The sequence below is a fragment of the Campylobacter sp. BCW_6466 genome (assembly GCF_001762835.1).
GTDB lineage: Bacteria > Campylobacterota > Campylobacteria > Campylobacterales > Campylobacteraceae > Campylobacter_D > Campylobacter_D jejuni.
In genome coordinates this window covers 75,792-133,462 of the sequence record NZ_MJXO01000075.1, presented here as the reverse complement: position 1 = coordinate 133,462, position 57,671 = coordinate 75,792, and the positions used below count along the sequence as shown (strand labels likewise).

Here is a 57,671-nt window from a genome sequence, read left to right as displayed (position 1 = left end):
TTACTTGAGCTGCCCAATAACTCATTTGTCCCCAAGGAAGCATATACCCACTAAAAGCTTCAGCAGAAAATACAACAAACAAAAGCATACCGCTAACCCAAATCATCTCACGACCTTTCTTATAAGAACCGTAATAAATTCCTGTTAACATATGTATGTATATAATCAAAAATACAACAGAAGCGGCAACACCATGCATGTGACGCCAAAGCCATCCATAATCCACCTCTTGCATAATAGTCTTATTCACACTATCAAAAGCAAGTGCAGTATCTGGTTTATAATACATTACAAGTAAAAGTCCTGTAACAAAAAGCACTGCAAAAAGAGTGGTTAAAATAACCCCCATTGCCCAAAGAAAGTTAATTTGCTTTGGTATCCAATACTTTACCATTAAAACATCAAGTAGTTTATGTACTGCAAGTCTTTGATCAAGCCAATCTACAAGACCATTAGCTTTTCTAATTTGTGCCATCTTAAGCCTCCGCTATCATTTTTTTATATTCAGGACCCTCTTCGCCTAAAACAAGTTTGGTTCCATCGATCTTAAAAGGAGGAATTTCAAGAGGCTTTGGAGGAGGTCCAAAGACATTTTTTCCACTTGTGTCAAATTCTCCACCATGACAGGCACATTTAAACAATTGCTCGCTTGGTTGGTAAGCAGGTATACAACCCAAATGCGTACAAAGTCCTATAACCACAGTATAAGCTGCGTTATCTACCACAACATCACGTTTTTCATCTTTTGGCATACTCGCATCTTTTTTTAATATAAAAATAGGCTTTTTACGCCATTCTATAGTTCTAAGCTCTCCATCTTGCATTCCTGATAAATCTACTGTAGTAAAACCTGCAGCTTTGACACTTGGAAGTGGATCCCAAGTTTTTTTCATCGCAACAAGCGAGAAAACACCGCCTACAGCAGCTACGCTTCCAAATGCAAAGCCCATAAAGCTTCGTCTACTCTCAGATGTAGCCATAACTTGTCCTTTCGATTTTATTTTTTAACCAAGTTAAAAGTTTATCGAAATTAAAATAAATTTTTTCTTTGTTTAACAAATTTTGATATTTAGACAATAAGAGCAAAAAGAGAAAAAACAAGCACAGGTAAAGTTATCAAAAAGCCAAATTTAGAATATTGCCAAAAAGAAATATTAATGCCTTTTCTAGCCAAAACTCCAAGCCAAAGCAAAGTTGCCAAAGAACCTATTGGCGTAAGTTTTGGGCCTATGTTTACCCCCAAAAGATGCGCATAAATCATCAAGGAATCAAAAGAAAAATTCTCAAAATATTCTTTTAATGCCAAATCGCCGATTAAAACCATAGGCAAATTATTAAACACAGAAGATCCAAAAGCTGAAATCAAAGCCATACCAAAAATTCCACTCTTATCTTGCATCAAAAAAGCATAGCTTTTAACCAAAATTTCACTCACGCCTATTTTATGTAAAGCAAAAACCACCATATAAAGCCCAAAACTAAAAAGCAAAACTCCATAAGGTGCTTCAAAAAGAATTTTAACACTTTTTTTACCTTGAATTTTTAAAACAATAAGCCAAAAAATTCCCGCCCAAAGCAAAGCAAAAAAACTTATTTTAATATCAAAAATTTCACCTATAAAAAAACTGATCACAAAAAGAAGTAAAAATACTATGCAAAGAAAAAACAATTTCAATGAAATTTGCTCTTTTTTGACTAATTTAAATTCAAGCCTTTTAGGCAAAACTCTCCCATAAAGCATAAAAACCATAACTATAGTAGAAAGCAAAACAAAAAAATTTGGCAAAAACATATTTTTAGCAAATTCTAAAAATTCTATCTTAAAATAATTTGCTGTAATAATATTGGTTAAATTTGAAATAACCAAAGCGTTTGAACTTGCATCACATAAAAAAGAAAGACTAAGCAAAAAAGAACTTAAAATAAAAACATGATTTTTACAATCTTTAAGAGTTGAAAATAAAGCTATAATAATAGGTGTAATGATTAAAATCGCTCCATCGTTAGCAAAAAATGCAGAAAGAAAAAAGACAAAAATCAACAAAAATAACATCAATTTTTTTGTGCTAATATAAATTTTTTCTTGATTTTTCTCTCTAGAAAAATGCAAAATTTTACTCGCAATAAAATCAAAAAATCCCAAAGCTTCCAAGCTAAAAGAAAGAATAATCAACCCAACCAAAGTTAAAGAACTATCCCAAACTAAAGAAAAAACAAAATAAGCGTCTGTAAAATCTACCAATTGAAAAATAAAAACAAAAAAAGCTCCCAAGCTAGAAAATACCCAAATAGGTAAATTCCATGGACGCCAAAAAAGTAAAATTAAAGTAGATAAAAAAATAAAAAAAGCAAGCATTTAAGCTTTTTTCTTTTGCATTTTGATATAAATTTGCAAAATATCCAACGCCGCAGGAGTGATTCCACTGATTTGACTTGCAGCAAAAATAGTTGGAGGTTTATGATGATTAAGCTTTTCTACAACTTCATTACTCAAACCACTTACACTTTTAAAATCAAAATTTTCAGGAATTTTAAGCTCGCTAAGATTTTTCATTTTTTCTACTTGAGCTTTTTGCATACTAATGTAATGATAATACTTTGCCTCATTTAAAATCTCTCTTAAGGAGTAATGATCCATGGTTTTAAACATAGGGTCAAGTTTTTTTAATTTTTCTATATCAAAACTTGCTCTTGCAACAATTTTTTGAAGATTGACTATAGAAGAAATTTTATCTTCTCCTAAACTCTCTAAAAAAGCATTATTTTGGTTATTAGGCGTGAATTCTTTAGAAAGTAAAAATTCAAGTCCTTTTTGAAGATTGTTTGCGATATTTTGTATATAAGTAAAATCTTGCTCGCTTAAAAGCCCTAAATCATAGCCATATTTTCCAAGTCTAAGTATAGCATTTTCTTCCCTTAAAAGCAGTCTAAATTCCGCTCTTGAAGTAAACATTCTATAAGGTTCTTTTGTACCTTTTACTACCAAATCATCGATTAAAACTCCTATATAAGCTTCATCACGCCTTAAAATCAAAGGCTCTTTCATATCTATGCTTAAACTTGCATTGATTCCTGCCATAAAGCCTTGTGCTGCAGCCTCTTCATAACCTGTAGTTCCATTAATCTGTCCTGCACAATAAAGATTTTTAATCTTTTTAAGTTCTAAAGTATGCTTAAGTTCAGTTGGCTCTATATAGTCATATTCTATAGCATAACCAAAACGGGTTATTTTAGCATCTTCAAAACCCTTTACAGAACGTAGCATTTGAGTTTGCACTTCATAGGGCAAAGAAGTAGAAAAACCATTGATATAATACTCCGTTGCATCGATAGTTTGAGGCTCTATAAAAAGATGATGACTTTCTTTGTCGCTAAAACGATTGATCTTATCTTCTATAGAAGGACAATACCTTGGCCCCACGCCTTCAATCTGTCCTGTAAAAAGTGGGGCACGATAAAAATTATTCTTAATAATCTCATGTGTAGTTGTATTAGTGCGTGCGATATAACAAGGAAGTTGAGTAGGATTAAAATTTCTTGAACGAAAACTAAAAGCTTTAGGATTTACATCGCCATCTTGGATTTCAAGTGCGCTAAAATCAATACTTTTTGCATCTACTCTTGGGCAAGTTCCTGTTTTTAAACGCCCCATTTTTAAACCCAAAGTTTGTAGATAATTGCCTAAATTTACTGAAGCAAGCTCCCCTACCCTTCCTGCTTGAAGTTTATTTTCGCCTATATGAATAAGTCCATTTAAAAAAGTCCCTGTTGTAAGTATCACTTTTTTGGCAAAATATGTATTTTCTAAATTTGTTTTTACGCCTTTAACTTCATCATTTTCTACGATTAAAGCATTCGCTTGTTCTTGAGAAATTTCTAAATTTGGAAGTTTTAAAAGTTTATTACGTGCAATGATACGGTACTTATCCATATCAATTTGCGCCCTACTTCCTTGAACGGCTACACCCTTACTTTCATTTAAAATGCGAAATTGTATTCCCGCTTCATCGGTGATTTCACCCATAAGACCACCCATGGCATCAAGTTCTTTTACCAAATGCCCTTTTGCAAGTCCACCTATAGCTGGATTACAACTTGCTGCTCCTATTTGCTCAATCAATGTAGTTAAAAGTAAGGTTTTTTTACCCATTCTAGCAGCAGCAGCACTTGCTTCAACACCCGCATGTCCACCACCTATAACAATGACATCAAACATATTTTGCCTTGAAAAATGTGAATTTTTAAAAGAAAGATTATATAATATTTAGACTTAAAACAAACTCGTTTTAAGCCTAACAAAAATTTATTTAGCTTCTTGGAGAGAGAAAATTAACTCATTATAAGTTTTATCTGCATCTTTGCAGAAATTTTTAAGCATCTCAACACCTTTATTTAAACCTTGTTGCTGTTCTACTCTTAAAAGATCGCTATAAAGGCTTTCTATTGTAGAAATAGCGCTTTTATTTGGCATACGACGAACGGAATAATAGCCTATGATATTATTATTAATATCTATTGATGGAGTTACATTTGCAAAAACCCAGTAGTAATTGTTATCTTTAGTTTTGTTTTTTACGTAAGCAAAAATTTCCTTACCCTCTCTCATATAATCCCATAAATATTTAAAAACAGTTTTTGGCATCTCTTCATGTCTTACTATGTTATGAGGTTTATTTAAAACTTCACCCATGGTATAACCTGCATACTTTAAAAAATCATCATTTGCATAAACTATTTTACCTTTTAAATCTGTTTTAGAAGTAATTAAACTATCTTCTTGTAAAAAAATTTCTCTTGACATTTCCCCACCCTCTTAATTTATATTTTTAATTTTGCTAAGATTTCAGCACTTCTTTGCTCTAGTGATTTAATATCATTTACAATCGCATCATAAGCTTTTTGATCGATATAATCTTGACTTGATTCTTCTATTGCTTTTTTAGCGTTATCTTTTATAAATTCTTTAGCTAAATTTAACTCAGTTTCAGAACTAAGTTCATTAATAACACCTTGAGCTCTCTCATCTTGGCAAAGATTAGAAATTGGATCTACACTTTCAAGATTGAAATTTTGAGCCCCATTTAAATTTAAATATATATTTGATTTATAAAGAATATGATCGATTTTAACCACAGACAAAATCAATCTCTTTGCAAAGGATCCAAAATTAACACCAAGAGCACTACTATTTTCTTCTAGACGTTTAAAAGCTTGAGAAAATTTATTAATTCTTTCTTCAGATTCACTAACAATGTTAAAAACTTGATCGCTGCCACTTTGGATATTTACAAAATCCTGTTGCATAGTCTGAATTGCAATGGAAATTTCACTTGTAGATCTTTGAGTTCTTTCTGCTAACTTTCTAACTTCATCAGCCACAACCGCAAAGCCCCTACCATGTTCTCCTGCACGTGCAGCTTCAATAGCAGCATTTAAAGCTAGAAGATTGGTTTGATCAGCTATATCGCGTATTACTTCAACCACTGAAGTAATATTTTGGGAATTAGCCACAAAAGTTTGCACTGTTTCCTTGCTCGAATTTACAACATCCATTAAAGAACCCATGGCACTTTGCAAAGAATCCACCTCTGAGCCATTTTCTGTAGCTGTATGAGTAATGGCATCAACTGTATCATATACATTTTTCATCATGCTAATATCTTGATTTAATGAGCTAGAAATTTGAGACATATCTTTATTTTGATTTCCAAGGCTTAAATCCATTAAAGTTCTTGATAAAGCATTTTTAAAAGTGGATCTTGCTGTCACTTCTATGTTTGCTAAAGCTTTATTTATAAATTCAATATTATGAGCAAAAATTCCTTTTAAACCTTCAGGCAAAGCCTTACGATAAAATTCGCCTTTTTGGGAACAAGAAATAGAAGTATTAATTTCCCTTAAATAAGCTTCTAGTCCATCAATAGTATTGTTAAGATTATCTGCTATTTCGGCTAATTTTTTGCTTTTTGTTTTTACATAGATCATTCTATTGTCAAAATTTCCTTCTTTTAACTCTCTACAAAGAACCAAAAGTTTATCTATCATTATTTGCTCATCTTTGTGTTGTCTAAGCAAATAAATCATTAAAACAGCGATTAAAATAAAAATTATCACTCCAACATAAATATGAATAAAAATGGCACCTAAAACACCGATAATACTTAGAAAAATAGTTAATAATAATCCATTTTTCACCATAAATTTACCCCTTTATTAAAAATTTTTGAAGTCATAAATTAAAGTAATACTTTAATAATATATATTACTTTAATTTTTAGGCGAAGATTGTACAATAAAAAAGATTAAATATATCTTATTTAGTTATCTTCTTGCAAGTTAAAAACAAGTTCATTATAAGTCATTTTATAAGAACTTACAATATCCATTAAAGCTGAAACTCCAGCATTAATGCCTGATTTTTGCTCTTTTTCAAGTAAAATTTTATAAACTTCTTCAATTATAGGAAGAGATTTTCTATTGGGTGCACGACGAACAGAATAGTAGTTGATGATATCTCCATTGGCATCAAATGAAGCACTTACATTTGCAAACACCCAGTAAAAACTACCATCCTTGGCTTTATTTTTTACAAATGCAAAAATTTCTTCTCCTTTTTGAATATAATCCCAAAGACATTTAAATACAGTACGTGGCATATCTTCATGTCTTACTATATTATGAGATTTATACAAAAGCTCATCGACTTTATAACCTGCATATTGTAAAAAGTCATTATTGGCATAAATGATATTCCCCTTAAGATCTGTTTTAGAAGTAATTAAAGCATTTTCAGACAAAACTATTTCTTTCATAATTAAAACATCCCAATAAAACAAATAAATCAAAAATAGAATTATTACTAATAATAAACAATAAAAAGTATACTAAATTATAAAATTTTCAAAAAATATTTTAAATTTTATAATGTAAATAATGAGAAATTTTGTAACATTTATATAAAAATTTGTCATATCATATAAAAGAAAGTATTTCTAGATTTGTTTTTTTGTTAAAATTTACAATACGCATTGTTAAAATTATATTTCACAAAAGATCAAAAGGAGTGAATAAACTTGGAAACTTTAAGTCAAACTTTAGCTGAAAGAAAACCGCCTTTATATAAACGTATTATAAAAAGTCTTGGATTTTGGGTGATTATAGGCATTATTACAGGTATTATACTTGGCTATACAGATAAAGAATTAGCCATTGCTAGCAAACCAGGAGTTGATTATTTTATAGGTGCTTTAAAGGTTCTTATAGGTCCTATTATTTTTGTTACTTTGGTTTTGGGTATCATTAGTCTTGAAAGTTTAAAAAAAGTAGGTAGTATTGGTGCTAAAGCGGTTATTTACTTTGAAGTTGTAAGTACTTTAGCACTTGCTATAGGTATTTTTATGGCAAATGTTATGCAACCAGGTCATGGAATGAATCTTGATCCAAGTCAACTTGATACAAAAAGCGTTCAAAAATACATTTCTCAAACCACAGAAGTAAGCGCAAGCTCTGAGATTATGCATATTTTAAAAGATGCTATGCCTACTGATATTATCACGCCTTTTACAGAAGGAAAAACCATACAAGTTTTAGTTATTGCTATAATTACTGCTTTGATTATTTCTTTAATGAGAATAGAAGATAAACAGGCAATTCAAAGAGTTTTTGAAGTGGTGCAAAATTTTGTTTTTAAAATTCTGCAAATCATTATGTATTTTAGTCCTATTGCCGCCTTTTCAGCAATGGCTGTACTCATAGCTCAATACGGAATTGGCTCTTTGATCAACTTAGCATATTTACTTTTAGTAATGCTGATTTCATGTCTTGTTTTTATATTTGGAATCTTAGGTCTGATTTGTTATTTTGCAAAAGTAAATATCTTCAAATTTATGAGATTTATCTCAAGAGAAGTATTGATCGTTTTTGCAACCAGTTCAAGCGAGTCTGCACTTGCTCCTTTAATGAGAAAACTAGAAAAAGCGGGACTTTCTAAAGCAACAGTCGGACTTGTTTTACCAACGGGATATAGTTTTAATCTTGATTGTACAAATATTTATCTAGCTATGAGCTTAATCTTTCTAGCACAAGCTTTTAATGTAAATTTAAGTTTAACACACGAAATCAGTATTTTAATAGTATTAATGATAGCTTCAAAAGGTGCAGTGGGTGTAACTGGATCAGGTTTTATAGTGCTTGGAAGTACGCTTGCGGCTCTAGGAAATATGGAAATTTCAGAAGCAAATGCAACCTTAGCACAAGTTCTACCAGTAGCTGCTATAGGCGTTCTTTTAGGTGTTGATAAATTTATGTCTGAAATGAGGGCTGTTGGAAATCTTTGTGGAAATTCAGTAGCAGCCTTAATCGTTGCGATCTGGGATAAACAAATTGATCGGGAAAAATTCAACTATGCTATGGATAATCCAGAAAAATTCCATAATGCTGGAATGAACTAATGGGTTCTTTGGAGGAAATCATATCGATTAACCTCCTCTAAAGTATTATCTTTTTTCCTAAATTGTTTTAAAAAACTTTCATTGAAATTAAAACTAAATCCAACTTGAACAACGGTATCATCAACAGTCTCTCTTGCGCTATAATCACGACGCAATAAATTTAAACTAAATACACTATAAGGAGAGTAAGATACTTGATAATTAGTTTTATCATTATCCTTGCTTATATCAAAAGCAAAAGCGGTGTAAGTTGGAATTACAAAACTCATTCCAAGCTGTAAATTTTTTTCTGCTTCATTGGGTATGTAATAATTACTATAAGCCTTTATAAATTTACTATAACCAAACTCTGCACCAAAGCTTTTAGTATCTTTTTGTTCCTTTTGTTTGTCAATAAAACCATTAACTCCAAATAAAAAATCATCTTTTTCATAACGATTGATTAAGCCCCCTGAGTAATTATAATTATCTTGAGCCACAAAAAGTTCTTTTTGAAAAAGCAAAGAATTATTCTCTCCCTCATAAAGAGAACTTAAATTTTTAACCTGCGCGTTTTCGTTTTGAAAATCTAAATTCCCATCTGTTTTATCTATACCATTATTATTTTCTAAAGTTTTTGAAAGCAAGCTATCAAAAGCACTTTTAAAATCCACATTCTCTTCTTGAATTTTTGGAGCTTCTTTGGTATTTTTATAATCAAAGTGCTCCCAAGAATTTTGATTATTATTTTTTGTTAAAGCCTCTGTAAGTTCATCGGCATTGAGTAAAGAAAACAATGCTATTATATAAAAAATACCCCTCATTATTCTTATATTCCTTATTATTTCTTGTTTGAGTATTTATTATAAAAAAATAATATAAATAAAAATTCCACAAAGACTAAAAATTAAAATTAGCAAATTTAAAGTAAATAAGTGTATAATTAAAATAAAAAAGGGTTATTAATGCAAAAAGACAACCTCATAGCTTTTGTTATTTTTATTATTAGCACCATCGCATTTGTTATTTGGGGATTTGGTTATATTTCGCAACATCAACTGATTCTTTTTATTCTTGCTTCTATATTTGGCATTTTTATGGCATTTAATATAGGTGGAAATGATGTAGCCAATTCTTTTGGAACAAGCGTTGGTGCAAAAACAGTAACCATTAAACAAGCTTTAATTATAGCAGCTGTTTTTGAGCTAAGCGGGGCAATCTTCGCAGGCGCAGAAGTTACTAAGACCATACGCAGCGGTATTGTTATTTTTCCAAATTCTTTAGATCCTATGCTTTTTGTTATCATTATGCTTGCTGCACTTTTAAGCTCTGGGGTTTGGATTTTTATTGCAACCAAGAAAGGCTTACCTGTATCAACCACACACAGTATAGTTGGTGGGATTGTAGGTGCTAGCATTATGATGGGGCTTTTAAAATTTGATGGGATTCAAACACTCTCCATGGTTAAATGGAGTGAAATTTTAAGAATAGCTATTTCTTGGGTAGCTTCGCCTCTTTTAGGGGGTATTGTAGCTTATATTATTTATTCATATATTGATAAAAAAATTTTAAAACCATCAGAAAAACTAAATGATGATTTGAAAAATATCAAAAAAGAAAGAAAAAAATTCAAAGAAGAATACTTTTTAAATTTAAAAACAAAATCCCAAGAAGAACAAATCAAAGAACTTTCCGCTATAGCTTTAGATGAGGAAGAACAAGAAAATAATTTCTATAGAAATAAAATGAAGGAATTTAAGGATCAAGAAAAAGATATAGATATTTACTCTATTTTAAAAACTCATATGCCAATCATTGCTTGTATTGCTGCTGCTATCATTTCGGCAATGTTTTTATTTAAAGGTTTAAATAATGTTAGCACTTTAGATATTTTACAAAACTTTTGGATTATCGGAATTATAGGAACTATAAGTTATGTTGTAACATTTGCTATAGTCAAAATCGTTAAAAAAACAGAACTTAATAAAACTACTGATAGAATTTTCTCATGGTTTCAAATATTTACAGCCTCTAGTTTTGCATTTTCACACGGAGCCAATGATATAGCCAATGCTATAGGTCCTTTTGCAGCGATTTTAGATGTCTTAAAAAACGGCACAATTAACGCGACTTCTCCTGTACCTTTTGCCGCTTTAGCTATGTTTGGAGTTGCTCTAGTTGTAGGGCTTTGGTTTTTAGGTAAAGAAGTGATTACTACAGTGGGTTCAAAACTTGCAACCATACGCCCTACTACTGGATTTTCTGCAGAACTTGGTGCAAGTATAGTTATACTCTTAGCTACACAATTTGGAATTCCTGTTAGCTCCACCCATATACTCATAGGTGCTATATTGGGTATAGGAGTGTATAATAAAAACGCAAATTGGATTATGATGAAGCCTATAGGATTGGCTTGGATTATCACTTTACCAGCCGCTGGTATTATGGCAGCACTTGTATTTTTAGGATTTAAACTATCTTTAGGAATTTAAGTAAAGCTTATTTTTCTAAAATATTTTTTCCTTTAATTATATGCATTTTAATCTTTCCAAAAAGTTTATCCTCAGAATAAAGAGAACTTTTTGGAGCAAAAATTTCTTCATTCTCATCGAAAAGAACTAGATTAGCTTCTTTGCCAACTTCTATAACTCCACTATTTAAACCTAAAAATTCACTAGGGTTTTTACTTGTAAATTGACAAAGCTCTTGCCAATTTAAAAATCCTTCTTTGATTAAAAAAGTATAGCAAAGACTTATAAATTCGCATACGCTATGGATTCCAAAGGCCGCTTCATCAAAAGCTAAATCTTTTAAAGAAATTGATTTTGCACTATGCAAGGAAGTTAAAAAGCTGATCTTTCCTTCTTTTAAAGCCTCTCTTAAAGCCAAAACATCTTCTTTGCTTCTTAAAGGTGGCATAAGTTTCGCAGCCGTATTAAAATCTTCACAAGCACTATCATCTTTGATAAGATGATGAATGCTTACAAGTTTTAAATCCTTTTCATCTAATAATACTAAAGAATCTTTCAAACTTAAAAGATCAAAAATAACCTTATTTTTATAAAATTTAGCCAATTCTTTCATTTTAGCTATCTGGCTAGTTTCAGCAATTTTACTCATGCCTATAAGCCCTAGCTCAAAACTCATTTCACAATCATTCATCACTCCATTATCATCAAAATCCTTATCATAACAACGCACAAAAATTGGAGAGTCTTTCATAAAAGCATATTGTGAACTTACTTTTAAAGTATTTGCATCCAAAGAGCTATCAAGCTCTAAAGCACAAGCCCCCTTGTTTAAAAGAGTGGCTAAATTTTTAAGCTTGCCATTTGCATCCTTAACCCGCACACTTGAAAAAATTTGCATCTTTCTTTGAGCTAAATTTTGTAAAAATAAAGCAAAACTTTCTTCATCAAAATCCATGCAATCACGCAAAACTATACTAGAAATTCCTCCTTTTAGACACTCATTTTCTAAAAGCTCTAAATTAGCTAAAGAAAATTTATCATTTTTCAAACTTACACACAAATCCACAAAAGATGGAAGTAAAGTCATACCTTTAGCATCTAAAATTTCTTCACCTTGTAAATTAGAACCAATATTGGTAATTTTTCCTTCTTTAATCTCTATATCTTGTAAAGAATCTCCATAAATTTTTGCATTTTTAATTATCATGATTTTTCCTTAATCATTTTGCTTTAATAAATTCTGCGTTGCTTCTTGCACACTTTTACCCTTAAAAATTGCCACTACTTCATTTACAATAGGAGTATAAATTCCTTTCATTTTTGCTAATTTTTCTATAGCATAAGCAGTTTTTACACCTTCTGCTACTTCATTAAGCTCGGCTAAAATACTATCTAACTTTTGATTTTGCGCCAGTTTTAAACCCACTCTATAATTTCTTGATAAAACACTGGTTGCAGTTAAAAACAAATCCCCTGCTCCACTTAACCCTAAAAAAGTTTCTTCTTTAGCACCAAAAAATTTACCAAAACGGTGCATTTCTATAAGTCCTCTTGAAATCAATGCTGCTCTTGCATTATTGCCAAGTTTTAACCCATCACTAATCCCACTTGCAATCGCTAAAACATTCTTATAAGCACCACAAATTTCAGCACCACGCACATCATTATCAATATAAGTTTTAATAAAATCAGGGAAAAAACTCGCAAATTTTTTACAAAGCTCTTGATTTATCCCACTAATCATCAAAGCAGTAGGAAGTTTTTGCATTACTTCAGCAGCAAAAGAAGGACCGCTTAAAACACAAAAATTTTCTTTTGGCACAAAATCTAAAAAAATTTCATCTAAAAATTGACAACTTTGATCTTCTATGCCTTTTGAAGCAATTAAAATTTTTTGTCCTTTGTTGATGAAATTTTCTTTAAGCCAAGCACGCATCCCTTGAGAACTTAAAGCAAAAACAAGGTATTCACATTCTAAAGCTTCTTTTATGCTAACAAAATCTTCTAAATCACGCTGATGCAAAGAACTGATAAAACAATTGTGATTTTCTTTTAAGGCTAGATGTAAAGCACTGCCCCATTTTCCCGCACCAATAACCGCTATACGCATCAACCAAGCTTTGCTTTTAAAATTTCATTTACTTTTGCAGGGTTAAAAGCTCCCTTACCCTCTTTCATTGTTTGACCCACAAAAAATCCAAAAAGCTTGTCTTTACCGCTTTTATACTCTGCAACCTTATCAGCATTTGCATTTAAAATTTGTTCAATTACCGCTTCTATAGCTGAATCATCACTTACTTGCTTAAGTCCTAGCTTTTCTATAGCATCATCAATTTCCATGCTAGTATTTTCAAACACAAAAGCTAAGACATCTTTAGCCGCTTTTGCACTGATAGTGCCATCTTCTATGCGTTTAATTAAAACTCCAAGCTTTTGAGCATCTACGGGAGAATTTTCTATAGTCAATTCTCCTTTTAAAAGTCCCATAAGTTCAGTATTTAACCAATTTACACAAAGCTTAGGATTTAAATTTTGAGAAATAAGACTTTCAAAAAAACGACTCATTTCTAAAGAACTGATTAAAACCTCAGCATCACTTTCTTTTATACCAAGCTCGTCTATAAAGCGTGCTTTCTTCTCATCAGGAAGTTCAGGGATTTTAATATCCAAAAACTCATCTTTTAATAAAACAGGCAATAAATCAGGATCTGGAAAATAGCGATATTCTGCCGCTTCTTCTTTACCACGCATACTTCTTGTAACTAAATTTGTTGTATCAAAAAGTCTGGTTTCTTGAACTACTTCTTGTTCGTAAGTTCCATCTTCCCAAGCCTCACTTTGTCTTTTTACCTCATATTCTATAGCTTTTTGGATAAAACGAAAAGAATTAAGATTTTTAATCTCTACCCTAGTATAAAGTTTTGTATCACCCTTAGGTCTTATACTAACATTTGCATCGCATCTAAAACTTCCTTCTTGCATATTTGCATCTGAAATGTCTAAAAAGCGTATGATAGAATGAAGCTTTTTAAGATAAGCTACTGCCTCATCGCTACTTCTAAGCTCAGGTTCGCTGACAATCTCAAGCAAAGGAGTTCCTGCACGATTTAAGTCCACTTTAGAAAAATTATTTTCGTGGATATTTTTACCTGCATCTTCTTCTAAGTGTGCTCTTGTAATACCTATGCGTTTATTTTCACCCTTTACATTGATAAAAAGCTCACCCTTTTCTACTATAGGGATATCAAATTGTGAAATTTGATAAGCCTTAGGTAAATCTGGATAAAAATAATTCTTACGATTAAAAACACTTTTTTTATTAATTGTTGCATTGACAGCTTTTCCAAAAGCTATAGCTTTTTTTACAACCTCTTCATTTAAAACAGGCAAAGCTCCTGGTAAGGCCAAACAAGTGGGACAAACATTGGTATTTGGAGCTTCTCCAAAAGAAGTTGCACATGAGCAAAAGATTTTTGTTTTTGTATTTAATTGAGTATGAACTTCAAGACCTATAACTACTTCAAACATAAAATTTCCTTGAATTTTTAAATGCTTTATTTTATCTTTTTTTCTTTTAGAAAAGGCTTTAAATATTAGACTTTGATTTGTATTTGTTTAATTTTAAAATTATGAAATTATAAAACAACTATTTTTTCTGATTTTTAAGTTCATGGTTTTCTATAAACAACATAAAAACCAAAAATAAAAGCAGGCTAAAAATAAACCCCAAAACAAGATAAAAATAAGATATAAATTTAAAAAAGAGAAAAAAGGTGCACAAAAGCATTAAAGCTAAAGATGCACCTTTGAAAAATTCTAAAATATAGATCAATGACCTTCCTCAACAACAGTTGCACCCGCTAAATATACATAAGTTAAAATCATAAAAATAAAAGCTTGTAAAAATGCCATAAAAGTTAAAAGCACATAAGCAGGAAGTGGAGCTATATAAGGAACTAAAGCTAAAATTACCATCAAAAATAAATCGTCGCCTTTAATATTTCCAAACAAACGGAAGGACAAAGAAACCACACGAGAAAGATGAGAGACTATCTCTATAGGAAACATCAAAGGAGCTAAAAGTTTAATAGGTCCCATGAAATGAGCAAAATACTTTACAAAACCTTGCGCCCTAATACCCTCAAAATGATAATATACAAAAACTATAATAGCCAAAGACAAAGTCAAATTTAAACTTGCAGTTGGAGCGTGAAAACCAGGTATTATACCTATAATATTGCTAAAAAACACTATAATCCCCAAAGTTGCAACCAAAGGAAGATATTTTCTTGCACCTTTTTCACTTCCCATGGTGTCTCTACCCATAGATAAAACTCCCTCTAAAAAAGCCTCGCCTAAATTTTGCATACCGCGTGGAACAAGTTGCATAGAACGAGTAGCCATCATAGCCACTATAACAGCAATTAAAGCTACCAAACCTATGTGAAAAAAATAAGAAAAAGTATGACTTGCATCAAGCAAAGAGCTAAATAAAAATAAATCTTTCATGGTTTCCTCAAAAATTTTATTCTAAACTCGGAATTTTAGCAAAATCTTACTTATATTTTAATGAAAATTTACATCCATTCTAAAACTTGCGAAAGTTCTTTAGCAACAAAACACTTAAGCCCTATATCTTCCAAAGGCTTAGAAGGAACAATGGCATTTTTAAATTTTTGCATTTTAGCTTCTTTTAAACGAATATCAAGGCTAAAAACCTCTCTAATTTCTCCATTTAAACTAAGCTCCCCTATAAAAATACTATCTTTGCTCAAAGGGCGATTTTTAAAACTTGAAATAATAGCTGCAACCACAGCCAAATCCGCCGCAGTTTCGCTTACTTTTACTCCGCCACTAATATTTACAAATACATCATAATGTCCTAAAGGAATTTCAAGCTTTCTTTCAAGCAAAGCCAAAAGCATATCTAAGCGATTTTTTTCATATCCCGTAGCGCTACGCTTTGGATAAGAACTTTCACACACTAAAGCTTGAACTTCTAAAACCAAAGCACGAGATCCTTCCATCACAACACCTAAAGCACTTCCTGAAATAGCCTTTCCACGAGTAAAAAAACGATTTGCCAAATCTTTTGCGCTGATCAAACCTTTAGCAGTCATCTCAAAAATACCTACTTCATTCGTTCCACCAAAACGATTTTTAAAGCCTCTTAAAAGTCTGATTTCTTTAGTGGCATCTCCTTCAAAATAAAGCACCACATCTACCATATGCTCAAGAACCCTAGGCCCTGCTATAGCACCTTCTTTAGTAATATGCCCTATGATAAAAGTACTGATATTATAAGCCTTGCTAACACGCATAAGTTCAAAAGTAATCTCACGCACCTGAGTGATGCTTCCTGCTGCTGAAGTGATTTTATTTGAATATAGAGTTTGTATAGAATCAACGATAAGAATGCTATAATCTTTTTTGTGCAATTCTTCTAAAATATTTTCAAGGCAAAGTTCAGTAAGTAAAAATAAATTCGGAGTATTAGCCTCAAGACGATCAGCTCTTAATTTAATCTGGGTTTTACTTTCTTCGCCACTGACATAAAGCACTTTTTTACCCTGTTTAGCTAAATTTGAAGCAATTTTTAACAAAAGCGTAGATTTTCCCACACCTGGACTTCCGCCTATAAGCACTAAAGAACCTTCAACAAGCCCTCCGCCTAAAACCAAATCAAGCTCATTATCATCTGTGCTGTATCTTGTAAAATGTTCTAACTCCACATCTTCAATACAAACAGCCTCACTTGTTTTCATACTAACTTGTGCAAGCTCTTTTAAAACTTTAATTTGCTCAGCTTTTAATTCTATAAAACTATCCCAAGCTCCACAATCAGGACATTTTCCAAGCCATTTGCTTTGTTGATTTCCACAAGCTTGGCATTCAAAAAGTGCTTTATTTTTTGCCATTATTCAAAAATAGGATCTAATAAAGTATCTAAGTAAGCATTTGCATTAAATTCTTGTAAATCCGTCATTTGCTCACCCACGCCTACATAAAAAATAGGAAGCTCAAGCTCTCTTGCTATACTAAAAAGTGCACCCCCTTTAGCTGTCCCATCAAGCTTTGTGATAATCACACCATCAAGTTTTACAAGCTCATTAAAAGCTTTAGCTTGTAAAATTCCAGCATTTCCCTGTGTTCCATCTAAAACTAAAATTTTTCTATGGGGTGCACCTTCTAAAGCTTTGTTTGAAATTCTCACAATTTTTTCAAGCTCATGGGCTAAATTTTTTTGATTTTGCAAACGCCCTGCTGTATCGATAATAACTCTATCAAAATCCTTTGCTTTTGCTTTAGAAATGGTATCAAAAGCAACCGCTGAAGGATCATGCCCTTGTGCAGTTAAAACTATATCTACATCCACTTTTTGTGCCCAAAGTTTTAATTGTTCAATCGCACCTGCTCTAAAAGTATCACACGCTCCTAAAATCACTTTTTGATTTTGGTTTTTATATAAATAAGCAAGTTTGGCAATACTTGTTGTTTTTCCTGCTCCATTTACTCCTAAAATAAGTTCTACAAAAGGTTTTTCTTGATTGGTTTCTTTTTTTTCATAAAGAAAATAAGAACCCATAACACGCTTTAAATCTTCTTTTTTTACTTCATTTTGAGGTGGTAAATAATAAACTATCTCTTCAACTATTTCATAACTTACATCTGCTTCAAGCAAAATTTCTTCAAGCAAATCTTTGGTTATCTTTTTATTCTCTCCTTTAACTCCAATAATATTTTCAAGAGTTTTTGTAAGTCCTTTTTTAAAAAAATTAAACATTAAAGTATAGCCTTTTGTATATCGATTTCTAGCATTTCTTCAGGAATAAGCCCTAAATACTGATTAATCAATTTAGAATGCTTGTTGTAAAGAAACATGGTAGGAATTCCATTTACCCCACCTAAAACTTTAGCTAAAAGATAGTTATTTTCACCATTAGAGACTTTATAAGATATTTTATGTTGTTCTATAAATTTTTGAATCTCCTCATTAGACTTATCCTCTAATAAAACTCCAACTATATTAAAATCATTGTTATACTTTTCTTGCAGTTTGTTAAGATGAGGAATTTCGGCAATACAAGGAGTACACCAAGTAGTAAAAAATACAAACAAAGTTGCCTTATCTTCATCGTTGAAATTTAAAACGGCATTTTCTTTTTTTACTGAAATTGATCCTCCATCAATCAAATTAAGTTTAAAATTCATATCATCACTTTGATTTATACTTGCCTCGGTGCTTAAATTTACATCATTTTGCTGTTTTTCTTTATCATTGCTACAAGCAACAAATAAACAAGATATTACCACTAGTAAAAGTATTTTTTTAATTTTCATTATTTATCAATCCTTTATTCTTCTTTATAAAAATGCTAAAATTATAACATATATAAGATAATATTTTTTTAAAGGCATATTAATGGAAAAAACAGATTTTAGGGCATTGCAAAAAATACGCCTTTTCAAACATTCAAAACTAAATTTCAAACAAGATTATAAAATATTTAAAGAATGTCTTAAAATAATAAAACTATTTAAAGCTAAAAATATTTTAATTTTTATTCCTTTGCATTATGAACCAAACTTAATAAAATTTCGCCATATTCTTAATAAAAATTACAAACTTTTTGTTCCATTTATGCAAGATAAAAGTTTAAAAATTGTAAAATTAAGATTGCCTTTTATTAAAAAAAGGTTTGGGGTTTTAGAGCCTATAGATTCTTTTTTTAAAGCAAAAATTGATTTAGCCATTGTGCCTGTAATTGGCGTCGATAAAAATTTAAAAAGAATAGGACATGGGCAAGGTTTTTATGATAGATTTTTTGAAAATTTAAATTACAAACCTCATATAATATTTGTCCAAAGTATAGATGCTTTAAGTCAAAATAATCTAACACAAAAGCATGATATTTCAGGAAAATTATACATAAACCCTTATAAAAAATATTACAAGAAAGAAAGAAAAAATGATAGAATCACTTATCGCATTTATAGCCGCTATAGTCGGACTCGGTATAGGATATTTAGTTGCAAAAAAAATCAATGATGCCAAATATGAAATTTTCATAGAGCAAGCTAAAGCTAAAGCTAAAGCTATAGAATACGAAGCAGAGCTTATTTTAAAAGATGCAAAAAATTCAATTCTTAATGCAGAATTAGAAGTTAAAAAAAAATACGAAGAAAAAACTCACAAAATTCAAAAAGATTTTAATCAAAAATTTGATGATCTTTCTAAAAAAGAACAAAAACTTCAGCAAGAAGAAGAAAAACTAAAAGAAGATAAAGAATACCTTTGCAAGTCACAAAAACACATTCAAGACTTACAATCTGATGTTGATAAATTAAAAAATAAATATCAAGAAAAACTTGACGATGTTTTAAAAATTTTAGAACATTCTGCAGGACTTACACAAAATGAAGCCAAAGAAATCATTCTTAAAAAAGTAGAAGAAAATTCTCGCGAGCAAATTGCACATATAGTAAGAAAATATGAAGAAGAAGCAAAAAATGAAGCCAAAAGAAAAGCTAATTTCATCATTGCTCAAGCTACCTCTCGTTTTGCAGGTGAATTTGCGGCTGAAAGACTTATCAATGTTATTAACATTAAAAACGATGAACTTAAAGGACGTATCATTGGTAAAGAAGGACGCAATGTTAAAACCTTAGAAATGGTTTTAGGTGTTGATATTATCATCGATGACACACCAGGTGCTATTATAGTAAGTTGCTTTAATCTTTATCGCCGTGCTATTGCTACAAAAGTTATAGAGCTTTTAGTTGAAGATGGCAGAATTCAACCCGCGCGCATAGAAGAAATTCACGAAAAAGTATGCAAAGAATTTGATAGTGCCATTCTAGAAGAAGGCGAAACCATAGTTATGGATCTAGGTTTAAATAAAATACACCCTGAAATTGTAAAACTCATAGGAAAACTCAAATACCGAGCAAGCTATGGACAAAACGCTTTAGCACATTCTTTGGAAGTGGCTCACCTTGCAGGAATCATTGCTGCTGAATGTGGTGGAGATGAAAATTTAGCGCGTCGCGCGGGAATTTTACATGATATAGGAAAAGCATTAACCCATGATTTTGAAGGATCTCATGTGGATTTAGGTGCAGAACTTTGCAAACGCTATAAAGAGCATCCTGTAGTAATCAATGCTATTTACGCACACCATGGACACGAAGAAGCTACAAGCATAGAATCAGCAGCTGTTTGTGCAGCAGACACTTTAAGTGCTGCACGACCTGGAGCTAGAAGAGAAGTGTTAGAAGCTTTCTTAAGAAGAGTCAGTGAGCTAGAAGATATCGCTAAAAGTAAAGAAGGAATTAAAAATGCCTATGCAATCAATGCCGGAAGAGAAATTCGCGTCATAGCCAATGCTCAGCTTGTTAATGATGATGAAAGTGTACTTTTGGCTAAGGAAATAGCAGCTGAAATTCAAGAAAAAATGCAATATCCTGGCGAAATTAAAGTCAATGTTATACGTGAACTTAGAGCTGTAGAATACGCTAAATAAGGTTTATTATGCAAGATATGATTGATACTTTAATAAAATATGGTTATATTGTTTTATTCTTTTACTCTTTAGGAGGTGGAATGGTTGGAATTTTAGCTGCAGGAGTTTTAAGTTCTCAAGGAAAAATGGATCTTAGTTTTTGCATTGCTCTTGCTTTTATTGCTAATACCATAGGTTCAACTTTGCTTTTTATACTTGGAAAATATTATAAAAAAGATATTATGCCTTATTTTAAAAAACACCGACGCAAGCTAGCCCTTGCTATGATGAAAACAAAACAACACGGAATTATTTTATTTGTAACTCAAAAATTTATTTATGGTTTAAAAACTTTCATTCCCATAGCTGCAGGTATGGCAAAATATAATTTTATTAAATTTTTTATTATCAATACTCTAGCTAGTTTGGCATGGGCTATTGTTCTAGGTTTTGTTGCTTATACTTTTGGGTATGTTATTGAAGCAATTTTTGATAAACTGAGTTTATATCCTTATACTGCTCCTTTATTTTTATTATTTTTAGCTGGAATAATTTGGCTCTATTTAAGTAAATTTTCCAAAAAATAATGTCTCTATGGAATTCTTTTTCTTACTCTTTTAAAGAATTTCATTATTTATTTTTATCTGTTGTTATTATTTTTATTTTTAATATCCTTTTAGAATATAATAATTTTTTAAAATTTAAAAACCAAAAACATTACTTTATAAATAACGCTCTATTAACGCACCAATATACAAAATATAATAAAAAAAATAAAAAATACTGGGTTTTAAAGCTACAAACTGAAAACTTCACTTTTTATACTACAAGTTTTAAGGATTTAAATTTAAGCAAGAATCAACTTTTAAGCCTTAGAATTATCACCCATAATATTAACTTTAAAGACTATCTGAGCAAAAGTTTTTACGCACCTTCTTATGATTTTCAAAAATTAAAAGAAAAAGAATACAATCCCATTATATCTTACTTCTTAAATCAACATACAAATGAAAAAATTAAAGAATTTTATGGTGCTTTATTTTTTGCACTGCCCATATCTTTAGAGCTTAGAAACGATGTAAATTACTACGGCATAGCACACCTTATAGCAATTAGCGGTTATCACATAGGCTTGCTTTTTAGTTTAATTTTCTTTATTTTAGCTCCAATTTATAGTTTTTTCCAAAAAAGATATTTTCCTTATAGAAATTTACGTTTAGATTTAAGTATTTTAATTTTTACACTACTTTTAGCTTATGCTTGTTTAATAGGATTTGTCCCTTCTTTTGTGCGCTCCTTGATTATGGCTTTTTGGGTTTTTTATCTATTGTGTAAAAATATAAAAATTATTAATTTCTTTACGCTTTTTTGTAGTATTTTATTATGCATTTCTCTTTACCCTAGACTTTTATTTAGCATTGGATTTTTATTTTCTATTTTAGGTGTTTTTTATATTTTTTTATATATGCATCATTTTGCAAATAAATTTAATAATCTTATAAATATTATTTTGCTTAATATTTGGACTTTTTTTGCTATGGTTTTACCTGTGCTTTATTTTTTTCCACTTATAAGCTACCAACAAATTTTAGGTATTATTTTGAGTGGAATTTTTGTAATATTTTATCCTTTAGTATTATTTTTACATCTTATAAACTATGGAGATTTGTTCAATTTTATCTTAGATGAATTTTTTAAATTTAAAATTTATGGAACTAATATCCATATCCCATTTTGGATTTTTATAAGTTATCTTATTGTTTCTTTAATCTCTGTGCGATTTAAATATCTAGCTTTTCTTTGTATTTTTGCGAATTTTATTCCCTTCATTATGATTGTGATTTAGAAAATAATAGAGTTTAAGCCCAAAAAGATAAATAATCCAAGAAATATAAATCCAAATAAAAAAGAATAAAATAGTAGAAAAAGATCCATAAACACTAGCGTATGTTTTATTATATACCACATAATATACAAACAAATTTTTTCCTATATACCAAATAGCACCCGCTCCAAAAGATACTAAAGCTAAACTTCTAAGAGTTCCCTTATGAACAGAACTTGAATAAGATATAAAAAATAAACCCCAAATAATTACAAAGGGTAAAATTTCAAAAAAATTAAACCCTATTTTATAATCATCTAAAGTTTGTTGGATAAAACCTGAAATATAAAAACTAAGCCCAAGCCCTAAAGGAACAAGAGTCAAAAGAGTCCAATAAGAACTAATGCTTTGCCAAAGTCCTTTAGGTTCATTTTTAGTAATACGATTGATTACAAAATCATAGCCTGAAAAAAAAGCTAAAGAAGTAAATGCCATAGCAATAAGACCTACAATACCCAAATTTACACTATTTTTTAAAAAAGTATCGATGTAAGTAGCAACAACATCTTGTTGCGTTGGTATTAAAAAAGCAAAAATTACTTGCTTTGCTTTTTCATAATAAGCTTTAAAACTAGAAATTTGCGTAAAAACAGAAAAACATACAAATAAAATAGGTATTAAAGATAATACAGTATAAAAACTAAGCGCTGCTGCATAATTTAAAATTTCCTTATCACGCAAATTTAGCAAAATAGTAAAAAAATTTTTCACCTTCTAAAGTCCCATTTTAAAAGGATTTAGTATATTATTTGGATCAAAAGCTTTTTTAATATTTCTCATTAAATTCATTTCGGCTTCAGAAAAAGCTAAATTCATAAAAGGTGCTTTAGAGAGTCCGATACCATGCTCTCCGCTTAAAGTTCCTCCAAGTTTCACTGTTAATTTAAAAATCTCTTCCACAGCTTCATAGCCTTTTTTCACTTGCTCTTGATCATTTTTATCAGGAACCATCACATTAGTATGCACATTTCCATCCCCTGTATGCCCAAAACAAGGAATTTTAAAACCATATCTTTTAGAAATCTCATCTATACCTTCAAGCAAGGCAGGTAGTTTAGAACGCGGAACTGTAATATCTTCATTAAGTTTTAAAGTTCCATACATGGCAATGCTTTGAGAACAATTTCTTCTAGCAAACCAAATATCTGCGGCTTCTTGTTCGTCTTTTGCTATTTTAAATTCACTAGCTCCAGCTTCTAAAAAATAATGTTCTAAATTTCTTAAATCCTCATCAATAGCTTCTTTAACATTACCATCCACATCAGCAATCAAAATAGCACCAGCTTCTATAGGCAAACCTTTATTAAATTTACTCTCAACCGCTCTAATGCTAAGATTGTCTAAAAATTCCATAGATACAGGACTTACACCGCTAGCAAGACTTTTGTAAACTGCATTCATAGCACTTTTTACACTTGGAAAAATAGCAAAAGCGGTTTTTTTGAATTTAGGTAAAGGCATTAATTTTAAAGTAAGCTCACTTAAAACTGCCAAAGAACCTTCACTAGCGATTAAAATTCCTGCCAAATTATAACCTGCCACATCTTTAATAGTGCGTTTTCCTGCACGAATGATTTCTCCGCTAGGCAAAACAGCCCTTAAAGCCATCACATAATCTTTTGTAATGCCATATTTTGCAGCTCTCATTCCCCCAGCATTTTCGCTTACATTACCCCCTAAGCTAGAATACTCCATGCTAGCAGGGTCAGGCGGGTAAAAAAGTCCGTATTTAGCCACTTCTTTTTGTAAATGTATATTAATAACCCCAGGTTGCACAACAGCCACTAAATTTTCAAGATCAATTTCCAAAATTTTATTCATATGCTTTTCAAAAGCAAGCACCACACCGCCATTAACAGCTAAAGCTCCTCCTGTAAAACCAGATCCTGAGCCTCGTGGTATGACTATGATATTATTTTCATTGCAAAATTTTAAAATTTGAGCAATATCTTCTTCATTTCTTGGAAAAAGAACCCCATCGGGTAAATAATGTTTTTTTGTCGCATCATAGCTATAAGCTCTTTTGTGAATTTCATCAAAATAAGCGTTTTCTTCTCCTAAAAATCGTTTAAAATATTGTTCAAATTCTTTTTTCATGTTTATTGCACCTTAGGAAGATTAATCAAAGCATCATAATACCTATAATAATTTCCTATTTCTTGAGAGTTAAAATCAAAAAAATTACTTTTATATCCACCTATACGAGAATAAAAAGGAACCTGAACGCTAGTTGGCTTGCTTATAGGCACTTCATAAAGCTTATTAAAATCTTGACAATCTACAACTTCTGCTTGATTTTCCAAAGCCACAACCAAAATGCCAACCGCATTATCATCACAAAATTGCCTAAAATCTGAACGCTTAGGAGAAAGAATGGCCGTTCTAATTAATTGTGCTCCAAAAATGTCAATATGGGTAAAATATATTTGCGGAAATTCTCTAACAAGTTCATTATAAGTTTGTTCATCAGGAGCAATTACCAATCCTCTATCATAAAGAAAATTTAAAACAACCTCATCACCTACTTTAGGTAAAACATTTGGCAAAGGCAAAGCATCTTGCTTAAGAGCTGAAAAAACGCTAAATTCTAATTTTGCCAAACCATTTTTTTTATCTATAACACTTGCTCTAGCGATGATACTTTGCGAATTGCTAAAATGTTGTACTACTACGCCACTTGAATAAAGTTTTATATCATCACTATCTTTAATATAACCATAAATATCATCAACTTTTACAAGTTCACTTTTTATAGGTTTTAAATCAAATCCAACCGCAAAGAGGCTAAGGTTTAAAGCTAAAAAACACACTATAGTTTTAAACAAATTTGCTCCTTAAATAAAAATTTATAGAATTATAATCCTTTTTTGTTAAGCAATTGTAAGAAAAATAAAGTAAAATATAGCTTTTAAATTTCAAAATTCTTTTAAAAATTAAGGTTATCTCATGAAAAAATTATTGCTTTTATTTATTTTTGTTGTTCAAAGTTTTGCAGCTTTAAGTGTTGAAGAGCTAACTTGGGATAATGGAGATACCTTGCTTAAATTCTTACAAAGAAATTCCATACCTATGTCGCTTTATTATGGACTTGATAGAGAAGATCAAGAACTTGCTTCTGATATAGCCTATAAAATAAAATATCAAGTTTTAAAAGATGAAAACAACAACATAGAACAAGTTTTAATTCCAATTAGTGATGATTTACAAATTCATATCTATAAAGATAAAGATGGACAATACACTCTTGCTTTTACTCCTGTATCTTATCAAAAAGAAGATAGAATTTTACATTTAACCATTAAAAGCTCTGCTTATCAAGATGTCTATGAAGAAAGCGGTAGCAGTACTTTAGCTCGTGCTATGGTTCGTGCTTTTCGAGGAAGTATAAATTTTCGCAATATCCAAAAAGGTGATGAAGTAACCCTATATTATGAACAAAAAAGACGCATGGGTAAACTTTGGGGCGATATAAATATAAAAATGGCAATGGTAGAAATCAATAAAAGCGCTAGAGAAGTCTTTTCTTATAATGATATATTCTATGATCGCGATGGCAAAGAATTAGAATCTTTTTTACTTACAAAACCTGTGAACTACACTAGAATTTCCTCTCCTTTTACAACAGCAAGATATCATCCTATATTAAAACGCTATCGCGCCCATCTTGGTATAGACTATGCTGCACCTACTGGAACTCCTGTAAAAAGTGCTGGCAAAGGAGTAGTAACCTTTATAGGCACAAAAGGTGGTTATGGAAATGTAATTCAAATCAAGCATGACTCAGGTTATATGACTTTATATGCTCATCTTAGTCGTTTTGCAAAAATTAAAAACGGACAAAAGGTAAATCAAGGACAAGTAATTGCATATGTTGGTTCAACAGGTATGAGCACAGGGCCTCATTTGCATTTTGGAGTATATTTAAACAATAAAGCTATAAATCCTGCATCTGTTGTAAAAATCGCCAAATCAGAACTTAGTGGAAAAGCGAAAGAGAATTTTAAACATATCATAGCTGGATACGAGCAGGTTGTTAAAGAAGCCCTAGCCTCGAATCAACCTAATCCTCCAAAAGAAGAAGATTTTGAAAACTATATAGAATTTTAATTACTCAACAACGCTTTATCTTTTGCATTGATTAAAGAATTTAGAAGAGTTGCAAGCTCTTCTTTTTCTTTTTCATTAATTTCACAAAAATCTGCATCAATCAATTGTTTCACCAAAGCTTCATTTAACAAATCCCCATCGCCAAATTCTCTAGCTTTTTGAATGATTTTTAACACTCTTAAATCTTTTCTTTCGTACATTTTAATCCTTTAAATAAACCACACTCACAAAACGCTTAGTCGTTTTATCTCGACGATAAGAAAAAAAACTCTCATCATCAAAGCTACAAATTCCACAATCTTTAATATTTTCAATGCCTAAATTTTGCGCTTGAAATTTTACTAAAGCTTTTAAATCAAGTTTATCATCTTGAACAAATTCTTTAAATTCTTTTTTAGCAAATTCTAAAATTTCTCCATCTATTTCATAATTTTTAGCACAAATTCCAGGCAGGATAAAAAGATGAAATTTATTCTTATCTAAATGTGAATTTTGCATAGCAATTTGATCAACGCATTCTTTTAGGATATTTTCAAAGCTTCCTTTTCTACCTGAATGCAAAGCTGCTATAATGCCACTTTCATGATATAAAATTAAAGGCAAACAATCCGCACTTAAAACACAAAGAGCAGTATTTTTTTCCTTGCTTATAATCCCATCGCAACTGAGATTTTTTAAATTTTTATCATAAATAATAACTTTATGAGAGTGAATTTGATCCATAAAAACACATTTTTCAATGTCTTTAAAACCTAAATGAGAAAATAAATTCTCATTATGAATTTTAGCCCTAAAAACATTATAATCCTTATCAAAAGCACAAAAAATACCGACTTTATCATTTTCTAATAAAGATAAGAAATTCTTTCCACTTCTTCCCATGATAATCCTTTGTTTTTACCTTGTAATTGTGCATAAATATAACGAGCAAGCAAATCACTTTCTATGTTGATTTTTCTACCTACTTGATAGTCTTTAAAAAGCGTTTCTTTAAAAGTAATAGGAATAATAGTAAGCCTAATACCATTTTTTAAAATTTCATTGATAGTAAGACTTACTCCATCAACGCCTATACTTCCTTTTTCTGCCATAAATTTCATAGCTTCTTTAGGTAAAGATATATAAAAATCCACTCCATTTTCATCTTTTTGAATCTTTTCAAGTGTGCCGATAAAATCAATATGTCCTTGCATAAGATGTCCATCAATTCTATCGCCGTATCTTAAAGCAGGTTCTATATGAACTTTATCTTTTAAATTTTCTATAGCTATATGAGTGCGACTTTCACGAGAAAGCTCCACTTCAAAACCTCCCTCATAAAGTTTTGTCACACTCAAACAAGCCCCATTTACAGCTATGCTATCGCCAAGATTTGGGCGATATTTTGCTTTTAAACTTAAAGTATTGTTTTGATAAGATTGAACTTTAGCAATTTCTCTTATGAGTCCATTAAACATTTTTTTACCTTAAAAAATCTTATTTAATAATTTATTTACCGCTTTATCTACTTTATCGCCTGTACTTTTAGCACCATCACTCACACCACCACCTACTACATTTTTAATAGAATTTAACACACTTCCTGCATTTAAATTTACTTTAGGATTTTCCGTAGTTCCTGTAATACTTCCTTTAAAATTGGCTCTATCGAGTTTAATATCAAAAGGCAAATTTAAAGCCCCGCTTTTAGAATTTAAAGCTCCTGATTGTACTAAAATATAAGAACGATCTGCTTGCATATTAAGATCAAGTTTGATATTTTCTTTTTTAATCAAAGCTTTAGCATTAGCAGTACGATAAACATCATTTGTAATATCTTTTAGTGTTAAAATTTTTAAAGCATTGGTAATAAGATTTGGTTTTAATTTACCCTCTTTCATATCCAAATTAACCTCTCCTTCTTCGCTTAAAAGATTGTAATTTGCCTTCACATTTGCCTTACCTTGATAAACATCCATAAAATCTAAACCTTGAGCTAGACTACTTAAATCCACTCCATTTAAATCAGCAAGCAAAAGGTTATCTTTAAGTGTGCTTTGAAGCCTCCCTTCAAATAAATTTGGACTATTTACAACAAAATTTAAACTCTTATCAAAACCTACCTTTCCATTAAATTCTGCCTTACCTTTAAGTTTTCTATCCAACAAAAAGCCTAGTTTTGAAAAATCATTTATCTTTAGATTAAAATCCGAATTTAAAAGCATTTTGCTTATATCAAAACTTCCTTGTAGCTTTGTAAGATCAGCTAAAGATGAATTTAAAACAGAATCAAATTGAGCGATATTGTTTTTAAAATTAATTTTGGTATTTAAATCATAACTTGTATTGTTTGGAAAATTTTTATTTAAAATTTTACTTAAAGTTGTAGCATTTAAAATACCTTTAGCTTCTAAATTTGCTTTACCATTAAGGTTGTTAAAATCGATATTATCTAAATTAACCTTTGCATTAACAATCCCACTGGCATAATTTGGCATACCTGCTATAACAAAAAGTTTAGATAAATCAAGTTTATCAATGTTTAAATCAAGTTTTTTACCATTTGAATCAGCCTTGATTACACCATCTGCCAAATTTGCATTTGTATTTAAATTTTGTATTTGAGTGCCTATAATATGAGCTTTTGCAGCAAGATCTGCCTTGCCTTGTAATTTTTGTCCTGCTATAGCACTAAACTGAGATAAATCATCGATAAAAGCATTTAAATCTGTATTTAACTCACTATTTTTTAAATTATAACTTCCTTGAAGTTTTTTGATATTAAGCAAATTTGAAGCAAGCAAAGCATTGTAAGCAATATTGCTATTTTTTGCATTTGCTTTAGCATCAAAACTAAAAATTGTATTTGGAAGTTCTATTTTAGCCATTTTTTTAAGCTCATTGGTGTTAAGTTTTGCATTGTTTATTTTTGCTTCAAGATTAAAATTAGAAAAATCCAAATCTGCATTTAGAAGTTTAGCATTTAAATTTCCAGAAACTAAAGCTCCATATCCTGCAAGAGCTAATAATTTTTCCAAGCTTGCTTCATTAATATCTGCAAAAATTTTATTATTTTTCAAACTTGCCTTTACTTCTCCACCAAGTCCAATAACTTGAGCATTTAAACTTGATAAAATATTATTTACAACACTTGCTTGACCTACCACACCCAAACTACCATTTAGTCTAGTTTTTGTAAGCTTTTCAAGCTTTGCAAGAGAAGGAATACTTAAACTAAAATCAGTACTTAAAGCATTCTTGCTAATATCATAAAGAGTTTTTTGGGTTTGTAAGTTAAGATAATCATTGTAAATTTTACTTACAGCATAAATTTTATCTTCTTTAATATTGGCCAAAATTTCTGCTTTAGGATTAGAATTTAAAGGCAAGTCTAAAGAAAAATCTTTTTTTATCGCCTCATAGTTTATATAACTTGTATCAAGTTTTATGATGATATTTCCATCAGGTTTTAAATCCTGTGCTGAAATTTTTGCTTGAGCATTTAAAAAACCTTTAGCGTAACTAGGGTAAGATAAAAGATGGAGTATTTCTTCTATCTTAAGATTTTGTGCATCTAAATTTAAAGCAATAGGGCTGTAATTATACATTCTTGCATTTAAAAGTACATTTGAACCTAGCAAGTAACCTTTTCCATCTAAAGTAAAATCACTTGCTTTACCTTGAATCTTACCGCCAAAAGAAAGGTTTTGATTTAAATTTAAACCTAAATTTTTAGCATAATTTTGATTTAAAGAAATAAGATAGTCAAGATCAAATCCAAGCTTAAAAGGACTTAAAGCTCCCTTAAGATTAAAATCTGCCATATTTGCGATATTTGCTTGCAATTCAAGACTTGAAAAACGTAAATTAAAATGCGTGATATTTACATCTAATCCCGCACTTTCTTTGATCTTTTTTTGCGCTATATTTGCCACTATATTATTACCAAAACTTGTGAAAAGTATGGTATAAATAGCAATTAAAAACACAACAACAAAAGCTATAACTCCATAAAAAATCTTTTTCATTTTTATCCTTTAGTTTATTTTATAAAATAACTTTAGTCTATAAAACTAAACTTTTATAAATATTTTAATTTAAAGTATTGACAAAATTCATTTTTTATAGTATGATATTATCACTCTAAATAAAAGAGTGCTAAAATCAATATTTTTAAGGATGGACAAAAATGAATTTTCAACCTTTAGGAAAGCGTGTTCTAGTTAAACGCGTAGAAGAAACTAAAACAACAGCCTCAGGCATAATTATACCAGATAATGCTAAAGAAAAGCCTTTAATGGGTGAAGTAGTAGCAGTAAGTAAAGAAATCACTGATATTGCAAATGGTGATAAAATCGTGTTTGCTAAATACGGTGGAACAGAAATTAAACTTGATAATAATGAATATTTAGTTTTAAATTTAGATGATATCTTAGGAATTTTAAAATAATTTATAAAAAAGGATAAAAAATGGCAAAAGAAATTATTTTTTCAGATGAAGCAAGAAATAAACTTTATGAGGGCGTTAAAAAACTTAATGACGCGGTAAAAGTAACTATGGGGCCAAGAGGACGCAATGTTTTAATCCAAAAAAGCTTTGGTGCTCCAAGCATTACTAAAGATGGCGTAAGTGTTGCTAAAGAAGTAGAACTTAAAGACAGTCTTGAAAATATGGGTGCTTCACTTGTAAGAGAAGTAGCAAGCAAAACAGCTGATCAAGCAGGGGATGGAACAACTACTGCAACGGTTTTAGCTCATGCAATTTTCAAAGAAGGTTTAAGAAATATCACAGCAGGTGCAAATCCTATTGAAGTAAAACGCGGTATGGATAAGGCTTGCGAAGCTATAGTAGGCGAACTTAAAAAACTTTCTCGCGAAGTAAAAGATAAAAAAGAAATTGCACAAGTTGCTACAATCTCAGCCAACTCTGATGAAAAAATCGGAAATTTAATCGCCGATGCTATGGAAAAAGTGGGCAAAGATGGTGTTATCACTGTTGAAGAGGCAAAATCAATCAATGATGAATTAAATGTAGTTGAAGGTATGCAATTTGACAGAGGTTATTTAAGCCCTTATTTTATCACTAATGCAGAAAAAATGACCGTAGAGCTTTCAAGCCCTTATATCCTGCTTTTTGATAAAAAAATTGCAAATTTAAAAGATTTATTACCGGTTTTAGAACAAATTCAAAAAACAGGCAAACCACTTTTAATTATCGCTGAAGATATTGAAGGTGAAGCGCTTGCAACTTTAGTTGTAAATAAACTTCGCGGTGTTCTTAATATTTCAGCCGTAAAAGCTCCAGGTTTTGGCGATAGAAGGAAAGCTATGCTTGAAGATATAGCGATTTTAACAGGCGGAGAAGTGATTTCTGAAGAACTTGGAAGAACTCTTGAAAGTGCGACCATACAAGATCTTGGACAAGCTTCTAGCGTAATCATCGATAAAGACAATACAACCATAGTAAATGGCGCAGGTGAAAAAGCAAATATCGATGCAAGAGTAAACCAAATCAAAGCACAAATCGCTGAAACAACTTCAGATTATGACAGAGAAAAATTACAAGAAAGACTTGCAAAATTAAGCGGTGGTGTTGCAGTTATTAAAGTAGGTGCAGCAACTGAAACTGAAATGAAAGAGAAAAAAGATCGTGTTGATGATGCTTTAAGTGCTACTAAAGCAGCAGTTGAAGAAGGTATAGTAATTGGTGGTGGTGCAGCGCTTATCAAAGCAAAAGCTAAAATCAAACTTGATCTACAAGGTGATGAAGCAATCGGCGCAGCTATCGTTGAAAGAGCTTTAAGAGCACCTTTAAGACAAATTGCTGAAAATGCAGGATTTGATGCAGGTGTGGTTGTAAATAGCGTAGAAAATGCTAAAGACGAAAACACAGGATTTGATGCTGCAAAAGGTGAATATGTTAATATGCTTGAAAGTGGAATTATCGATCCTGTTAAAGTAGAAAGAGTAGCTTTACTCAATGCAGTTTCTGTAGCTAGTATGCTTTTAACTACTGAAGCAACAATTAGTGAAATTAAAGAAGATAAACCTGCTATGCCAGATATGAGCGGTATGGGAGGAATGGGTGGCATGGGCGGAATGATGTAATATCTGCTCTAACCTCTTATCAGCAAGGATTTTCCTTGCTGATTACCAATTCAATTTAAAAACACTCCCTTGATTTTCCACTGATTTGCAAGTGATTTTAATACCATTATCATCGCATATTTTTTTAACCAAAGAAAGCCCTATACCAAATCCTCCTTGATCGGTATTAAATCTTGTATATCTATCAAAAATTTGATTTAAATTTGACTTTGAAATTCCACAACCTGTATCCGCAATACTTAAAAAATTGGCTTTTAAAATTATAGAAATTACTCCACCTTTTTTATTGTATTTAATAGCATTGCTTATAAGATTATCAATCAATTTAGAAATTTGACTTTTAGGAGCAAAAATATTTGCTTGATTTAAATCAAGCTTTAGTGTAATTTTTTTTTGCTCAAAAAATACTTTAAAATATTCCAATCTTTCTTCAAGTAGTATTCTTAAATCAAATTTTTGTTTTTCTGTTTCTAAGGTATTGGGGAAATTATAAAAAACAAGATCAGAATACACTTGAGACAAACTTTTTGCGGCAAGCTTAATCCTTGTGAATTTAGCATTATCTCCTAAATTTTGATGATCAAGTTGTTCTATACTCATCAAAATAATACTTAATGGGGTATTGAGTTCATGAGTTGAATCCTTAATAAAACGATTTAGTGTGCTGATTTTATCCTCAAAAGGCTTTAGAGCAATTTTTACTAGAATATAAGATATTAAACCCAATATGAAAAAAGCCATAATAGCAAAACCAAAAACTTTCGTTCTAATCCAAAAAAGATCTTTACCAACATCTTCACCCTGTATTAAAATTTGCAAACCATCGTTAGTATTTACTTCTTCATTGCTAGCATGTCTTAAAAAATAATGATCTGCACTCATAGGAGCAAGAAAAAAAACCTTATTATCACAAATACCTCTACCTTTAAGCTCTATCTTTGCCTTTCTTAAATCAAAATCTATATTACTAAAAACAATCTTTTTAGCATCAAATATAGCAAATTTTAATGCTGTGCTTTGAGCAATATTTTTTGCACTTATATCTATAGGGGTAAAACGAGAATTTAAGATGCTTATAACAATATTTCTATGATTTTCTCTCAAAGTGGCACCCTTTAAAACAACCAATTCTTCATATAATTTTTGATACCATAATGCAAAAAAAATAGTTAAAAAAATACCTGTAGTTGTTAGGTAGATTAATAAAATTTGCCTAATGACTTTTTTAGCCATAGCAATATCCCCTGCCTCTTTGATTTATAATTTTTTCTTTTCCTAAAATTTTACGTAAATTTTTCACATAAGCCCTTAAACTTAGCTCACTAGGCTCCTCATCATAATCCCAGAGTTCTTCAAAAATTCTCTCTGTGCTTAAAAAGTTGTTTTTATTTTTAAGCAATAAAGACAAAAGCTTAATTTCTTTACTCGGTAAAGTCAAGGCTTTATTATTATAGTAAAGAATTTGTGTAGTAAATTCAAATCTAAATCCATCCCCTAAATCTTCAAAATCTTCATTTTTATGTGAAAAAGCTCTTTTAAGCAAAGCTTTAACCCTAATAGATAACTCAGCAAGTTCAAAAGGTTTTTTTATGTAATCATCACAACCTGCATCAAAGCCTTGTTTTAAATCGTTTGTTGTATTTAAAGAAGTCATGAAAATTGCTGGAGTTTGCTTTCCGCTTTTTCTTAATTCTTTAAGCAATGAAAATCCATCTCCTAAAGGAACTTTTACATCTAAAATCCAAAGATCAAAATATCTTTCATAAGCTATATCTAAAGCTTCTTGCGCATTATCGCATAAAAATACTTCATATCCTTCATCATTTAAAAACTCTTCAATGATCTCACTCAAACTCAAATCATCTTCTAAAAGTAAAATTTTAGCAGCCATAATTTAAATCTTTCTAACTTCAAATCTCTTAAAATATATATCATTGTATCAAAATTCTTATCAATTATTTAATAAAATTTCATTTTTATTTAATTTATTTTTATCTATAATCCTTTTATATAAATAAATTTTTCCTTAAGGAGTTAAAATGCTTCCAAAATGGGATAATAGCTATAGTGTGCACAATGCTAAAATTGACGAGCAACATAAAAAGCTTTTTGAACTTGCTGCAAAAGTTGAAGTTGTATCAGATAGATCTGTAAGTAAAAATGAAGTCAAAGAACTTTTGGCTGAATTTTTTAATTATATGAAAGATCACTTTAATGATGAAGAAAAATACATGCAGCTAATAGGCTATCCAAATTTAGAAGAACATCGAAAAATACATAAAGAAATCATCCAAACCATGATTAATTTAATCAAAGATATCAAATCAACCAATGATCTTAAAGAAAAACTTTATATAGTGGCTAAAAAGTGGCTTTTAGAACACATACTATACGAAGACATGAAAGTTGAAAAATGGAGAAGTTCTTCTTTATCTACAGATGATGGCAGTGATATTAGCTTTGAAGCAGCAGAAGATGAAGATAATGAGCATCCACAATTTTATCTTTATATCTGTAATTGTCCTGGTAAAATTCACGATGTTCCTTATAATATTCATCAAAAAATAGAACTACAAGGTCACAAATTTACCTGCAAAACTTGTAAGCAAATTATAAAATTTTACAAAAAACATTCTTAAGGAGGATAAAATGAAACACAATGTAAAAACTTATTCTTTTAGAATGCCTTTAGAGCTTAAGGAGCGTTTGGATAATTTAAGTAAAAATCTTTCTAAGCCAAAATCAGCTATAGTAAAAGAAGCTATAGAAGCTTATCTTAATGAAGTTGAAGATTTTTCTTTTGCTGTTAATGCCCTAGAAGAACTTAAAGATGGGGATTATCAAAAGGCGAGTAAAAAAATAGATAAAATTGTCAAAAATCTTCAAGAAGATTCTAATGATAACGAACTTGGTGATTTTGATTTTGCTATTGAAGCTTTAGAAGAACTTAAAGATGGGGATTATCAAAAGGCGAGTAAAAAAATAGATAAAATTGTCAAAAATCTTAAACAAACAAAATAAAAACTTTATCACAATTTTTTGTGATAAAGACTTATTAATTTTTTATGTTAAAATACATTTATGAATATTAAAAATGGAGCTAAAAAGTGGCTCCGGATGTAGGATTCGAACCTACGACCAATCGGTTAACAGCCGACTACTCTACCGCTGAGCTAATCCGGAATATTTAAAAGTAAAATGTAATTATAGTGAAATTAAAAAACTTTGTCAAGGGTTTTTACACAAAAATGCATTTTTTATGCAAAAAACTAATTTACTCCTTAACAATTACACTTTTTAAATTTCTAAAATAAAACAAATTTACCCCATCTTCATATAAATAATCAAGCTTCATTCCATGTGTTTCTAAAATAGTATTTACAATATAAAGCCCTAATCCAAAACTTGATTTTTGTTTTGATCCTTGAGTAAAAGCTTGAGTATAATATTCTAAAGTATTGTTAAGCTCAGGACCACGATTTTTAAAACAAATATAATCGTCTATAATATCAATTTGCACAAACCCATCTTCAGAATGTTTAATACCATTATCTATCATATTTTTAATCGCTGTAGTAAAAAGTTTAAAATCCACATTTACAAAAAAACTTTCTTCCATAAAAATACGTATATTGCTATCATCTCGCATTGCAATTTCTTTGGCTTCATCTAAAACATCTAAAATATTGTATTTTTTTCTATTTATAAAAGCAGCCCCTGAAGTAATTTGCTCAATAGCAGCAAATTCATTAATTAAAATTTCAAGTCTAGTAAAAACCCCATTTAAGCGCTCTTTATATTTATTATCTTCTATCATTTCTAACGTTAAGAGCCCTTTAGTAATAGGAGTTTTGAGTTCATGCATAATATTTCTTAAAAAAAACTGACGAGATTGGTTTAGCTTTCGAATTTGAACAATGGCTTGATAAAAAGCTTCACTTACTTGTGAAATTTCATCCACCCCAGTGCTTACATCTTCTATATCACTAAGCTTTCCTTGGGCAAATTTATCAATTTGTTTTTTAAGTCTTTTGAGTGGTTTTAATTTTTTAAATATATAAATATAAAGCAATACAAGAATACAAATCATAGCTACAGCTATAGCTTTGATAATAAAATACCTATAGGTTTGATAATCTTGATCCTTATAAAGATAAACCTTTCCATCATAAATAATATTTAAATACACCTGTCTATTATAAGAAATAATCTCGATTAAGCCATTATTAACCTCAACCCTAGCTAAAACATCACCTCTAAAAAGAATTTTACGGATCTGCTTTGCTTCTGTTATCTCATCCATTTTATTATAATTTTTTGTCTGCTCTTCAAATTCTTTTTCACTGATAACTCCTGCAAAATTTAAGAGCCTTGCATTAGCTATCAAAGAATATTTTGTATTTAATTCTCTAGTATAATTTTGCTGATCATATTCTATAAGCCATAAAAAGCCAAGTATAACACTAACCCCAGCAAAAATAAAAATAAAAGTTATAGTATAAAAAATCGAAGATTTATTCATTGAGTAAGCTTATAACCTATTCCACGTATAGAGTGAATATATTTTGGAGTTTTTGGATCATCTCCCATCTTTTGACGAATTCTACTGATAATAACATCTATACTTTTATTGCTAGAATCCTCACTAATAGAAGAACAATTATAAACAAGCTCTTCACGACTTACCACTCCACCCTCTTTTTTAATTAAATAGCTTAAAATATCAAATTCAGCATTAGTTAAAGTAAGCTCTTGTCCTTTCATAGTAATAATATGCTTATATTGATCATAAACAAGATCTTTTACACTTTTTGCTATGGCGCTTTTTGTATTTGAAATACGTCTTAAATGACTTTTAATACGTGCTTGCAATTCTTTTGGATTATAAGGTTTTGGTAGGTAATCATCTGCTCCAAGCTCTAAAGCATTAACCTTATCTGTAATATCATGTCTTGCACTTGAAATAATAATAGGCGTATCATACTTTTTACGAATTTCTTCACACACTTCAAGCCCATCAAGCCCTGGCAAAGAAAGATCTAAAATGATAAGCTGATACTCTTTTAATGCGAGCTTAGAAAGACCTATATAAGGCTCATGAGCTATATCAACTTTCATATCAAATTTTTCCAAATATTCAGCTGTAATTTCCGCTAATTCTAAATCGTCTTCTATCATAAGAATATTTGTCATAGTTTTCCTTTATTTTAAACTTAATTTTAATTTTAAACTAAAATTTATAACGAAAGGAAAATCCTTCCGTTATTTTTATTTAAGCACAAGCAAAGTCGCAAAACCATTGCGATATACCCAAACTTTAGTAAATTCTTTTTTGTTAACTTGTTTTAAAGCTTGTTCTAAATCTTTTAAATCTCTAATTTCACTTTGTCCAACACCTATGATAATATCACCCTCTTGGAAACCAGAATTTTTTCCTTTGCTCTTTTCTTTAACACTATCCACCAAAACACCATTAACATCTTTTGGAATTTGCAAACGATCCTTAAGTCTTGGTTCCAAATTTCTCAAACTCAAACCATCAATCAAATCGCTTTGTACGCCTTTAGGATTTTCTTTTTCACCTTTAAGAGTAAAATTTGCTTGCTTATTTTCTCCATCTCTTTCGTAACTTAATGAAATTTTTTGACCAATCTCTAAAGTTCCTATATAATTTTTAAGATCAATAGGACTTTTTATAACCTTATCATTAACTTTAGTAACTAAATCTCCACGCTTAAGCCCTGCTTCATCAGCACTTGAACCTTTTTGAACATCAGTGATTAAAGCTCCTTCTTGATTTTTGTAAGCTTTTTTAGTATCACCTTGCAAAGCTGAAATAGTCACACCCAAAAATCCTCTATCAATCTTGCCTTTTTCAATAAGTTTTTTAGCTATATCTTTAACCATATTTGAAGGTATAGCAAAACCTATGCCGTTGTTTCCACCTCCGCGAGAAAGAATAGCTGAATTAATACCTACTAAATATCCGCGACTATCCACCAAAGCTCCACCTGAATTTCCTGGATTGATAGAAGCATCTGTTTGTATAAAATTTTCGTATTGATTTAAACCTATATTGTCTTTATTTAAAGCAGATATTATCCCACTTGTAACACTAAAACCGACTCCAAAAGGATTTCCAAGTGCAAAAACAACATCTCCTTCCATTAAATCATCAGAATTTGTGAAAGTAATAGCTGAAAGATTATTAGCCTCTATTTTTATAACAGCCAAATCTGTTTTTGGATCTTTACCTATAAGTTTTGCTTTATATTCTGTATCACTTCCTGGTAAATTCACTGTAATCGTATCAGCATCATCTACAACGTGATTATTTGTTACTATATAACCATCTTTTGAAATAATCACCCCTGACCCCAAAGAACTCACTACTTCTTTATCATTTTTTCCCTTTCTTTGAGGAAAATCAAAATCAAAAAATTGTTTAAAATAAGGATCATTAAAAAAATCATCCAAAGGACTTGGACGATTCGCTCTTGTAATAGTTTTTGAGGTAGAAATATTAACCACTGATTTTTTTGCATCTTTAATAGAATCATGATAAGAAAGCACTACATTTCCAGCAGCAGGATTTAGACGATTAGCCGTTGTAGTTGATTCGTTAAAATTAATACTTGCGGCAAATAAAGCACTCGCTAAACTTAATGATAAAAAAATCTTTTTCATTTCATTTCCTTTTATTCTTAAAGATAAATTATTTCGTAAAATATTTTACTGTCTTCATAGTATAAAACCGAAAATTTACAAAATTGTAAATAAAACCTTGAGTGATAAAAATTTATAAAACTTGATTGACTTAGGCTAAAGTTTATGTTATAATTTAATCCTTTATATAATCAAGTAAAAATTTTTAAGGAAATATAACATGAATAGTTTATACGAAACTCTTGGAGTTAGCAAAAACGCTAGTGCAGATGAAATAAAAAAAGCTTACCGTCGCCTAGCTAGAAAATACCATCCTGATATCAACAAAGAAAAAGGTGCGGAAGAAAAATTTAAAGAAATTAATGCTGCTTATGAAATTTTAAGTGACGAAAAAAAACGAGCTCAGTATGACCAATACGGCGATTCTATGTTTGGTGGACAAAGTTTTCATGATTTTTCAAGAAATACTGGTGGGGTAAATTTAGACGATATTTTAAAAGATCTCTTTGGAGGAGGCTTTGGTGGACGCTCAAGAGGGGGTTTTAACGGCTTTTCTTCAAAAGGCTTTAGCAGTGGTTTTGGAGGATTTGGAGGTTTTGAAGAAGAAAATTTAGACAGCAATCTAGAGCTTCACATTCCTTTTGAAAAAGCTGTTAAAGGCGGGGAACATAGTTTTAATTTTCAAGGCGAAACCATTAAATTTAAAATTCCACACGGTATAAAAGAAGGCGAGAAACTAAGAATTCGCTCTAAAGGAAAACAAAGCAGAAATGGAGCTAGAGGCGATTTAATCATTATTGTAAAAATAGAAGAAAGTCCTATTTACACAAGAGAAGATGATGATTTATATCAAAAGGTTGATATTTCTTTAAAAACTGCACTTTTTGGTGGAAAAATAAATATAAAAACACTCAAAGAAGGCAAGGAAGAAGCGACAATTAACATAACACCTAATTCAAAAAATAACCAAAAAATTCGTTTAAAAGGTTATGGGGTACAAAATAGAAAAAGTGATATTTATGGGGATATGTATTTGATTTTAAATGTTGTTTTGCCAAATTTAGATGCTCTTGATGAAAAATTTATAGAACTCTTAAAAGAAAAATTACCTTAAAGAAAGGAATAAAATATGGAACACCATTATGATGAACCTGTATATTTAATCAGTGTTGTGGCTAAAGTTTTAAGCATACATCCACAAACCTTAAGGCAATACGAAAGAGAAGGATTGATAGAGCCAAGTAGAACCGATGGCAAAATAAGACTTTATTCTCAAAGGGATATTGACCGTATTAAACTTATATTGCGTTTAACAAGAGACATGGGAATCAATCTTGCTGGAGTAGATGTTATCTTAAAATTAAAAAACCAACTTCACGAATTTGAAAATTTAATTGATGAACTACGCTTAGAATTAAGTAAACAACAAGATAAAGAAGCGGCTAGTAAAGCCGTTGTCAAGCATAAAAATAGCTTTGACTTGATTTTTTATGAGAAAAAATAAAAAATAATGGATAATTTTTTAGAAATTTTTTTAATCACCGTTGCTATAGCTATAGTTTTAAATGTCATATTTAAAAAATTTGAAATTCCAACTATCATTGGATATATAGCTGCCGGAGAAATCATTTCTGAAATTTATCATTTAAGCGGCAAAGGCGAAATCACCCATATAGCCGAATTTGGTATAGTGTTTTTAATGTTTACCATAGGGCTTGAATTTTCTTTTAAGCATTTAATGGCAATGAAACAAGAAGTTTTTTTAAACGGCTCTTTGCAGATGCTTACTTGTGGCTTTGTTTTTATGCTACTTGCTATAGGAATTTTGGGACTTGGAGATAAAAGCGCTACCATAGCAGGCTTTGCACTAGCACTTTCTTCAACCGCAGTGGTGCTTAAAATTTTAAATGATAATGGTGATATAAATGAGCAATATGGCAGAAAAGCATTGGGAATTTTACTTTTTCAAGATATAGCTGTTATTCCTTTGCTTTTGCTCGTAGATATTTTTTCATCCAACAATCAAAACATAGAAAAACTCCTTTTTACCACTTTAATTTCAGCACTTATTTTAATCACTTTATTATTTTTCATAGGTAAATATCTAGTGGATAGAATTTTTAGACTCATTATCCACACTTCTTCTCAAGAAATTTTTATTAGTACTGTTTTATTTATGGTTATTGGAGCAAGTTTTTTAGCAAATTATTTCGGATTTTCTTATTCTTTGGGTGCTTTTATAGCAGGTGCTTTGATAGCAGAAACAAAATATAAGCACAAAATAGAAGCAGACTTGATCCCATTTAGAGATTTGCTTTTAGGACTTTTTTTCATAACTGTAGGTATGCAAATTCAACTTGATGTAGTGGCGCAAAATTGGTTTTTAATCATAGTTTTAACCCTTCTTGTAATGGCTTTAAAATTTGGCATAGTTTTTGGCTTTTTATTTCTTTACACCAAAAAAAGAGTAGCGCTTAAAACAGCTTTTGCCATAGCGCAAATTGGCGAATTCGCACTAGCAATTTTTTCTCTTTTACAAGCAAAAAATATGCTTGATATCAAAACTTCACAAATTTTAATTGTTGTTTCTATTTTAACCATGATTATCACGCCTTTTATTTTAAACAATATAAGAAAAATTACCAATGTTGTAGAAGATATAGCACTTAATACCAACGCTGTGCAAAATATTGACAGCAATATCAAGCTTAAAAATCATCTTGTTGTTTTTGGCTACGGACGTTTAGGTCAAGAAGTCGTTCAAAAAATCAAAAACTCAGGTGTGCCTTACCTAGTTTTAGAAAGTGATTTAAATTTAGTAGAACTTGGAGTTAGTCGAGGCGAAAATGTCGTTTTTGCTAATGCTGCTCAAGAAGAAACCTTAAAAATTGCCAATATAGAAGAATGTGCCGTAGCTATTATCACAGTTACAAATGAAGCTAAACTTGAAATTTTATGTCAAGTACTAGCTAATTATCCAAAACCTATAGACACCATCATTCATGTAAATGGAACTTTGAAAAAGATGCTTTTTTCAAGCATAGATGAAAATATACGCATCATTCGCTCTGAAAAAGTAATCGCTAGAAATTTAGTTCAAGAAGCGCTAGAATGTCGCATTCATAAAAATACCTAAGGAAGAATTTTGACAAAAAATGAAGAAAAAGCCTTACGTGTAAAATACCTAAGAAATCTTGAAAAATTTTTCAATGGCGCCATATCTGCGCTTAAAAAAGAAGATTTTGATAAAACTAAATTTGAAGAAAGAATGTTAAAAAATGCTAAATTTTTTGAAAAAAATCCCGCAGTAAATCTTAACTCAACCTATGCAAAAAATCTTGAATTTTTTGTCAATGCTTGTTTAGATTTTTCCAAAGAAAAAAGCGAACTTTTAAATCTTGCCAATGCTTTAGATAAGCAAAAAAAACAAGGTGAGAAAAAAGAAAAACATAAAAATTATTTAAAGGATTATGAATGATTAATGTATTTTTTGATATGGATGGAACTTTAATCGATAGTGCAAATGCCATTTCTTGTGCAGTTAATGAAATAAGGCAGGATTTAAACCTAGCCCCACTTTCAAGAGAAATCATTATGCAAACCATCAATACTCCCAATATTGACTGGGCAAAAGAACTTTATAATATAGAAAATTTCCATCATTCTAGTTTTAAAGAAGGCTATGAAAAATATTTTGTCAAACACTATGAACAAAGCGTGGTGCTTTTTGAAGGAGTGAAAGAACTTTTAGAATTTTTAAAAAGCAAAAATTGTTTTTTAGCTATTGCTACTAACGCCCCTCAAAGCTCACTTTCAAGTATACTTAAAAAACACGATATCATTCCTTATTTTGATAAAATTTTAGGCATAAGTTTAGGCATAGAACCCAAACCTCATCCTATGATGCTAGAGCTTTTAAAAAGCGAGGCTCCACATAAAACAAGCGTTTTTATAGGAGATAGTCAAAAAGATAAAGAATGTGCTAAAAATGCCAATTTGCCTTATTTTCATGCCAAATGGTATCAAAAAGATTTAAAAGAAAATGAATTTAGCAACGCTAGTGAACTTAAAGGCTTTTTAGAAAAGTATTTATAAGTTTTTTAATGAAATTTTAGTTAAAATTAGAAACAAATTTTAAAAAGAGTAAATTATGAGTGAATTATTAATAGAAATTGGCACAGAAGAATTACCTGCTATTCCTTTGTTAAAAGAATTAGCTAATATAGAAAAAAAATGGAAAAATGTTTTAGAAGAATATCGCTTGGTAAGTGATTTTAAATTTTATTATACTCCGCGTCGTTTAGTTTTTTTTCATGAAAATTTTGCAGACAAACAAGAAGATAGTTTTGCTGAATTTATAGGAGCACCTAAAAATGTTGCTTATAAAGATGGAGTTTTAACTCCTGCGGGACAAAGCTTCCTGCAAAAAGCAGGGATCAGTGAAAATGAACTCGCTTTTAAAGAAATCAAAGGTAAGGAAGTTTTATATCATCAAAAAGCTATCAAAGGTTTACAAAGTCAAGAAATTTTAGGAGAAATGGTAGAAAAATTTCTAAAAAGTCTTAGTTTTGGCAAAAGTATGCGTTGGGGTGCAAATTCTTTTGAATTCATTCGTGCGATCCGTTCTATAGCTTGCATTTTAAATGATGAACTTGTTGATTTTCAAAGTTATGGGGTAAAAAGTGCTAAAAAAACTTTCATTCACAGAAGTGTAAGTTATGATTTGAAAGATTTTAACAATGCAAAAGAATATTTTGAACTACTAGAAAAAAACTATATCATCCTTGATCCAATCAAAAGAAAAGAAAAAATACTTGAACAATTTAAACTCATAGAAAGTCAAAAAAATATACAAATTGGAGAAGATGAGGAGCTTTTAGCTGAAGTAGTTGCTATCACAGAATATCCTAATGCACTTTTAGGAAGCTTTGAAGAAGAATTTTTAGAAATTCCTAGCGAAGTCATCATCACTTCAATGAGAGAAAATCAACGCTATTTTGCGGTTTTTAACGACAAAGGCTTAAGTAATCATTTTATAGTAGTAAGCAATGCAGTATGTAAGGATTATTCAAAAATCATACATGGAAATGAAAGAGTTTTGCGTGCAAGACTTAGCGATGCAATGTTTTTTTATCAAAATGATTTACAAAATGGTTTGCAACCTGAAAAACTTGCCAAAATGACTTATCTTGAAGGTTTAGGCACAATGCAAGATAAAAGTTTAAGAGAGATTAAAATTGCTGAAATTTTATGTCAAATGCTTCATAATGATAAAATCGAAAATATCAGCACAGCACTAAAATACGCCAAAGCAGACTTAGCCACACAAATGGTTTATGAATTTACTGATTTGCAAGGCATTATGGGAAGTTATTATACGCAAAAAATGGGCTTAGATTATGAAATTTGCCTAGCCATCAAAGAACAATATCTTCCTAATTCTGAACAAGCTCCACTTCCAAGCACAGAATTTTCAAGCATAGTAGCCCTTGCAAACAAGCTTGATACCCTTATAGGACTTTTTAGTATAGGAAAAATTCCAAGCGGAACAAAGGATCCTTATGCCTTAAGAAGAGCAGCCAATGGGATCATTAAAATCGCTCTAAATTTAAATAAAGAATTTGATATCCAAATTTTATTAGAAAAACTTTCAAGTCATTATAAAAGCTTTGATATGCAAATTTTAAAAGATTTTATTTTTGAAAGACTTTATACTTTTTATACGGTCAATGCTTCTTTTGTAAAAGCGGTTTTAAGCTCACAAAATACAGATCTTATTCATATCAATCAAAGCGTAAATGCTCTTATAAAACTTAGCAAAAAAGATAATTTTAATGAAAATTTTGCAACCTTTAAAAGACTAGCCAATATCGCCACTAAAAATCCTCATAAAGTTGATGAAAGTCTTTTTACTCAAGAAGCAGAAAGCAAACTTTACAAAGCTTTTCAAGAAAAAACTAAAGCCAATTCTTTACAAGAAAAACTTGAAAATCTTTTTGCACTCAAGCCTTTTATCGACGAGTTTTTTAATCAAGTAATGATTAATGCTGAAGATGAAAAACTTAAAAATAATCGCCAAGCTTTGGTTTATGAAATTTATGCGGAGTTTTTAAAAATCGCCGATCTTAAAGAGTTAAGCCTATGAAAGCCTTATGGCTTTTTTTAAGCCTTACTCTTTGGCTTTTTGGAGCTCAAAATTTAGAACTCATCAAAGGTCAAGCTTTATTTTTGGAGCTAGATAAGAAAGATTTTTTATCTTTAAAAAATAATGATAAAAATATTCTCACCTTTGCACATCCTAAAAATCAAGAAAAAATTCTAGCTATTTTTTCCTTACCTTACAAAAATCCCCCGAAAAATACAAAACTTATCGCATTTTATAAAAATAAAAAAGAAGAAATTTTCATAAAAACTTTAGAAGGTAATTATAAAAGTGAAAAATTGCAAGTTGAAAACAAAAAGATTTTTCCGCCAAAAACCGTACAAGAACGCATCGCTAAAGAATTAAAAGAAGCCAATGCGATTTATAGCTCTTATACTCCAAAAGCTTTATTTAACGGTGCTTTTAATATACCTTTAAAATCTTTTATCACAAGTGATTTTGGTAAAGCAAGAACTTTTAATGAAAAAGTAGCAAGTTATCACAGTGGAACAGACTTTAGAGCTGCCACAGGAATGCCTATTTATGCAGCCAATTCAGGCATAGTAAAAATTGCAAAAGATCGTTATTTTGCAGGAAATTCAGTAGTCATTGATCATGGTTTTGGAATTTATTCACAATACTATCATCTTTCTAAAATCGATGTTAAAGTAGGACAAAAGATAAAAAAAGGTGAGCTTATAGGACTTAGCGGGGCTACAGGTAGGGTAAGTGGGCCGCATTTGCATTTTGGAATTTTAGCTGGAGGCAAACAAGTCGATCCTTTGGATTTTGTCTCCAAATTTAATGCTATTTTTCAATGAAATTTAGTGACTTTTTCCATGCTTGGCTCCATGAGAGCTATTATAAAAATGCTGTAAGTATAGGAAAAAACGGAGATTTTTTTACTGCTGTGAGCGTAGGAAATCTTTTTGGCACACTTTTAGCCAAGCATTTTTTAAATTTAATAGATAAAAAAATTTTACAACTCCCTTTAGAACTTGTAGAAATAGGCGCTAATGAAGGCTATTTAAGTCGTGATTTTTTATCCGCTTTGCTTGAATTAAGACCTGAAATTTTTTCTCAAATTTCTTTTTTCGTCATAGAACCGCATGAAAAATTAAGAGCTTTACAAAAAAACACTTTAGAAGGAGTGGAATTTACTCACAAAAATAACCTTAAAGAATGCCATTTTAAGAACGCTTTTTTCTTTTGCAATGAACTTTTTGATAGTTTTACTTGCGAACTTATAAATCATGATAAAATGGCATTTGTAGAAAATTTTAAACTTATTTTTAAAAATATGGATGAAAATTTAATCACAAAATGCAAAGCTTTAAATTTTACAAAAGGCGAACTCAGCTTAGAACTTGAAAATTTTTTTAAAGATTTAGATCAAGCTTGCGATAGATTTGTATTTGCAGGATTTGACTATGGAACTTTTAATGTACAAAATTTTAGCTTAAGAATCTATCAAAAGCACGAAGTTTTTAGCCCTTTTGAAGTATCTTTAAAAGATTTTTTCGGCAAAAGCGATCTAACTTATAATGTTAATTTTACCCATCTTCAAAAACTCATCAAAGCATATGATTTTAAACCTTTAAATTTTAAAAAACAAAGTCTTGCTTTAATGGATTTTGGTTTTGAAGATTTATTAGAGTACACAAAAAATAAAAACATTAAAACTTACGAAAGTTTTTTATCTCAAGCTAAAATTTTATTTTTTAATTTTGATGAAAAATTTCATTTTTTCGAATTCCAAAAAAATTAAAATTTGATATTTTTCATACTCGCCAAACAAACTCCCTCCCTTAAACCCTCATCAATGACTAGAAGTTTATGTTTATCAAACAAAGCATAAAACAGCAAACAACCTGCACTCAAATAATTTTTTCTCATCATACCTACTTCTTTTATGGCCTTTTTTTCTTCCATATGAAAAAGTTTAATAGCATAATTTAAAAAATCCTTATGGCAAAGTTTTTTACCATTTACTCTACTTGCTTCATACTTTTCATAGCTTATATTTTGTTTTAATGCACCAAGTGTAGTAGGAACTCCGGAATTTAAAACCACCGTTTTAACCCCTAAAGAACGAAGTTCCTTTTTAATCATAACCACCTCATCAAAAGCTCTAAAAGCTAGATGCTTTAAATAGGGATTTGCAATTAAAAAATGAATTTTAAGTTTTTTATCTTTAATATTGATGATAAATTTAGGATATTTTTTTATCAATTTTTTATAAGAAATACAAGATTTACAATAAGAATAGCGATTTTTTTCATAAAAACTAATAATACCAAAATCAAAACTTTTAAAACTTTTTCTAAAAGAAAGCTCACAAGAAGCCCCTCCTAAATCACAATACGCAAACTCTCCCCAAATTTTAAGCCTTCTTAAACCTGATTGCATGCCTAAAACACTGATCTTAGCTTCACTTTTAGCATCTATAAGCTTAAAATCAATCCCAAATTCTTCTTTTAAATGGGCAAAAATTTCATTTGTATTGCTTGCTTTTCTAAAAGCTGCAGTCGCCACAGCTCTTGCTTTGCTTAAATCTTGCTCTTTAGCTAAAATACTCAAAGCATTTTTTAATCTTTGTATGGCTTCTTTAGAAATTTCTCCACTTTGATTTAAATTTTTCGCTGCTCCAATAACAAATTCATATTCTTTTAATTTATTTAATTTTTCATCCATTTGCACTGCTCTTAAAGTATTTGAACCAAGATCTATACCTAACATGACTTTCCTTGTTTGATTTTATAGTATAATAGCAAAAAAGTTCTAAAGGAAAAATATGCTTTTAGGTGTAAATATCGATCATATCGCAGTGTTAAGACAAGCTAGAATGGTAAATGATCCTGATCTTTTAGAGGCTGCTTTTATAGCAGCTAAACACGGAGATCAAATCACTTTGCATGTAAGAGAAGATCGCCGTCATGCTCAGGATTTTGACTTGGAAAATATCATAAAATTTTGCAAAAGCCCTATCAATTTAGAATGTGCTTTAAATGATGAAATTTTAAATTTAGCTCTTAAACTCAAACCCCACCGCGTTACTTTAGTACCTGAAAAAAGAGAAGAGCTTACTACAGAAGGGGGGCTTTGTTTAAATCATGCTAAATTAAAACAAAGCATAGAAAAACTTCAAAATGCAAACATTGAAGTTTCACTTTTTATCAATCCTAGTTTAGAAGATATAGAAAAATCAAAAATTTTAAAAGCCCAATTTATAGAGCTTCATACAGGACATTATGCGAATTTACACAACGCACTTTTTAGCAATATCTCTCATACTGCTTTTGCCTTAAAAGAACTTGGTCAAGATAAAAAAACCCTACAAGCTCAATTTGAAAAAGAATTACAAAATTTAAAACTCTGTGCTAAAAAGGGCGTAGAACTTGGCTTAAAAGTAGCCGCAGGACATGGTTTAAATTACAAAAATGTAAAACCCGTAGTAAAAATTAAAGAAATTTGCGAGCTAAATATAGGACAAAGCATTGTAGCAAGATCTGTATTTACAGGACTTCAAAACGCTATTTTAGAAATGAAAGAACTTATAAAAGATGAAAAAACTAGCCATTAGTATAGGTGATATAAACGGCATAGGACTTGAAATTTTAGTGCGTTCTCATGAGGAACTAAGCAAAATCTGCACACCTTTTTATTTTATCCACGAAAGCTTGCTTAATAAAGCTTTAAAACTTTTAAATTTAAAACTTTTTAATGCAAAAATCGTAGCTTTTAAAGATGACAAAGACTATGAGTTTAATTTTATAAAAAAAGAAAATTCTCTTGAAATTTACTCTTTTTGCCTTCCTTTAGGCTTTAAAGTAGATGAAAATTTTAAAATCCAAGCCGGAGAAATAGATGCAAAAAGTGGACTTTATGGTTTTTTAAGCTTTAAGGCGGCAAGTTATTTTGTCTATGAAAAACACGCCCATGCCTTGCTTACTCTACCTATACACAAAAAAGCTTGGGAAGACGCAGGACTTAAATACAAAGGACATACCGATGCTTTAAGGGATTTTTTTAAAAAAAATGCCATTATGATGCTAGGTTGTAAAGAGCTGTTTGTAGGACTTTTTAGCGAACATGTACCTTTAGCTAAGGTGAGTAAAAAAATCACTTTTAAAAATTTAAGCATCTTTTTAAAAGATTTTTACAAAGAAACGCATTTTAAAAAAATAGGGCTTTTAGGTTTTAATCCTCACGCTGGAGATTATGGAGTCATAGGCGGAGAAGAAGAAAAAATCATGGAAAAAGCTATAACTTTTGTTAATGCCTTTTTACGCTCTAAAAAAGATGAAAAATTTTTCAAAAAAGCTTTAAAAGATGAAAATTTACAAAAAGAATTGCTTTTAAGTTTTAAAGACAAGGGTGTTTATCTACCCTATCCTTTAGTAGCTGATACGGCTTTTACTAAGGCTGGTTTAAAAAACTGCAATCGTTTAGTGGCTATGTATCACGATCTTGCCCTTGCTCCTTTAAAGGCCTTGTATTTTGATAAAAGCATCAATGTGAGTTTAAATTTACCCATCATACGCGTCAGCGTTGATCATGGCACGGCCTTTGATAAGGCCTATAAAAATGCTAAAATCAACACTAAAAGTTATTTTGAAGCGGCTAAATTCGCAATTAATTTAAATCCTAAGGCTTAATTTAGCCCTAGAATCAATCAAATCTTCTTTAGCCAAGCTGTCTATAAAATCTTGCAAATCTTTATTGGTATTTAAACTTTGAGTGAGTAAATTTTCATATTTATCAACTTTATTTTTAAAAATTTGCTCTAAAACTTCTTTAGTCTTTATATCTTTTTTTGCTCTTTGCATAAGCTCTAATAAAGCCTTAATATAAGCTTCTTGCATGCAATCACTTGCATTGAGTAAAGGCAAAATAGGATTTTCCCCTGCTTTTGTATTTTGCATATTTTTTATACAAATTTTTATTTCTTTAAGCACCTTTTTTGAAATAGCTTTAAAATCTTTTTTCATCTTTTTATCTGCTTTTTTGAAATATTTTGATATAAACTGCTATAGATGTTATCTGCTAAAGCAAGTTTGTTATTCTCAAATTTATTGCGTATACCAATTTCATATCATAAGCTCATCATCACTTTTGCCATCATCTTTGATTTTAGAGCAATCAAAACTAGGTTTTACTTTATCTTTATAAATAAGCTCATCAAAACTCAAATCCCCTAAACTCATCAAACTTAAACCAAGCAATAAAATAATTTTTTTCATTATTTACATTTAAAAATTTTTATTTTATTATAATGCGTTTTTATTTTTTATAAGGAACTTAAAATGCAAAATTACAAAAAAGCTCTTTTTGCACTAGCTCTTAGTGCTTTTTGTATGGGTGTAACCGAATTTGTTATGGCAGGAGTTTTGGTTGATGTTGAAACGTATTTTAGCGTAGATGCAAAAACCGCAGGATATCTTACAACCTTATATGCTATAGGTGTTGTTATAGGCGCTCCTCTTATTACCATACCTTTAAGTCGTTTTCATAGGCATACACAACTTTTAATCAATCTTGGAATTTTTGCTCTAGCAAATTTCATTATCTTTTTTAGCCAAAATTTCTATCTTACAGCATTTGCACGTTTTATAGCAGGAACACAACATGGGGTATTTTTTGTCATTGCTACCTTAGCTGTAAGTGCTATAACCCCAGATGATAAAAAATCAAGCGCTCTGGCTATAATGGTCACAGGACTTACTGTAGCCTTGGTTACTGGAGTGCCGCTTGGAACTTTCATAGGGCATTATTTTGGCTTTAAATTTATCTTTTTACTTATTTTTATCATTACAAGCTTAGCATTTTTTGGAGTATGGCATATGATGCCCAAAAATTTACATCCTAGTCCCACAAGTCTTAAAAATCTAATCCCTGCTTTTTCGCATCAAAATTTGTTAAAAACTTATACTATAACCATTTGTAGCTGTGGGGCTCAATTTGTTCTTTATACTTATTTGCAAAAATTACTTGTAGAAATAAGCGGTTTTAAAGTCCAAGATACAGCTTATATCTTGCTCTTATATGGAATTTGTGCAATTTGTGGGAATTTATGGGGCGGAAAAATAGTAGGTAAAAAAGGTGCTATTTTTTCCTTGCGTCTTATTTTAAGCATACAAGTTCTAGTATTTTTAAGTGTATTTCTCACCATGTATTCTAAAATTTTAATCATTTTTAGCGTAGCCTTGATAGGATTTTTTGCCTTTTCAACCATACCTGCACTAAAAATGCTTAGCATTACTAAAGCTAAACGCCATACTTATAAAGTCATAGACAGCACAGTAAGTGTAAATGAAGCAGCTTTTAATGTAGGCATAGCCTTAGCAAGTTTTTTAGGTGGGATTGTTTTAGCAGGATTGGGTATAGAATTTAATGCTTTATTTTCGGCACTTTTTGTAAGCCCTGCTTTGATTTTTGCCTTACTTTTTGCCAAAGATAAATTAAATTATAAAAAATTTCAAAGAAAAAGTTTAAAAAAGATATAAATTGGAATAGAAATTGCTTGTTTATTTAATGTAAAGTTAAATAAAGGAGGAGAAAATGGTAGTAGATAATACTCAAAAAACATCAAATGCTATTTTTAGCACCACAACAAAGGTTAAAGAGAAAAATACTTCAGCAGATGAATTTCAAGCCACATTAAATGAAGTAAAAAACAAAGAAGAAAAGGAAGAAGAAAAAACAAGCTCAAGCAAATTTACTAATGAAGACATTGATCTTGGTGCTGTTAGAGAAGATTTTAGATCTTATGCTTGGCAAAAAATGAGAGAAGATCAATACAAAAAAAATGAGGAGACTTTGCTAAATAAGCTTTTTGCTACAATTGACGCAGGAAATGCCACAAACAATACAAAGGCTTAATATACAAATCAAAACTCAAACTACACAAACGAGAATTCCAATAATTCTCGTAAATTTTCTAATAACTCCAGATAAAATGAAAAAATTTATTATTTCCTCCATATGAAGAAAATATAGAAAAATTGACCAATTTAATTTATCAAATTCTGTTATAATTTTGCTAAAAACAAAGGAAAATAATGATTTTTATTGATGCTTGCTTTAAAAAACCTACACCCTACACCCCTATTTGGATGATGCGTCAAGCAGGAAGATATTTGCCAGAATATATGGAAGTAAGAAAACAAGCGGGTGATTTTCTCTCTTTATGCAAAGACTATAAAAAAGCTTCTGAAGTTTCTTTACAGCCTATTGATATTTTAGATGTAGATGCAGCAATCATTTTTTCAGATATCTTAGTTGTTCCTCTTGAAATGGGTATGAATTTACGTTTTGAAAAAGGAGAAGGGCCTGTTTTTGATAATCCTATTTCAACCCTAGAAGACTTAGAAAAACTTGACGATCAAAATGCACATAAAAAATTAAATTATGTCTATGATGCCTTAAAGCTTACTAGAGAAAAATTATCTCAAAACAAGGCTTTAATAGGATTTTGCGGAAGCCCTTGGACTATAGCTACCTATATAATAGAAGGAAGTGGAAGTAAAAATTATGCAAAGTGTAAAAAAATGCTTTATCAAAACCCAGAACTTTTACATAAAATTCTAAACAAACTAACTCAAGTTTTAAAACTTTATTTAGAAGAGCAAATTAAAGCAGGTGCTAATGCTATACAAATTTTTGATAGCTGGGCAAGTGCTTTAGAATACGATAAGTTTTTTGATTTCTCTTTTAATTATATGCTTGAAATTTCAAATTTTATTAAAAGCAAATACTCAAACATACCTGTAATTTTATTCCCTAAAGGCATTAGCGGTTATTTGGATAGAATCGATGGTAATTTTGATGTTTTTGGGGTTGATTGGAGCACTCCGCTTGATTTAGCACGTGATAAACTATCACACAAATACACTCTTCAAGGCAACATGGAGCCTTGCAGACTTTATGATAAAAATGCCATCAAAGAAGGAGTGGAAAAAATACTAAAAACCATGCAAAATAAAGCTCATATTTTCAACTTAGGACATGGGATCTTGCCTGATATTCCTGTTGAAAATGCAAAATATTTTATCAAGCTTGTACAAGAAAGTTCAGCTAAATGAAAATACTCTTTGGTCCTGTTAGCTCAAGGCGTTTTGGAAGATCTTTGGGTATAGATTTAAGCCCTAGTAAAAAACAATGCAATTTTGATTGTGTTTATTGTGAGCTTGATCCAAAAAAAGCCCAAGAAAAACAGGACGAAATTATCAGCATAGATAAAATTATCTCCGAAGTTAAAGTTGTGCTTGAAAAAAATGTTGAATTTGATTTTCTTACCCTTACTGCCAACGGAGAGCCTAGTCTTTATCCTTATTTAAATGAGCTTATTTTATCTTTACGCAGCATTGCTAAAGATAAAAAATTGCTTATTTTAAGCAATGGTACAGCTGTATTAGATGAAGGCAAATTTAATGCTTTGCTAAAACTAGATGTAGTCAAATTTAGCCTAGATAGTGCAGTTGCTAAAACTTTTTATCGTATTGATAGAGCTTTAAAAAACATTGACTTAGAAAAAATGATAGAAAAAATGGCAGATTTTAGAGCTAGGTTTAATGGAGATTTGATTATGGAAATTCTAGTTGTTAAAGATCTTAATGACAACGAAGAAGAATTTAAAGCACTCAATCAAGCTTTAAAAAAAATCATGCCTTTAAGGGTTGATCTAAGCACCATAGATAGACCTCCTGCTTATGCCGTTAAAAAAGTAAGCGAAGAAAAACTTTTAGAACTTTCTAAACTTATAGATTCTACTCCCGTACTCTTAGCCAAAAGGCATTATGAAGGTGAAAAACTAAGCTTCAATAAAGAAGAATTATTAAAAATGCTTCATTTACGCTCACAAAGCGAAATAGACATAGAAACGAAATTTGATAAACAATCCAAAACTCTCTTAAATCAACTTATCAAAGAAAAAAAGGTAAAAATTCTCGATTTAGCTGGAGTTAAATTTTATAAAGTTTAGGCCTTTGGCAAATACTTCCTAAGTAAAGTTATAAGATCATTTCTACTTACATCACTTAAAACTTCACTCACACAATCAAAATCCCTAACTTTTTCCTTTGAAAAAAAGATGATATGGCTTTGCGGATGCTGTTTTTTATAAGCACTTAGCAAATTTCTCATTTGCTCAAGATCAAATTTAATTAATTCATAATCAAGCAAAATCAAACGATAAGTCTCCTTGCTTAATTCTTGTTTTAATTGACTAAAAGAATTTATACATATATTTTTATCGCATTGTTTTTCTATTATATTAAAAAATAAGGTTGCATCAAAATCATTTTGTTTAAAAAGCAATACATTATTTTGATAAGGGGTTTTAAATTTTAAAGTGCAAACCTTATCAAGCTTGTTTTGCAAAATATTTTCAAGATCTTTTTTTTCAAAAGGTAAAGTTAAAAAATACTCATAATGTGTATTTTTATGCCGACCCATCACTATAAAATCATAGTTTTTCTTTACATTTTCATTTAAAATTTTATCCTTAATAAAAATCAAATGAAAGTCATTAACATCAAAACTTAAATTTTTAAAACAAGTACTTTCTATGCCAAAATACGAAAGCAAATTTGCAAGTAAAAAATTTTCAAGCTCATCATTATTAACTATAGCCACACTTGCTTCAAACTGCAAAACCTTTCCATGAGATGTCCCTATAATGCTTTTATGATGCTCTAAAGCCTCATTTAATTCTAATCTAATTTGATCTTTTTGAGAAATTAAGGCATTTAAAATCAAAGAATTAATTTCTTTATTATACCCTTCATTTAAGCAACGCATTGCATTGGATATATTTCCAAGCTGATATAAATTTTCTTCTAATAAATGCAAATATCTGTCTTTTTCATGGGATATTTTAGTTAAATTTTGTCCCGTAGTTTCAAATTTTTCCTTTAACAAATCAAGCGCGCTATCAACATCAATCTTTTTTTGAAAATTTAAAAAATCATTTTGCATACAAAAAATTTTTTGATATATTTTGTTTATATTTCTATTTTGTCTAAAAGCAAAAATAAAAAGTGTTAAAGATAAAACAAAAATGCTAGAAAACATACCTATTTTCAGTTGTTCAGTAACACTATCAAGCTTTAAGATATCAATACTTAAATACGCTAAAATTAGATTAAAAATAAAAATTATCCCCGCTAATATCAAATCAATTTTCCTTTATCTTTTGCGCCGCTTTCTTGCCCACAAGCATTGCAAGATCTTTAAAATCAGCCTTATATATAGATTCAAAATTTCCATAATACGCTAAAAGTTTTTGTATAACCCCTGAACTAAGTCCTAAATTTGCAAGCTTAGAACTTTTCAAGTCCTGTTTTTTCTTAGTATTTTGATGAAAGCTGATAGCAAAACGGTGCGCTTCATCTCTTAATTTCTGTAAGAATTGTAGTTTTTTATCGTTAATACTTAAGCTAAATTCTCCTTTTAAGGAATGAATTTTATCCTTAGCACCTCCTTTAGCCCTATGTGCTTTTGCATCGATTTTTTCTTTTGAAATAGCTAAAATATCGACATTAGCTCCACTACTTACAATAATTTCTTTAGCCAAATCAAGCAAAGCCTTTCCTCCATCTATAAGCCATAAATCAGGAGGGGGTATTTTATCAAAGTCCAAAGCCCTACGCGTTAAGACTTCACGCATTTGTTCGTAGTCATTTTTATGTTTTAAATGAAATTTTCGATATTTTGACTTATCCCAAGAATTCATTCTATAAGTTACCATAGCTCCAACATTTGCCACACCTTGCAAATGAGAATTATCAAAAATTTCTATATCATTTGGTAAATTTTCAAGTTCAAAATAAGACTTTAATTCTTTTTGCATAGTAAAATCATGATTTTTTTGCTCTTTTTCTATATTTAAAAGGGCATTTTGAAAAGCCAAATCACAAATTCTTCTTTTTTCTCCTATTTTAGGGATTTTAATACTGATTTTTTTATCAAACCTTTGGCTTAAAATTTCTTCTAAAAGCACTCTATCTTCAAATTCTTCATAAACATAAATAACATTTGCAAGCAAAGGAATATCCATACTAAAATTTTCTAAAATCAATTGCTTATAAATTTCATTTTTATCCCATTGTATATCATTTTTTATAGGAGTAATCTTAGAATTTGCACTGATAATTTTTCCATTTTGCACCACAAAACGCAAGGTTGAAAGCATAGAATTTTTAAAAGCTAAAGCAAATACTTCAAAATCTTCTAATTTTGCAATATCTATTTCAACCTTAACTTCCAAATCTTTAATCGTTGCAATCTGATCCCTTACTTTAGCTGCTTCTTCGTAATTTTCATTTTGCGCTAAAACAAGCATTTGTTTTTCTAAATTTTTTATTAAAATACTAGGATTTAAAAGTGCGTGCATAGTCTCATCTAAAATTTCAAGGTATTTTTCCCTGCTGATACGTTTATCACAAGGCGCAAGACAACGAGAAATTTGATAAAAAATACAAGGAGATTTGCAACTTGCTTTTTGCTTTAAAGGATAGTATAAATAAAGCGCATCTAAAAGCTCTCTAGCACCTTTAAAAAAAGGGCCAAAATATTTGATTTTGCTTTTTTTTACCAATTTTCTAGTGATCTCAAAGCGTGGAAATTCTTCTTCAGAATCCACATAAATATAAGGATAAGTTTTATCATCTCTTAGTAAAATATTATATTTTGGATGCAGTTGTTTGATAAAAGAATTTTCCAAAATCAAAGCATCGGCTTCTGAATTAGTAGTGATAAATTCCAAATGCACTGTTTCTTCAATCATTTTTTGAATTCTTAAAGAATTTCTTGGATTTGCGTGTAAATTTGGAGTAAAAGCAAAATAAGATTTGATACGATTTTTAAGATTTTTAGCCTTACCTACATATAAAAGCTTTCCTTCTTGATTGAAGTATTGATAAACTCCAGTGCTATTGGGAAGAGTTTTTAACTCATTTTCTAAATTCTCTTTAGTCAAGATTAGAACCCTTTTTGATAAGTTCTCTTAAATCTTCAAATTTCTTAAATAATTTTTCATCTTTAAAGCAATTTTTAAATTCACCCTTAGAAAGCTCCAAATAAGAATTTTTAGAGAGTTTTTCATCATTTTTGTTTTTATTTGTTGCATAAGTGTATTTTTGGGAAAAGATTTTTATATCTTTTATATCAACAAATCCACTTAAAGGATATTTTTGTCCATATGCTTTTATGAGAAATTTAATATAAATTTTGCTATCATCATGATTTAATTCTTGATAAGCTGCTGGATGTAAGGTTATTATATTTAAAATATGATTTTTTACATAAATTTTAGCAATCAAACGTTGCTTAGCAAGCGGAAAAGAACTTAAAAAATCTTTGCAAAAAAATAAGGTTTTT

At 30.2% G+C, this 57,671-nt stretch carries 56 protein-coding genes, 1 tRNA gene and 3 pseudogenes (2 of these 60 cut by a window edge); 26 read left to right on the top strand and 34 right to left on the bottom strand.

Annotated elements, in window-relative coordinates; genetic code table 11:
• The 7 genes from AJ887_RS09770 to cetC all read right to left on the bottom strand — a co-directional run.
• On the bottom strand, nt 1-475 hold the beginning of the coding sequence (locus AJ887_RS09770) for a cytochrome b (protein ID WP_002852758.1). It extends 776 nt beyond the left edge of the window; the window shows 475 of its 1,251 coding nt (coding positions 1-475); it begins with the start codon at nt 473-475; its stop codon lies beyond the left edge, outside the window.
• Between the two features lies 1 nt (nt 476).
• Nucleotides 477-980: a ubiquinol-cytochrome c reductase iron-sulfur subunit gene (gene petA / locus AJ887_RS09765; protein WP_002852880.1), complete on the bottom strand. Its 504-nt coding sequence runs from the start codon at nt 978-980 to the stop codon at nt 477-479.
• 89 nt (nt 981-1,069) lie between these two features.
• Entirely contained in the window at nt 1,070-2,356 is a 1,287-nt protein-coding gene (locus AJ887_RS09760; protein ID WP_070240415.1) for an arsenic transporter, read from the bottom strand.
• Entirely contained in the window at nt 2,357-4,216 is a 1,860-nt protein-coding gene (mnmG, locus tag AJ887_RS09755) for a tRNA uridine-5-carboxymethylaminomethyl(34) synthesis enzyme MnmG (RefSeq protein ID WP_070240414.1), read from the bottom strand.
• An 87-nt stretch (nt 4,217-4,303) separates the two neighbouring features.
• Complete coding sequence (gene cetB / locus AJ887_RS09750; RefSeq protein ID WP_002861897.1) at nt 4,304-4,801, bottom strand: bipartate energy taxis response protein CetB; 498 nt, start codon at nt 4,799-4,801, stop codon at nt 4,304-4,306.
• Between the two features lie 17 nt (nt 4,802-4,818).
• Nucleotides 4,819-5,565, bottom strand: coding sequence for a methyl-accepting chemotaxis protein (locus AJ887_RS10630; protein ID WP_374700111.1), 747 nt, complete (start codon nt 5,563-5,565; stop codon nt 4,819-4,821).
• Nucleotides 5,566-6,317: 752 nt separating this feature from the next.
• On the bottom strand, nt 6,318-6,812 hold the full coding sequence (gene cetC, locus AJ887_RS09740) for an energy taxis response protein CetC (RefSeq protein ID WP_002861899.1): 495 nt from the start codon (nt 6,810-6,812) through the stop codon (nt 6,318-6,320).
• A gap of 261 nt (nt 6,813-7,073) precedes the next feature.
• Here cetC and AJ887_RS09735 point away from each other — a divergent pair, with 261 nt between their 5' ends.
• Nucleotides 7,074-8,450, top strand: coding sequence for a cation:dicarboxylate symporter family transporter (locus AJ887_RS09735; protein ID WP_070240413.1), 1,377 nt, complete (start codon nt 7,074-7,076; stop codon nt 8,448-8,450).
• Here AJ887_RS09735 and AJ887_RS09730 read toward each other — a convergent pair.
• A complete protein-coding gene (locus tag AJ887_RS09730; RefSeq protein WP_002880571.1) occupies nt 8,447-9,253 on the bottom strand; it encodes an inverse autotransporter beta domain-containing protein in 807 nt (268 codons plus the stop codon). The two genes, AJ887_RS09735 and AJ887_RS09730, sit on opposite strands and share 4 nt — an antisense overlap.
• A gap of 141 nt (nt 9,254-9,394) precedes the next feature.
• On the opposite strand from AJ887_RS09730, the gene AJ887_RS09725 reads away from it, so the two are divergent.
• Entirely contained in the window at nt 9,395-10,921 is a 1,527-nt protein-coding gene (locus tag AJ887_RS09725) for an inorganic phosphate transporter (RefSeq protein ID WP_002852729.1), read from the top strand.
• Between the two features lie 7 nt (nt 10,922-10,928).
• Here AJ887_RS09725 and AJ887_RS09720 read toward each other — a convergent pair whose 3' ends face one another.
• From AJ887_RS09720 to AJ887_RS09685, 8 genes are all read right to left on the bottom strand, one after another.
• Nucleotides 10,929-12,107 carry a metal-dependent hydrolase gene (locus AJ887_RS09720; RefSeq protein ID WP_002905840.1) on the bottom strand — a complete coding sequence of 393 codons (1,179 nt, stop codon included), beginning with the start codon at nt 12,105-12,107 and terminating at the stop codon, nt 10,929-10,931.
• Between the two features lie 9 nt (nt 12,108-12,116).
• Entirely contained in the window at nt 12,117-13,013 is an 897-nt protein-coding gene (locus AJ887_RS09715) for an NAD(P)H-dependent glycerol-3-phosphate dehydrogenase (RefSeq protein WP_074468983.1), read from the bottom strand.
• Nucleotides 13,010-14,428: an Asp-tRNA(Asn)/Glu-tRNA(Gln) amidotransferase subunit GatB gene (gene gatB / locus AJ887_RS09710; RefSeq protein ID WP_070240412.1), complete on the bottom strand. Its 1,419-nt coding sequence runs from the start codon at nt 14,426-14,428 to the stop codon at nt 13,010-13,012. The genes AJ887_RS09715 and gatB overlap by 4 nt, the downstream gene beginning before the upstream one ends.
• A gap of 118 nt (nt 14,429-14,546) precedes the next feature.
• Nucleotides 14,547-14,732: a hypothetical protein gene (locus AJ887_RS10540; protein WP_053872368.1), complete on the bottom strand. Its 186-nt coding sequence runs from the start codon at nt 14,730-14,732 to the stop codon at nt 14,547-14,549.
• Nucleotides 14,729-15,409 carry a F0F1 ATP synthase subunit A gene (locus AJ887_RS09700; protein ID WP_002858390.1) on the bottom strand — a complete coding sequence of 227 codons (681 nt, stop codon included), beginning with the start codon at nt 15,407-15,409 and terminating at the stop codon, nt 14,729-14,731. Before AJ887_RS09700 ends, AJ887_RS10540 begins: the two co-directional genes overlap by 4 nt.
• 68 nt (nt 15,410-15,477) lie before the next feature.
• Entirely contained in the window at nt 15,478-16,818 is a 1,341-nt protein-coding gene (gene radA, locus AJ887_RS09695) for a DNA repair protein RadA (protein WP_070240411.1), read from the bottom strand.
• Nucleotides 16,818-17,684 (bottom strand): signal recognition particle-docking protein FtsY, encoded by an 867-nt coding sequence (gene ftsY, locus AJ887_RS09690; protein WP_002861907.1) that lies wholly within the window; start codon nt 17,682-17,684, stop codon nt 16,818-16,820. Before ftsY ends, radA begins: the two co-directional genes overlap by 1 nt.
• Entirely contained in the window at nt 17,684-18,241 is a 558-nt protein-coding gene (locus AJ887_RS09685; protein ID WP_070240410.1) for a TlpA family protein disulfide reductase, read from the bottom strand. The genes ftsY and AJ887_RS09685 overlap by 1 nt, the downstream gene beginning before the upstream one ends.
• Nucleotides 18,242-18,323: 82 nt before the next feature.
• Here AJ887_RS09685 and AJ887_RS09680 point away from each other — a divergent pair, with 82 nt between their 5' ends.
• From AJ887_RS09680 to AJ887_RS09665, 4 genes are read left to right on the top strand one after another with little or no spacing between them, the layout of a single operon-like run.
• A complete protein-coding gene (locus AJ887_RS09680; RefSeq protein WP_044779072.1) occupies nt 18,324-18,950 on the top strand; it encodes a 5-formyltetrahydrofolate cyclo-ligase in 627 nt (208 codons plus the stop codon).
• Entirely contained in the window at nt 18,871-20,424 is a 1,554-nt protein-coding gene (gene rny, locus AJ887_RS09675; RefSeq protein ID WP_070240409.1) for a ribonuclease Y, read from the top strand. Before AJ887_RS09680 ends, rny begins: the two co-directional genes overlap by 80 nt.
• Nucleotides 20,425-20,432: 8 nt before the next feature.
• Nucleotides 20,433-20,990: a DedA family protein gene (locus tag AJ887_RS09670; protein WP_070240408.1), complete on the top strand. Its 558-nt coding sequence runs from the start codon at nt 20,433-20,435 to the stop codon at nt 20,988-20,990.
• Nucleotides 20,990-22,249, top strand: coding sequence for a ComEC/Rec2 family competence protein (locus tag AJ887_RS09665; RefSeq protein ID WP_070240407.1), 1,260 nt, complete (start codon nt 20,990-20,992; stop codon nt 22,247-22,249). The genes AJ887_RS09670 and AJ887_RS09665 overlap by 1 nt, the downstream gene beginning before the upstream one ends.
• Here the strand turns inward: AJ887_RS09665 and AJ887_RS09660 are convergent.
• Genes AJ887_RS09660 through AJ887_RS09650 form a run of 3 tightly spaced genes read right to left on the bottom strand, consistent with a single transcriptional unit; the run spans nt 22,193 to nt 25,113 of the window.
• Nucleotides 22,193-22,999 carry a YihY/virulence factor BrkB family protein gene (locus AJ887_RS09660; protein WP_002870834.1) on the bottom strand — a complete coding sequence of 269 codons (807 nt, stop codon included), beginning with the start codon at nt 22,997-22,999 and terminating at the stop codon, nt 22,193-22,195. The two genes, AJ887_RS09665 and AJ887_RS09660, sit on opposite strands and share 57 nt — an antisense overlap.
• A gap of 3 nt (nt 23,000-23,002) precedes the next feature.
• Nucleotides 23,003-24,385 carry an FAD-linked oxidase C-terminal domain-containing protein gene (locus AJ887_RS09655; protein ID WP_002861914.1) on the bottom strand — a complete coding sequence of 461 codons (1,383 nt, stop codon included), beginning with the start codon at nt 24,383-24,385 and terminating at the stop codon, nt 23,003-23,005.
• 2 nt (nt 24,386-24,387) lie between these two features.
• On the bottom strand, nt 24,388-25,113 hold the full coding sequence (locus AJ887_RS09650) for a plasminogen-binding N-terminal domain-containing protein (RefSeq protein ID WP_070240406.1): 726 nt from the start codon (nt 25,111-25,113) through the stop codon (nt 24,388-24,390).
• Nucleotides 25,114-25,234: 121 nt separating this feature from the next.
• Between AJ887_RS09650 and AJ887_RS09645 the strand changes: the two genes are divergently transcribed.
• Entirely contained in the window at nt 25,235-26,395 is a 1,161-nt protein-coding gene (locus AJ887_RS09645) for a M23 family metallopeptidase (RefSeq protein WP_002852845.1), read from the top strand.
• On the opposite strand, the gene AJ887_RS09640 is transcribed toward AJ887_RS09645, so the two are convergent.
• Genes AJ887_RS09640 through AJ887_RS09625 form a run of 4 tightly spaced genes read right to left on the bottom strand, consistent with a single transcriptional unit; the run spans nt 26,392 to nt 30,402 of the window.
• Nucleotides 26,392-26,595 carry a hypothetical protein gene (locus AJ887_RS09640; RefSeq protein WP_002853612.1) on the bottom strand — a complete coding sequence of 68 codons (204 nt, stop codon included), beginning with the start codon at nt 26,593-26,595 and terminating at the stop codon, nt 26,392-26,394. The two genes, AJ887_RS09645 and AJ887_RS09640, sit on opposite strands and share 4 nt — an antisense overlap.
• Nucleotide 26,596: 1 nt before the next feature.
• Nucleotides 26,597-27,277 (bottom strand): polyphenol oxidase family protein, encoded by a 681-nt coding sequence (locus AJ887_RS09635; RefSeq protein WP_002861915.1) that lies wholly within the window; start codon nt 27,275-27,277, stop codon nt 26,597-26,599.
• Nucleotides 27,241-27,852, bottom strand: coding sequence for a riboflavin synthase (locus AJ887_RS09630; protein ID WP_002853518.1), 612 nt, complete (start codon nt 27,850-27,852; stop codon nt 27,241-27,243). The genes AJ887_RS09635 and AJ887_RS09630 overlap by 37 nt, the downstream gene beginning before the upstream one ends.
• A 9-nt stretch (nt 27,853-27,861) precedes the next feature.
• Nucleotides 27,862-30,402: a hypothetical protein gene (locus tag AJ887_RS09625; protein WP_070285147.1), complete on the bottom strand. Its 2,541-nt coding sequence runs from the start codon at nt 30,400-30,402 to the stop codon at nt 27,862-27,864.
• A 161-nt stretch (nt 30,403-30,563) separates the two neighbouring features.
• Here AJ887_RS09625 and groES point away from each other — a divergent pair, with 161 nt between their 5' ends.
• Both groES and groL read left to right on the top strand, forming a co-directional pair.
• The gene (groES, locus tag AJ887_RS09620) at nt 30,564-30,824 is read left to right on the top strand and encodes a co-chaperone GroES (RefSeq protein ID WP_002825273.1); all 261 of its coding nucleotides are present in this window, start codon (nt 30,564-30,566) and stop codon (nt 30,822-30,824) included.
• Nucleotides 30,825-30,844: 20 nt separating this feature from the next.
• Nucleotides 30,845-32,482: a chaperonin GroEL gene (gene groL, locus AJ887_RS09615; protein WP_002853460.1), complete on the top strand. Its 1,638-nt coding sequence runs from the start codon at nt 30,845-30,847 to the stop codon at nt 32,480-32,482.
• A gap of 42 nt (nt 32,483-32,524) precedes the next feature.
• Here the strand turns inward: groL and dccS are convergent, their stop codons facing one another.
• Together dccS and dccR are read right to left on the bottom strand one after the other, a co-directional pair.
• Nucleotides 32,525-33,715: a two-component system sensor histidine kinase DccS gene (gene dccS, locus AJ887_RS09610; protein WP_070240404.1), complete on the bottom strand. Its 1,191-nt coding sequence runs from the start codon at nt 33,713-33,715 to the stop codon at nt 32,525-32,527.
• Nucleotides 33,708-34,373 (bottom strand): two-component system response regulator DccR, encoded by a 666-nt coding sequence (gene dccR / locus AJ887_RS09605; protein WP_002870842.1) that lies wholly within the window; start codon nt 34,371-34,373, stop codon nt 33,708-33,710. The genes dccS and dccR overlap by 8 nt, the downstream gene beginning before the upstream one ends.
• Before the next feature lie 148 nt (nt 34,374-34,521).
• Here dccR and AJ887_RS09600 point away from each other — a divergent pair, with 148 nt between their 5' ends.
• The 3 genes and pseudogenes from AJ887_RS09600 to AJ887_RS10625 form a co-directional block, all read left to right on the top strand.
• The gene (locus AJ887_RS09600) at nt 34,522-35,121 is read left to right on the top strand and encodes a bacteriohemerythrin (RefSeq protein ID WP_002861919.1); all 600 of its coding nucleotides are present in this window, start codon (nt 34,522-34,524) and stop codon (nt 35,119-35,121) included.
• 10 nt (nt 35,122-35,131) lie between these two features.
• Nucleotides 35,132-35,371: pseudogene (locus tag AJ887_RS10535) on the top strand (ribbon-helix-helix domain-containing protein); the annotation flags it as partial.
• Between the two features lie 45 nt (nt 35,372-35,416).
• Nucleotides 35,417-35,503: pseudogene (locus AJ887_RS10625) on the top strand (CopG family transcriptional regulator); the annotation flags it as partial.
• An 87-nt stretch (nt 35,504-35,590) separates the two neighbouring features.
• Here the strand turns inward: AJ887_RS10625 and AJ887_RS09590 are convergent.
• The 4 genes from AJ887_RS09590 to htrA all read right to left on the bottom strand — a co-directional run bounded on the left by AJ887_RS09590 (nt 35,591) and on the right by htrA (nt 39,169).
• Nucleotides 35,591-35,665 (bottom strand) — tRNA-Asn (locus AJ887_RS09590).
• A 91-nt stretch (nt 35,666-35,756) separates the two neighbouring features.
• Nucleotides 35,757-37,004 carry an ArsS family sensor histidine kinase gene (locus tag AJ887_RS09585; protein WP_044779058.1) on the bottom strand — a complete coding sequence of 416 codons (1,248 nt, stop codon included), beginning with the start codon at nt 37,002-37,004 and terminating at the stop codon, nt 35,757-35,759.
• Nucleotides 37,001-37,675 (bottom strand): response regulator transcription factor, encoded by a 675-nt coding sequence (locus AJ887_RS09580; RefSeq protein ID WP_002777451.1) that lies wholly within the window; start codon nt 37,673-37,675, stop codon nt 37,001-37,003. The genes AJ887_RS09585 and AJ887_RS09580 overlap by 4 nt, the downstream gene beginning before the upstream one ends.
• A 75-nt stretch (nt 37,676-37,750) precedes the next feature.
• Nucleotides 37,751-39,169: a serine protease HtrA gene (gene htrA / locus AJ887_RS09575; protein WP_070240403.1), complete on the bottom strand. Its 1,419-nt coding sequence runs from the start codon at nt 39,167-39,169 to the stop codon at nt 37,751-37,753.
• 199 nt (nt 39,170-39,368) lie between these two features.
• On the opposite strand from htrA, the gene AJ887_RS09570 reads away from it, so the two are divergent.
• The 8 genes from AJ887_RS09570 to AJ887_RS09535 are packed head-to-tail and all read left to right on the top strand — an operon-like array spanning nt 39,369 to nt 47,058.
• The gene (locus AJ887_RS09570; protein ID WP_002870990.1) at nt 39,369-40,262 is read left to right on the top strand and encodes a DnaJ family protein; all 894 of its coding nucleotides are present in this window, start codon (nt 39,369-39,371) and stop codon (nt 40,260-40,262) included.
• A gap of 15 nt (nt 40,263-40,277) precedes the next feature.
• Nucleotides 40,278-40,652 (top strand): heat shock transcriptional regulator HspR, encoded by a 375-nt coding sequence (gene hspR / locus AJ887_RS09565; protein ID WP_002861924.1) that lies wholly within the window; start codon nt 40,278-40,280, stop codon nt 40,650-40,652.
• Between the two features lie 6 nt (nt 40,653-40,658).
• Nucleotides 40,659-42,284, top strand: coding sequence for a cation:proton antiporter (locus tag AJ887_RS09560; protein ID WP_002870991.1), 1,626 nt, complete (start codon nt 40,659-40,661; stop codon nt 42,282-42,284).
• 9 nt (nt 42,285-42,293) lie between these two features.
• A complete protein-coding gene (locus AJ887_RS09555; RefSeq protein WP_002853180.1) occupies nt 42,294-42,626 on the top strand; it encodes a hypothetical protein in 333 nt (110 codons plus the stop codon).
• Entirely contained in the window at nt 42,623-43,243 is a 621-nt protein-coding gene (locus tag AJ887_RS09550) for an HAD family hydrolase (RefSeq protein ID WP_070240399.1), read from the top strand. The genes AJ887_RS09555 and AJ887_RS09550 overlap by 4 nt, the downstream gene beginning before the upstream one ends.
• A 55-nt stretch (nt 43,244-43,298) precedes the next feature.
• On the top strand, nt 43,299-45,293 hold the full coding sequence (gene glyS, locus AJ887_RS09545) for a glycine--tRNA ligase subunit beta (protein WP_044780101.1): 1,995 nt from the start codon (nt 43,299-43,301) through the stop codon (nt 45,291-45,293).
• Complete coding sequence (locus AJ887_RS09540) at nt 45,290-46,111, top strand: M23 family metallopeptidase (RefSeq protein ID WP_070285145.1); 822 nt, start codon at nt 45,290-45,292, stop codon at nt 46,109-46,111. The genes glyS and AJ887_RS09540 overlap by 4 nt, the downstream gene beginning before the upstream one ends.
• Nucleotides 46,108-47,058, top strand: coding sequence for an SAM-dependent methyltransferase (locus AJ887_RS09535; RefSeq protein WP_002870996.1), 951 nt, complete (start codon nt 46,108-46,110; stop codon nt 47,056-47,058). Before AJ887_RS09540 ends, AJ887_RS09535 begins: the two co-directional genes overlap by 4 nt.
• Here AJ887_RS09535 and AJ887_RS09530 read toward each other — a convergent pair.
• Nucleotides 47,055-48,029 (bottom strand): exopolyphosphatase, encoded by a 975-nt coding sequence (locus AJ887_RS09530; protein WP_002870997.1) that lies wholly within the window; start codon nt 48,027-48,029, stop codon nt 47,055-47,057. The genes AJ887_RS09535 and AJ887_RS09530 overlap by 4 nt on opposite strands.
• Nucleotides 48,030-48,084: 55 nt before the next feature.
• On the opposite strand from AJ887_RS09530, the gene AJ887_RS09525 reads away from it, so the two are divergent.
• Entirely contained in the window at nt 48,085-48,873 is a 789-nt protein-coding gene (locus AJ887_RS09525; RefSeq protein ID WP_070240396.1) for a pyridoxine 5'-phosphate synthase, read from the top strand.
• Nucleotides 48,854-49,948, top strand: a complete 1,095-nt coding sequence (gene pdxA / locus AJ887_RS09520) for a 4-hydroxythreonine-4-phosphate dehydrogenase (protein WP_070240394.1) — start codon at nt 48,854-48,856, stop codon at nt 49,946-49,948. The genes AJ887_RS09525 and pdxA overlap by 20 nt, the downstream gene beginning before the upstream one ends.
• Here pdxA and AJ887_RS09515 read toward each other — a convergent pair.
• Nucleotides 49,931-50,533 (bottom strand): annotated as a pseudogene (locus AJ887_RS09515) (hypothetical protein). The gene pdxA and the pseudogene AJ887_RS09515 sit on opposite strands and share 18 nt — an antisense overlap.
• A 63-nt stretch (nt 50,534-50,596) precedes the next feature.
• On the opposite strand from AJ887_RS09515, the gene AJ887_RS09510 reads away from it, so the two are divergent.
• The 4 genes from AJ887_RS09510 to AJ887_RS09495 all read left to right on the top strand — a co-directional run bounded on the left by AJ887_RS09510 (nt 50,597) and on the right by AJ887_RS09495 (nt 54,273).
• Complete coding sequence (locus AJ887_RS09510) at nt 50,597-51,796, top strand: MFS transporter (protein ID WP_070233565.1); 1,200 nt, start codon at nt 50,597-50,599, stop codon at nt 51,794-51,796.
• 55 nt (nt 51,797-51,851) lie between these two features.
• A complete protein-coding gene (gene ciaC, locus AJ887_RS09505; protein WP_002866237.1) occupies nt 51,852-52,172 on the top strand; it encodes an invasion antigen CiaC in 321 nt (106 codons plus the stop codon).
• 179 nt (nt 52,173-52,351) lie between these two features.
• A complete protein-coding gene (gene hemE, locus AJ887_RS09500; RefSeq protein WP_070285143.1) occupies nt 52,352-53,374 on the top strand; it encodes a uroporphyrinogen decarboxylase in 1,023 nt (340 codons plus the stop codon).
• A complete protein-coding gene (locus AJ887_RS09495; protein WP_070240392.1) occupies nt 53,371-54,273 on the top strand; it encodes a radical SAM protein in 903 nt (300 codons plus the stop codon). The genes hemE and AJ887_RS09495 overlap by 4 nt, the downstream gene beginning before the upstream one ends.
• Here AJ887_RS09495 and AJ887_RS09490 read toward each other — a convergent pair.
• The 3 genes in view from AJ887_RS09490 to AJ887_RS09480 are tightly spaced (at most 1 nt apart) and all read right to left on the bottom strand, a layout consistent with a single transcriptional unit that may run on beyond the window.
• A complete protein-coding gene (locus AJ887_RS09490) occupies nt 54,270-55,466 on the bottom strand; it encodes a hypothetical protein (RefSeq protein ID WP_070240391.1) in 1,197 nt (398 codons plus the stop codon). The two genes, AJ887_RS09495 and AJ887_RS09490, sit on opposite strands and share 4 nt — an antisense overlap.
• Nucleotide 55,467: 1 nt before the next feature.
• Entirely contained in the window at nt 55,468-57,270 is a 1,803-nt protein-coding gene (uvrC, locus tag AJ887_RS09485) for an excinuclease ABC subunit UvrC (RefSeq protein WP_070240389.1), read from the bottom strand.
• A protein-coding gene (locus AJ887_RS09480; protein WP_070240387.1) for a hypothetical protein crosses the window boundary here: on the bottom strand, nt 57,263-57,671 show its 3' portion. The gene runs 86 nt beyond the window's last position; the window shows 409 of its 495 coding nt (coding positions 87-495); the start codon falls outside the window, past its right edge; it ends in the stop codon at nt 57,263-57,265. The genes uvrC and AJ887_RS09480 overlap by 8 nt, the downstream gene beginning before the upstream one ends.

Excerpts from the sequence above, each read along its gene's own strand:
- AJ887_RS09700 (WP_002858390.1), bottom strand. The coding sequence starts at position 15,409 with ATGAAAGATTTATTTTTATTTAGCTCTTTGCTTGATGCAAGTCATACT.
- AJ887_RS09685 (WP_070240410.1), bottom strand. The coding sequence starts at position 18,241 with ATGAAAATTAAAAAAATACTTTTACTAGTGGTAATATCTTGTTTATTT.
- AJ887_RS09625 (WP_070285147.1), bottom strand. The coding sequence starts at position 30,402 with ATGAAAAAGATTTTTTATGGAGTTATAGCTTTTGTTGTTGTGTTTTTA.
- groES (WP_002825273.1), top strand. The coding sequence starts at position 30,564 with ATGAATTTTCAACCTTTAGGAAAGCGTGTTCTAGTTAAACGCGTAGAA.
- AJ887_RS09585 (WP_044779058.1), bottom strand. The coding sequence starts at position 37,004 with ATGAATAAATCTTCGATTTTTTATACTATAACTTTTATTTTTATTTTT.
- AJ887_RS09570 (WP_002870990.1), top strand. The coding sequence starts at position 39,369 with ATGAATAGTTTATACGAAACTCTTGGAGTTAGCAAAAACGCTAGTGCA.
- cetC (WP_002861899.1), bottom strand. The coding sequence starts at position 6,812 with ATGAAAGAAATAGTTTTGTCTGAAAATGCTTTAATTACTTCTAAAACA.
- AJ887_RS09550 (WP_070240399.1), top strand. The coding sequence starts at position 42,623 with ATGATTAATGTATTTTTTGATATGGATGGAACTTTAATCGATAGTGCA.
- AJ887_RS09760 (WP_070240415.1), bottom strand. The coding sequence starts at position 2,356 with ATGCTTGCTTTTTTTATTTTTTTATCTACTTTAATTTTACTTTTTTGG.
- AJ887_RS09670 (WP_070240408.1), top strand. The coding sequence starts at position 20,433 with ATGCAAGATATGATTGATACTTTAATAAAATATGGTTATATTGTTTTA.
- htrA (WP_070240403.1), bottom strand. The coding sequence starts at position 39,169 with ATGAAAAAGATTTTTTTATCATTAAGTTTAGCGAGTGCTTTATTTGCC.
- dccR (WP_002870842.1), bottom strand. The coding sequence starts at position 34,373 with ATGGCTGCTAAAATTTTACTTTTAGAAGATGATTTGAGTTTGAGTGAG.
- AJ887_RS09540 (WP_070285145.1), top strand. The coding sequence starts at position 45,290 with ATGAAAGCCTTATGGCTTTTTTTAAGCCTTACTCTTTGGCTTTTTGGA.
- hspR (WP_002861924.1), top strand. The coding sequence starts at position 40,278 with ATGGAACACCATTATGATGAACCTGTATATTTAATCAGTGTTGTGGCT.
- ciaC (WP_002866237.1), top strand. The coding sequence starts at position 51,852 with ATGGTAGTAGATAATACTCAAAAAACATCAAATGCTATTTTTAGCACC.
- AJ887_RS09630 (WP_002853518.1), bottom strand. The coding sequence starts at position 27,852 with ATGTTTAATGGACTCATAAGAGAAATTGCTAAAGTTCAATCTTATCAA.
- AJ887_RS09580 (WP_002777451.1), bottom strand. The coding sequence starts at position 37,675 with ATGACAAATATTCTTATGATAGAAGACGATTTAGAATTAGCGGAAATT.
- AJ887_RS09640 (WP_002853612.1), bottom strand. The coding sequence starts at position 26,595 with ATGTACGAAAGAAAAGATTTAAGAGTGTTAAAAATCATTCAAAAAGCT.
- AJ887_RS09725 (WP_002852729.1), top strand. The coding sequence starts at position 9,395 with ATGCAAAAAGACAACCTCATAGCTTTTGTTATTTTTATTATTAGCACC.
- gatB (WP_070240412.1), bottom strand. The coding sequence starts at position 14,428 with ATGTTTGAAGTAGTTATAGGTCTTGAAGTTCATACTCAATTAAATACA.
- AJ887_RS09525 (WP_070240396.1), top strand. The coding sequence starts at position 48,085 with ATGCTTTTAGGTGTAAATATCGATCATATCGCAGTGTTAAGACAAGCT.
- AJ887_RS10630 (WP_374700111.1), bottom strand. The coding sequence starts at position 5,565 with ATGGGTTCTTTAATGGATGTTGTAAATTCGAGCAAGGAAACAGTGCAA.
- AJ887_RS09655 (WP_002861914.1), bottom strand. The coding sequence starts at position 24,385 with ATGAAAAAAGAATTTGAACAATATTTTAAACGATTTTTAGGAGAAGAA.
- rny (WP_070240409.1), top strand. The coding sequence starts at position 18,871 with ATGATAGAATCACTTATCGCATTTATAGCCGCTATAGTCGGACTCGGT.
- AJ887_RS09560 (WP_002870991.1), top strand. The coding sequence starts at position 40,659 with ATGGATAATTTTTTAGAAATTTTTTTAATCACCGTTGCTATAGCTATA.
- dccS (WP_070240404.1), bottom strand. The coding sequence starts at position 33,715 with ATGGCTAAAAAAGTCATTAGGCAAATTTTATTAATCTACCTAACAACT.
- AJ887_RS09495 (WP_070240392.1), top strand. The coding sequence starts at position 53,371 with ATGAAAATACTCTTTGGTCCTGTTAGCTCAAGGCGTTTTGGAAGATCT.
- radA (WP_070240411.1), bottom strand. The coding sequence starts at position 16,818 with ATGGCAAAAAATAAAGCACTTTTTGAATGCCAAGCTTGTGGAAATCAA.
- AJ887_RS09645 (WP_002852845.1), top strand. The coding sequence starts at position 25,235 with ATGAAAAAATTATTGCTTTTATTTATTTTTGTTGTTCAAAGTTTTGCA.
- groL (WP_002853460.1), top strand. The coding sequence starts at position 30,845 with ATGGCAAAAGAAATTATTTTTTCAGATGAAGCAAGAAATAAACTTTAT.
- mnmG (WP_070240414.1), bottom strand. The coding sequence starts at position 4,216 with ATGTTTGATGTCATTGTTATAGGTGGTGGACATGCGGGTGTTGAAGCA.
- pdxA (WP_070240394.1), top strand. The coding sequence starts at position 48,854 with ATGAAAAAACTAGCCATTAGTATAGGTGATATAAACGGCATAGGACTT.
- hemE (WP_070285143.1), top strand. The coding sequence starts at position 52,352 with ATGATTTTTATTGATGCTTGCTTTAAAAAACCTACACCCTACACCCCT.
- petA (WP_002852880.1), bottom strand. The coding sequence starts at position 980 with ATGGCTACATCTGAGAGTAGACGAAGCTTTATGGGCTTTGCATTTGGA.
- AJ887_RS09600 (WP_002861919.1), top strand. The coding sequence starts at position 34,522 with ATGCTTCCAAAATGGGATAATAGCTATAGTGTGCACAATGCTAAAATT.
- AJ887_RS09535 (WP_002870996.1), top strand. The coding sequence starts at position 46,108 with ATGAAATTTAGTGACTTTTTCCATGCTTGGCTCCATGAGAGCTATTAT.
- AJ887_RS09530 (WP_002870997.1), bottom strand. The coding sequence starts at position 48,029 with ATGTTAGGTATAGATCTTGGTTCAAATACTTTAAGAGCAGTGCAAATG.
- AJ887_RS09665 (WP_070240407.1), top strand. The coding sequence starts at position 20,990 with ATGTCTCTATGGAATTCTTTTTCTTACTCTTTTAAAGAATTTCATTAT.
- AJ887_RS09635 (WP_002861915.1), bottom strand. The coding sequence starts at position 27,277 with ATGGGAAGAAGTGGAAAGAATTTCTTATCTTTATTAGAAAATGATAAA.
- AJ887_RS09720 (WP_002905840.1), bottom strand. The coding sequence starts at position 12,107 with ATGATAATTAAAAATGCAAAAATTTATGGAGATTCTTTACAAGATATA.
- glyS (WP_044780101.1), top strand. The coding sequence starts at position 43,299 with ATGAGTGAATTATTAATAGAAATTGGCACAGAAGAATTACCTGCTATT.
- cetB (WP_002861897.1), bottom strand. The coding sequence starts at position 4,801 with ATGTCAAGAGAAATTTTTTTACAAGAAGATAGTTTAATTACTTCTAAA.
- AJ887_RS09680 (WP_044779072.1), top strand. The coding sequence starts at position 18,324 with ATGGAAAAAACAGATTTTAGGGCATTGCAAAAAATACGCCTTTTCAAA.
- ftsY (WP_002861907.1), bottom strand. The coding sequence starts at position 17,684 with ATGTTTAATTTTTTTAAAAAAGGACTTACAAAAACTCTTGAAAATATT.
- AJ887_RS09730 (WP_002880571.1), bottom strand. The coding sequence starts at position 9,253 with ATGAGGGGTATTTTTTATATAATAGCATTGTTTTCTTTACTCAATGCC.
- AJ887_RS09510 (WP_070233565.1), top strand. The coding sequence starts at position 50,597 with ATGCAAAATTACAAAAAAGCTCTTTTTGCACTAGCTCTTAGTGCTTTT.